This window comes from Rhodococcus sp. YH3-3, assembly GCF_001653035.1.
Taxonomy (GTDB): domain Bacteria; phylum Actinomycetota; class Actinomycetes; order Mycobacteriales; family Mycobacteriaceae; genus Rhodococcus_F; species Rhodococcus_F qingshengii.
Genome location: NZ_BCWH01000002.1, coordinates 2,559,232 through 2,602,841 on the forward strand (window position 1 = coordinate 2,559,232; position 43,610 = coordinate 2,602,841).

Annotated in this window: 39 protein-coding genes and 1 pseudogene (1 of these 40 running past the window's edge); 28 read left to right on the top strand and 12 right to left on the bottom strand. The window is 62.4% G+C overall.

What is annotated here, in order from left to right; all coding sequences use genetic code 11:
* The 4 genes from YH3_RS24900 to YH3_RS24915 all read left to right on the top strand — a co-directional run.
* Positions 1 to 943: the 3' portion of an aminotransferase class V-fold PLP-dependent enzyme gene (locus tag YH3_RS24900; protein WP_007732275.1), read on the top strand. Its footprint begins 614 nt before the window's first position; the window shows 943 of its 1,557 coding nt (coding positions 615–1,557); its start codon lies beyond the left edge, outside the window; the stop codon is at positions 941 to 943.
* A gap of 127 nt (positions 944 to 1,070) precedes the next feature.
* Positions 1,071 to 2,402: a cyclopropane-fatty-acyl-phospholipid synthase family protein gene (locus YH3_RS24905; protein ID WP_064444173.1), complete on the top strand. Its 1,332-nt coding sequence runs from the start codon at positions 1,071 to 1,073 to the stop codon at positions 2,400 to 2,402.
* Positions 2,403 to 2,422: 20 nt separating this feature from the next.
* Positions 2,423 to 3,742 (top strand): lipase family protein, encoded by a 1,320-nt coding sequence (locus YH3_RS24910; RefSeq protein ID WP_063316113.1) that lies wholly within the window; start codon positions 2,423 to 2,425, stop codon positions 3,740 to 3,742.
* 53 nt (positions 3,743 to 3,795) lie between these two features.
* Positions 3,796 to 4,467, top strand: a complete 672-nt coding sequence (locus tag YH3_RS24915) for a DUF1345 domain-containing protein (RefSeq protein WP_030537075.1) — start codon at positions 3,796 to 3,798, stop codon at positions 4,465 to 4,467.
* 21 nt (positions 4,468 to 4,488) lie between these two features.
* Here YH3_RS24915 and YH3_RS24920 read toward each other — a convergent pair whose 3' ends face one another.
* Complete coding sequence (locus YH3_RS24920) at positions 4,489 to 5,118, bottom strand: LysE family transporter (RefSeq protein WP_037130153.1); 630 nt, start codon at positions 5,116 to 5,118, stop codon at positions 4,489 to 4,491.
* A 110-nt stretch (positions 5,119 to 5,228) separates the two neighbouring features.
* Here YH3_RS24920 and YH3_RS24925 point away from each other — a divergent pair, with 110 nt between their 5' ends.
* Positions 5,229 to 5,885: a nitroreductase family protein gene (locus tag YH3_RS24925; protein ID WP_003942413.1), complete on the top strand. Its 657-nt coding sequence runs from the start codon at positions 5,229 to 5,231 to the stop codon at positions 5,883 to 5,885.
* Complete coding sequence (locus tag YH3_RS24930) at positions 5,879 to 6,484, top strand: dihydrofolate reductase family protein (RefSeq protein WP_030537073.1); 606 nt, start codon at positions 5,879 to 5,881, stop codon at positions 6,482 to 6,484. Before YH3_RS24925 ends, YH3_RS24930 begins: the two co-directional genes overlap by 7 nt.
* On the opposite strand, the gene YH3_RS24935 is transcribed toward YH3_RS24930, so the two are convergent.
* Positions 6,481 to 7,284 (bottom strand): sulfite exporter TauE/SafE family protein, encoded by an 804-nt coding sequence (locus tag YH3_RS24935; RefSeq protein ID WP_223304506.1) that lies wholly within the window; start codon positions 7,282 to 7,284, stop codon positions 6,481 to 6,483. The genes YH3_RS24930 and YH3_RS24935 overlap by 4 nt on opposite strands.
* Before the next feature lie 92 nt (positions 7,285 to 7,376).
* Between YH3_RS24935 and YH3_RS24940 the strand changes: the two genes are divergently transcribed.
* Positions 7,377 to 8,180 carry a helix-turn-helix domain-containing protein gene (locus YH3_RS24940; RefSeq protein WP_064444174.1) on the top strand — a complete coding sequence of 268 codons (804 nt, stop codon included), beginning with the start codon at positions 7,377 to 7,379 and terminating at the stop codon, positions 8,178 to 8,180.
* On the opposite strand, the gene YH3_RS24945 is transcribed toward YH3_RS24940, so the two are convergent.
* The 3 genes from YH3_RS24945 to YH3_RS24955 all read right to left on the bottom strand — a co-directional run bounded on the left by YH3_RS24945 (position 8,158) and on the right by YH3_RS24955 (position 13,302).
* Positions 8,158 to 8,607 carry a hypothetical protein gene (locus tag YH3_RS24945; protein ID WP_064444175.1) on the bottom strand — a complete coding sequence of 150 codons (450 nt, stop codon included), beginning with the start codon at positions 8,605 to 8,607 and terminating at the stop codon, positions 8,158 to 8,160. The two genes, YH3_RS24940 and YH3_RS24945, sit on opposite strands and share 23 nt — an antisense overlap.
* 46 nt (positions 8,608 to 8,653) lie before the next feature.
* Complete coding sequence (locus YH3_RS24950) at positions 8,654 to 9,907, bottom strand: glycoside hydrolase family 1 protein (RefSeq protein WP_082920640.1); 1,254 nt, start codon at positions 9,905 to 9,907, stop codon at positions 8,654 to 8,656.
* A gap of 140 nt (positions 9,908 to 10,047) precedes the next feature.
* Entirely contained in the window at positions 10,048 to 13,302 is a 3,255-nt protein-coding gene (locus YH3_RS24955; protein WP_064444177.1) for an arabinosyltransferase domain-containing protein, read from the bottom strand.
* A gap of 70 nt (positions 13,303 to 13,372) precedes the next feature.
* Here YH3_RS24955 and YH3_RS24960 point away from each other — a divergent pair, with 70 nt between their 5' ends.
* The 11 genes from YH3_RS24960 (at position 13,373) to hisF (ending at position 21,764) form a co-directional block, all read left to right on the top strand.
* On the top strand, positions 13,373 to 13,918 hold the full coding sequence (locus YH3_RS24960) for a hypothetical protein (RefSeq protein ID WP_064444178.1): 546 nt from the start codon (positions 13,373 to 13,375) through the stop codon (positions 13,916 to 13,918).
* A gap of 153 nt (positions 13,919 to 14,071) precedes the next feature.
* Complete coding sequence (gene hisD / locus YH3_RS24965; protein WP_037130144.1) at positions 14,072 to 15,394, top strand: histidinol dehydrogenase; 1,323 nt, start codon at positions 14,072 to 14,074, stop codon at positions 15,392 to 15,394.
* Positions 15,391 to 16,533, top strand: a complete 1,143-nt coding sequence (locus YH3_RS24970; protein WP_042449556.1) for a histidinol-phosphate transaminase — start codon at positions 15,391 to 15,393, stop codon at positions 16,531 to 16,533. The genes hisD and YH3_RS24970 overlap by 4 nt, the downstream gene beginning before the upstream one ends.
* Positions 16,530 to 17,144, top strand: coding sequence for an imidazoleglycerol-phosphate dehydratase HisB (gene hisB / locus YH3_RS24975; RefSeq protein ID WP_003942383.1), 615 nt, complete (start codon positions 16,530 to 16,532; stop codon positions 17,142 to 17,144). The genes YH3_RS24970 and hisB overlap by 4 nt, the downstream gene beginning before the upstream one ends.
* Entirely contained in the window at positions 17,141 to 17,290 is a 150-nt protein-coding gene (locus tag YH3_RS36195) for a hypothetical protein (RefSeq protein WP_007732248.1), read from the top strand. Before hisB ends, YH3_RS36195 begins: the two co-directional genes overlap by 4 nt.
* Before the next feature lie 92 nt (positions 17,291 to 17,382).
* Positions 17,383 to 18,504, top strand: a complete 1,122-nt coding sequence (locus tag YH3_RS24980) for an MFS transporter (RefSeq protein ID WP_042449554.1) — start codon at positions 17,383 to 17,385, stop codon at positions 18,502 to 18,504.
* A 9-nt stretch (positions 18,505 to 18,513) separates the two neighbouring features.
* Complete coding sequence (gene hisH, locus YH3_RS24985) at positions 18,514 to 19,149, top strand: imidazole glycerol phosphate synthase subunit HisH (RefSeq protein WP_003942389.1); 636 nt, start codon at positions 18,514 to 18,516, stop codon at positions 19,147 to 19,149.
* The gene (locus YH3_RS24990) at positions 19,146 to 19,397 is read left to right on the top strand and encodes a hypothetical protein (protein ID WP_042449550.1); all 252 of its coding nucleotides are present in this window, start codon (positions 19,146 to 19,148) and stop codon (positions 19,395 to 19,397) included. Before hisH ends, YH3_RS24990 begins: the two co-directional genes overlap by 4 nt.
* Positions 19,398 to 19,416: 19 nt before the next feature.
* On the top strand, positions 19,417 to 20,151 hold the full coding sequence (priA, locus tag YH3_RS24995; RefSeq protein WP_003942371.1) for a bifunctional 1-(5-phosphoribosyl)-5-((5-phosphoribosylamino)methylideneamino)imidazole-4-carboxamide isomerase/phosphoribosylanthranilate isomerase PriA: 735 nt from the start codon (positions 19,417 to 19,419) through the stop codon (positions 20,149 to 20,151).
* 9 nt (positions 20,152 to 20,160) lie between these two features.
* Positions 20,161 to 20,994 (top strand): inositol monophosphatase family protein, encoded by an 834-nt coding sequence (locus YH3_RS25000; RefSeq protein ID WP_003942414.1) that lies wholly within the window; start codon positions 20,161 to 20,163, stop codon positions 20,992 to 20,994.
* Positions 20,991 to 21,764, top strand: coding sequence for an imidazole glycerol phosphate synthase subunit HisF (gene hisF / locus YH3_RS25005; protein WP_003942380.1), 774 nt, complete (start codon positions 20,991 to 20,993; stop codon positions 21,762 to 21,764). Before YH3_RS25000 ends, hisF begins: the two co-directional genes overlap by 4 nt.
* On the opposite strand, the gene YH3_RS25010 is transcribed toward hisF, so the two are convergent.
* The gene (locus YH3_RS25010) at positions 21,761 to 22,378 is read right to left on the bottom strand and encodes a TetR/AcrR family transcriptional regulator (RefSeq protein ID WP_030537064.1); all 618 of its coding nucleotides are present in this window, start codon (positions 22,376 to 22,378) and stop codon (positions 21,761 to 21,763) included. The two genes, hisF and YH3_RS25010, sit on opposite strands and share 4 nt — an antisense overlap.
* 104 nt (positions 22,379 to 22,482) lie before the next feature.
* On the opposite strand from YH3_RS25010, the gene YH3_RS25015 reads away from it, so the two are divergent.
* Positions 22,483 to 23,964, top strand: a complete 1,482-nt coding sequence (locus YH3_RS25015) for an NAD(P)/FAD-dependent oxidoreductase (protein ID WP_030537063.1) — start codon at positions 22,483 to 22,485, stop codon at positions 23,962 to 23,964.
* A gap of 21 nt (positions 23,965 to 23,985) precedes the next feature.
* Here YH3_RS25015 and YH3_RS25020 read toward each other — a convergent pair whose 3' ends face one another.
* A complete protein-coding gene (locus tag YH3_RS25020) occupies positions 23,986 to 24,507 on the bottom strand; it encodes a universal stress protein (RefSeq protein WP_030537062.1) in 522 nt (173 codons plus the stop codon).
* A gap of 103 nt (positions 24,508 to 24,610) precedes the next feature.
* Here YH3_RS25020 and hisI point away from each other — a divergent pair, with 103 nt between their 5' ends.
* The 4 genes from hisI (at position 24,611) to YH3_RS25040 (ending at position 26,041) form a co-directional block, all read left to right on the top strand.
* On the top strand, positions 24,611 to 24,958 hold the full coding sequence (gene hisI / locus YH3_RS25025; RefSeq protein ID WP_003942390.1) for a phosphoribosyl-AMP cyclohydrolase: 348 nt from the start codon (positions 24,611 to 24,613) through the stop codon (positions 24,956 to 24,958).
* Positions 24,959 to 24,964: 6 nt separating this feature from the next.
* Complete coding sequence (locus YH3_RS25030; protein WP_042449548.1) at positions 24,965 to 25,258, top strand: DUF1905 domain-containing protein; 294 nt, start codon at positions 24,965 to 24,967, stop codon at positions 25,256 to 25,258.
* 62 nt (positions 25,259 to 25,320) lie between these two features.
* Complete coding sequence (locus tag YH3_RS25035; RefSeq protein WP_228401036.1) at positions 25,321 to 25,581, top strand: hypothetical protein; 261 nt, start codon at positions 25,321 to 25,323, stop codon at positions 25,579 to 25,581.
* A gap of 73 nt (positions 25,582 to 25,654) precedes the next feature.
* Positions 25,655 to 26,041, top strand: coding sequence for a DUF2784 domain-containing protein (locus YH3_RS25040; protein ID WP_042449546.1), 387 nt, complete (start codon positions 25,655 to 25,657; stop codon positions 26,039 to 26,041).
* Between the two features lie 60 nt (positions 26,042 to 26,101).
* On the opposite strand, the gene YH3_RS25045 is transcribed toward YH3_RS25040, so the two are convergent.
* The gene (locus tag YH3_RS25045; RefSeq protein ID WP_029255500.1) at positions 26,102 to 26,527 is read right to left on the bottom strand and encodes a nitroreductase/quinone reductase family protein; all 426 of its coding nucleotides are present in this window, start codon (positions 26,525 to 26,527) and stop codon (positions 26,102 to 26,104) included.
* A gap of 109 nt (positions 26,528 to 26,636) precedes the next feature.
* Between YH3_RS25045 and YH3_RS25050 the strand changes: the two genes are divergently transcribed.
* Together YH3_RS25050 and YH3_RS25055 are read left to right on the top strand one after the other, a co-directional pair.
* A complete protein-coding gene (locus tag YH3_RS25050) occupies positions 26,637 to 27,059 on the top strand; it encodes a metalloregulator ArsR/SmtB family transcription factor (protein WP_003942406.1) in 423 nt (140 codons plus the stop codon).
* Positions 27,056 to 28,069: a cation diffusion facilitator family transporter gene (locus tag YH3_RS25055; RefSeq protein WP_058226988.1), complete on the top strand. Its 1,014-nt coding sequence runs from the start codon at positions 27,056 to 27,058 to the stop codon at positions 28,067 to 28,069. Before YH3_RS25050 ends, YH3_RS25055 begins: the two co-directional genes overlap by 4 nt.
* 34 nt (positions 28,070 to 28,103) lie before the next feature.
* On the opposite strand, the gene YH3_RS25060 is transcribed toward YH3_RS25055, so the two are convergent.
* The gene (locus YH3_RS25060; RefSeq protein ID WP_021333651.1) at positions 28,104 to 28,715 is read right to left on the bottom strand and encodes a glyoxalase; all 612 of its coding nucleotides are present in this window, start codon (positions 28,713 to 28,715) and stop codon (positions 28,104 to 28,106) included.
* A gap of 269 nt (positions 28,716 to 28,984) precedes the next feature.
* On the opposite strand from YH3_RS25060, the gene YH3_RS25065 reads away from it, so the two are divergent.
* Positions 28,985 to 32,137, top strand: a complete 3,153-nt coding sequence (locus YH3_RS25065; protein WP_058039494.1) for a multicopper oxidase family protein — start codon at positions 28,985 to 28,987, stop codon at positions 32,135 to 32,137.
* Between the two features lie 117 nt (positions 32,138 to 32,254).
* A pseudogene (locus YH3_RS25070) lies at positions 32,255 to 33,494 on the top strand (DUF222 domain-containing protein).
* Between the two features lie 85 nt (positions 33,495 to 33,579).
* On the opposite strand, the gene YH3_RS25075 reads toward YH3_RS25070, so the two are convergent.
* Genes YH3_RS25075 through YH3_RS25085 form a run of 3 tightly spaced genes read right to left on the bottom strand, consistent with a single transcriptional unit; the run spans position 33,580 to position 38,062 of the window.
* On the bottom strand, positions 33,580 to 34,551 hold the full coding sequence (locus YH3_RS25075; protein ID WP_021333615.1) for an antibiotic biosynthesis monooxygenase: 972 nt from the start codon (positions 34,549 to 34,551) through the stop codon (positions 33,580 to 33,582).
* On the bottom strand, positions 34,548 to 37,241 hold the full coding sequence (locus tag YH3_RS25080; protein ID WP_064444179.1) for a molybdopterin-dependent oxidoreductase: 2,694 nt from the start codon (positions 37,239 to 37,241) through the stop codon (positions 34,548 to 34,550). Before YH3_RS25080 ends, YH3_RS25075 begins: the two co-directional genes overlap by 4 nt.
* Positions 37,238 to 38,062, bottom strand: coding sequence for an FAD binding domain-containing protein (locus YH3_RS25085; RefSeq protein WP_064444180.1), 825 nt, complete (start codon positions 38,060 to 38,062; stop codon positions 37,238 to 37,240). The genes YH3_RS25080 and YH3_RS25085 overlap by 4 nt, the downstream gene beginning before the upstream one ends.
* Positions 38,063 to 38,322: 260 nt before the next feature.
* Here YH3_RS25085 and YH3_RS25090 point away from each other — a divergent pair.
* Positions 38,323 to 43,610: non-ribosomal peptide synthetase (locus YH3_RS25090; RefSeq protein WP_154100325.1), on the top strand; the 5,288-nt coding region annotated here is incomplete at its 3' end.

Genomic DNA, 43,610 nt, shown 5'->3' on the forward strand with positions numbered 1-43,610 from the left:
GCTCGACCCGATCGCCGATGTCGCGGAAGTTGCTCGTGCACATTCGATTCCACTGCATGTCGACGCCTGCATCGGTGGGCTTGCGTTGCCGTGGTGGGGTGATCTGCCACCCTGGGATTTCCGGGTGCCCGGGGTCACTAGCATGTCCGTCGACTTCCACAAGTACGGATACTCGCCCAAAGGCGTTTCGGTCCTGCTGCACCGAGGGCGAGATCTGCATCGCAAGCAGTATTTCGGACTCACGGACTGGCCGGGGTACCCGGTGGTCAATCCCACGCTTCTCGGTTCCAAATCCGTTGCTGCTCTTGCCGGTGCTTGGGCGATTTCGCAAGTCCTCGGGCAATCCGGGTACGCCGAATTGGTGTCCCGGGCGCAGCGGGCCACTCGTGCACTGATCGGCACGGTCGAGGCAATCGAGGGTCTTCGCGTCGTGGGCTCGCCGGTGGGACCACTGTTCGCGGTCGCTACCGACGATTCCGTGCCGCTCGAACGGCGAGTGGATCCGCATCGCTGGGTGAGCGCTGTCGGTGCTCGCGGCTTCGTCCTTCAAGGGCAGCCGGCGTCGACGCAACCTGACGGGACGACGTTGCCTCGAACAACCCACCTCACCGTCACCCCGGTGACGGAATCTGTGCTCGGCGAGTTGACCAGCGCACTCGTCCTCGGTGCCGACGACGTTCGCGGCTCGGCGGCAGCCGAGGCGCCGCCGGCCCTGGCAGAGTTGGCCGGAGCATTCGAACGTGGCGATGTCACCGTCGCCGATGTTCTTGCGTTGCCCAGTGACGCCGTCGCGGCAGCGTTGACGTCGGCGGGGCTGGATCCTCGGGGCTCTTCCGATTCTCCCTTGGACATGGCGGCCGTCCTCGCGGCAGTGGAATCGCTGCCACGTGAGGTCACGAAGAGACTGCTGGTGGAATTCCTCGCCGGAATGGTGGAGCCCTGAACTCGGCGATGAATACCGAAACCGCGATGAACACTGTCCAAAACTCGGACAAATGGCGCGAAAGATTCGCGAATCGGGCGTAAGTTTTCTGTCATCGGCTAACCATCTTTTGTCGGAGGGTTGATCAGTGACTGGTGCCGCGGCCAAGATTTTGACGGTGTTCGAGGAAGTGATCGGGGTTCCGCTTCCGGTTCGCGTGCGATGTTGGGACGGTTCGGAGGCAGGGCCACCGGACGCCGCTGCGCAGGTTCACTTCCGGAATCGGCGTGCCCTACGGCGGGTCCTCTACTCTCCCAACGAATTAGGGCTGGCGAGGGCGTACGTTTCCGGCGATCTGGACGTAGACGGCGATATCTTCGCGCTCCTCGACGTTCCGGAACTGGTCACGCGGCTCGGTGAGAATCGTTTGTCGACGTTGCCGCTGCGCTCGATTGTTCGCGCCGCCGGTACTTTCGCCGGCTTGGGAGCGGTGGGTCCACCACCGTCACCCCCGGCGATCGAGATGCGTAGTAAGCGAGGCAAGCGGCACAGTAGATCACGCGATTCGGCGACTGTCTCCCATCACTACGACGTCGGGAATCGCTTCTACGAACTGTTCCTCGGGCCGAGCATGGTTTATTCGTGCGGATACTGGCCGGAAGGTGTCGAATCCCTCGAAGCTGCTCAGTACGCGAAGCTGGACTTGATTTGCCGCAAGCTCGATCTGAAGCCGGGAATGCGACTGCTCGACGTCGGCTGCGGTTGGGGATCGATGGCATTACACGCCGCCCAGAACTACGGCGTCGACGTCGTCGGAGTCTCGCTGAGCAACGAGCAGGTCGAATACGCCAAGGGGCGAGTTGCCGACGCGGGTTTGACCGATCGCATCGAGATTCGGGTGCAGGACTACCGCGACGTCGACGACGGCCCTTACGACGCGATTTCGAGCATCGGCATGTCCGAGCACGTGGGCCTGGTCAATTTGCCGGTGTACACGGCAAAACTCTACGACCTGCTCGTGCCGTGGGGTCGTCTGCTCAATCATGCCATCGCCGCGGTGAAGTTGTTGTCGGACAACGTCGATGACGGTCCCAGCTTCATCGACAGGTACATCTTCCCGGACGGTGAGATCCTTCCGTTGAGTAAAACCATTGATGCGCTGGAACTTTCGGGTTTCGAGACGCGTGACAGCGAAGCGTTGCGCGAGCATTACGCACTGACACTGCGCGCATGGGTGCAGAACCTCCGCGAGAACTGGGACGCATCGGTCTTACAGGTCGGTGCTCCCCGGGTGCGTACCTGGTTGCTGTATCTCGCTGCCAGTGCCCTGGGTTTCGAGGAGCCGCACAGGCTTACGATTCATCAGGTTCTGGCCGTGAAACCAGGGGATCGGGGGGCCAGCGGCATGGCCCGCTCGCGTGACAGTTGGTATCGATCGATTGAAGTCCCGCAGATCGAAACCGGTCCGCGCGTCGACTGAGGCCTATACGTTGGATTTCCATGAGCACCCGGAAGGTTGTCCTCGCGGCACTGAAGGTTTCGGCCGTTGCGGTATCGGCGCTGTTGCCGACCTCGCTGCTGTTCACACCGATGTCGAACGCCGAACCTGTGAACGATTTCTACGATGCGATTCCGGGCGACGTCGGTGATCCGGGTTCGGTGATTCGGACGGAACCGCTGGCTCTGGCCGGTGCCGTCGGCGGAGTGCCTGGTGTGGGGACCCGGATCCTGTATTCGAGTACCGACGCCCACGGATCCAAGGTTGCTGTGTCGGGCTCGTACCTGGAGCCGGCTGCCCCGTGGTCAGGAGCGGGCCCCCGCCCGACGGTGGTGATCGGTCCGGGTACGCAGGGCCAAGGTGATCAGTGCGCGCCGTCGAGGATGTTTCCCACTGCCGGTCAGCTCCGCCTGGCGGAACCCGGGAATCCGTCGAACTACGGTGCCGGTGTGGACAGTGTCGGTGTCAACTACGAGTCAGCTTTTGCTTTCGCTTTCCTCGCCCAGGGCGTTCGTGTATTCGTCACCGACTACATCGGACTCGGAACACCCGGCGTCCATACCTACGTCAATCGCGCCGAGGAAGCCCATGCGATGTTGGACGGTGCACGCGCTGCCCGAGCCCTCGCGCAGGCAGGAGAGGACGATCCGATAGCGCTGTGGGGCCATTCGCAGGGCGGCGGCGCCACTGCCGCTGCAACCGAACTGGCACCCGAATACGCGCCTGAGTTGAATCTGGTCGGGAGTTACGCGAGCGCGCCCCCGGCAGACCTGGCAAGCGTTCTGCGTCATATCGACGGTACCGGCCTGATGGCCGCGATCGGTTACACGATCAACGGCGTCCTCGACCGCTATCCCGCCGCCCGAGAGCCGATCGAATCTCGACTCAACGACTACGGCCGGTCCGTGCTCGCCGACGTCGCCGGGCAATGCCTCATCGATTCCCGAACCAAGTACGGGAAGCAGTCGACGGCGTCGTGGACCACAGACGGACGACCACTCGCCGACGTGGTGGAATCGGTACCGGAGATCCAACAGGTGATCGAGGAACAACGCATCGGGTGGCGAACCCCGGCCTCGCCGATTCTGGTCAACGGAGCGCTCAACGACGATTTCATCCCGTACGAGCAAACCCGGCGCCTGGTTCAGGACTGGTGCGCGCGCGGGGCCGAGGCGACGTTGTTCACCGACACCTTGCCTGCGGTGAATCCGGGGAGCGGCAACAACCACCTCGCGCCGGCCGTAGCGGATTTCGGCGTCGGATTGCAGTACGTGCTGGACAGATTCAACGGCAAGCCGATAGTCGGTGCGTGCAACGCCTGAGTCGCCGTGTCACGTAACCACCGTCTCACTTCTAACAGTGGTTGACTGAGCCCGTGAACGATCGACCGCACGACCTTCCGATCAACCCGGTTCCACGGAGCGCCCTGGGTGCCGGGCCGGCGCTGAGAGTGTCGACGGGTCTGCTGCTCGGTGTGGCCGCCGGTGTCGTCACGGCGTTGGTCGGCTATCCCCGATTCGCGTTTCTGATCGGCTGGGATGTGGCGGCGATGGTGTTCACGGTGTGGACGTGGATTCTGGTCTGGCCCTTCGACGCGACGCTCACCGCAAGCCACGCAACGCGCGAAGAGCCGGCCCGAAACGTCGCGCACCTGCTGATTCTCGGTGCCGCCGTCGCGAGCCTGGTCGGTATCGCGTTCCTGCTCCTGGCGGCACCCGACGGACATCACTACCAAGTAGTGGCGGCATCGGTTGCAGTCGGCAGCGTCGTGATCTCGTGGCTGGCGGTCCACACGCTCTTCGCCCTCGGATATGCACGGCTGTACTACTCCGGCCCCGACGGCGGAATCGATTTCAATCAGGAAGAACCGCCGAGGTACAGCGATTTCGCCTACGTGGCGTACACGGTCGGGATGAGCTTCGCGATTTCCGACACCAACTTGAAGTCGTCGGACATGCGCGCGATGGCACTCGGCCACGCATTGCTGTCGTACCTGTTCGGTTCGGTGATCGTGGCGTCCGTCGTCAACTTGATTGCGGGCCTGTGATCTCTCGAGCCGTGTGACCGATCAAGCCGCTGCACGCCCGATGCTCGAGAGGAAGCCGGCGGCTCCGAAGAACAGACCGGCGAACACTCGATTGGTGGTTCGCTGCTGTTTGGGGGAGCGCATCAAGGTGAGCACCCGGGCGGCCAGGCCGGTGTATCCGGTCATCACGATCACGTCGACTGCGCACATCGTGGCGGCGATGATCAGATACTGCGGCAGCAGCGGCGCCGACGGGTCCAGGAACTGCGGGAGCACTGCGAGCATGAAAACGACGGCCTTCGGATTGCTCGCGTTCACGAGAAATCCGCGAAGCATCATCATCGGACCGGAGCTGCTCGCGGCTGCCTCGTCGGTCTCCACCTCGGTGGGCGCCGATCGCCACTGCCTGATCCCCAGGTAGACGAGGTATGCGACACCGAACCACTTGATCAAGGAAAAGGCCACGGTCGAACTGGCGAGAATTGCACCGACCCCCGCCGCGACAATTCCGATCTGCAGCAACAATCCCAACTGCAGCCCGAAGATGTTCCAGTATCCGCGTCGCAAGCCGTAGGCAAGTCCCGACGACATCGACGCAATGGCGCCGGCCCCCGGCGACAGGCTGATCACCCAACTTGCTCCGAAGAACGCCAACCAGACGTGCCAACTCATGTCGAAAGTCCTTTGATCGGGAAATACTCCCGACAACGAGCACGCACGGGATCAGAAAAGTCTAGACGGACAGTCCTGCTCACTGCTCGCGACAGTGCAATGATCGGGAGATGACGTCGTATCCCGTACTGGACCTGACACCCGACGAATTGCTGACCACAACGCGGACCGTTCGAAAGCGTCTGGATCTGACCCGTCCCGTGCCGTTGGACCTGGTGAAGGAATGCCTCCAGATCGCCCTGCAAGCGCCCTCCGGTTCGAATCGCCAGGGCTGGCAGTGGATGGTGGTGACCGATCCGGCACTGCGTGCAGCAGTCGGGCAGATCTACAAGGAAGTCACCGACGAGTACCTTGCCTCTCACGGTTCGGCGGCAAAACTCTTCGCCGATGATCCCGATCGCGCGCCGATTCAACAACGCGTGGGCACCAGCGTCGCGTGGCTCGGTGAGCACATGGGTGAGGTGCCGGTCCTTCTCATTCCGTGTATCAAGGCGGGCAAGACGCTGCCGGAGGGGAACCAAGCCGGCCTGTGGGGTTCGCTACTCCCGGCTGCGTGGAGTTACGCGCTGGCCGCGCGGGCACGTGGGCTCGGTACGGCGTGGACGACATTGCATTTGCAGCGTGAAGCGGAAGTTGCCGAGCTGCTGGGCATTCCGGCCGGATTCCATCAGGCTGCGCTCATCCCGACGGCGTACTTCACCGGCGAGACGTTCAAACCCGCCGCCCGTGAACCGGTCGACAACGTGCTGCACGTGGACCGATGGTGAGCCTGATCTACTCGGCGATCTGCTCGATCGACGGGTATGTGGCCGATGAGCAGGGGAACTTCGACTGGGCGGTTCCCGACGCGCAGGTCCACGCGTTCGTCAACGAGCTAGAGAGGGGAGTCGGCACGTACCTGCTCGGGCGCCGGATGTACGAGACGATGATTCCCTGGGAAACAATGGCGTCCGAGGATCTCGAGCGTTCTTCGGTGGCAGGAGGACCTTCGGCTCCGGGCGAGTTTGCCGGTATCGAGGCGGCGACCGCCGAGTTCGCTCAGATCTGGCGTGGAATCGACAAGATCGTGTACTCCACGACGCTGAACGAGGTGTCGACCGCACGTACCAGGATTGTCCCGAGCTTCGATGAAGACTTCATCCGTTTGCTCGAGAGTGAAGCGGTACAAGATATCTCGATCGGTGGACCGACGGTTGCGGTTAGTGCTTTCGCGGCGGGTTTGGTCGATGAAGTCAGACTGTTCCTGTGTCCGGTCAATATCGGTGGCGGATTGCGAGCTCTCCCGGAAAGCCGGCTTGATCTGCAACTGCTCGAGGAGAAAACCTTCGACGGCGGCGTCATCTATCTGCGATACGCCGTTCGCTAAGCAATCACCATCACTGCCGTGACGACGCCGAGTAGAGCGATGTAGGCGGCGGCATGGACTCGGTCCGGTATGGCACCGACGATTCGTCGGCTCAGCGCGATCGCCGGTAGGGAACCGGCGAGTAGTGCACAGACGGCCAGAAGGTCGACAGCGCCGACTCTGCCCGCCGACAGATCCGAGGCTGAACTGTGCCCTGATGAGACCGCATACACCGCCGTCGCGACGACGGCGACAGGCAAGCTCAACGGGTTGGCGCTCGCGGCGGCGTCGGCCATCGGAACTCCGCCGCGTCGCATCATCGGAACCGTCATGACGCTCCCGCCGACTCCGAGGAAACTTGCGACGGCACCGATGCCTATCCCGACAGCGCGGACGCCGTGACGGTCAAGATGTTCGCGAGGTTCAGATGGTGTCAGAAACCCTTGTCGCAGAAGACTGTCCAGGATTGTCACCAGCAGGTAGAGCACAAACAGAATCCGGACGACGCCGTCGTCTACGTGGCCCGCCGCAACCGCTCCGAGCCCGGCTCCGAGTGCGACGGGACCGATCAGAGGTCTGATGTACTCCGTCCGTAGCCGTCCTGACTTCCTGAATGCGACTGTGGCACCGAGTGAATTGACCACCATCACGGCCGCCGAGGATGCTACGGCGACATGCATCGGATCGATGACGTCCGGCCGCAGCGTCGATGCAGCGTAAACGACTGGGACAGTGACGAACCCGCCACCGAATCCGAAAAGAACGGTGGTGACTCCGGTCAAGGCGCCGAAAGCGAGCAGGATGAGGGAGTAGTGAAGCACTTGATGAACGTTAGCGATTTCTCCGTTGGCGCACATTCGAAGGTTCGCCACGTTCCATTGTGAATCGGACACAGACTCGGTAGGTTCCTCCGGTGCGCAACATCTCGATCAACGACGTCGATCACTCACCCCGCGGTGTTCTCGCAATCGGAACCGACTACCCACCCGGTCACGTGCTGGCCGCCCACGAACATCGACGAGCCCAGTTTCTCTTCGCTGTGAACGGTGCGATGAACGTCGAAACCGAAGACGGTGAGTGGACGGTTCTGCCGTCCAATGCGGTCATGATTCCCGCCGGTGTCGCTCATGCCGTGACAATGGACGGCGTCAGCACGCGAAGCCTCTACATCGAACCGTCCGCAGCGCCGTGGTTCCCGGTCAGGTGCCGAGTCGTCGCAGTATCGTCGCTCCTGCGTGAGTTACTTGTCGCTGCAGTCGACATGGATGTCGAGCTGAATGTGGAGGACGACTTACCCGCACACGGACGCAGCGCCGCGGTATTTCAGCTGATCCTGCACGAACTTCGCGATCTTGCGCCCCTACCTGTGGAACTCCCGCTGCCTCGGCACCCGGGATTGCGGGCGTTGTGCGCGCAGTATCTCGCAGCCCCGTCGATCCATGACTCGCCCACGCGGTGGGCTGACCGACTCCACGTCAGTGAACGGACACTGCACCGCTTGCTGATCTCGGAAACGGGGATGAGCGCGTCGTCGTGGATGCAGCGTGCCTGCATTCTTCACGCGCTTCCGAAACTTTCTGCCGGGGCCAGTGTGACGGCCGTTGCGTCTGAACTCGGATACTCGACGCCGGCTGCCTTCGCGGCGATGTGCACCCGAGTCTCGGGTGCACCGCCCAGTAGCTATCGGGCGCGCGTCACGACACAGACACCGGGATGATGTCGGCGACGACGTCGTGGATGAGACCGTCACGGACTTCGAAGGTTTCACGAATCTCCACGGTCATGAGGCGAGTGCCGCCGATTCCCGCGTCCAGCAGGTAGGTGGTCGAGACGATGTCCCCGGCCTCTGACATCTCGAGGTCTCGGACGCCCTGGATAACGCGGTATTGGATGCCGTGTTCGAGGTCGGCGGACATCTGTGGTCCGGAGAACCCCGTCTTGAGTCCGGCTTCGACGCGGGTCGCATCCGGGGCGAAATGAACATCGGAGACGTCATGGGAGACGAGGGCGTCGATGTAGGCGCGTGCTTGCGCCTCGCGGGGTGAATCGGCCGGGTTCGGGGCTGCCGTCGCAGCGCCTCCGGCAACCAGGATCAGGACAGCGGTGGCAGCGGCAGTTCCGGCGATATTTCGCAGTGTTCGCATGGGACATCCTAACGACGAGGAGTGGAGGAATTTCGGAAAACGGCCCTCATCGAGTAGCCGTACAGCTGCGGGGAGGATCGACGAGCGAGCAGAAAGCCGGGGCCATGACGGGCACGTAGTCGGCCCCGACGCCGTTCTCGTGAATGATCCGGCGGTAGGCGTCGACGCCGTCGGTCGGGATTCGCGCCGCAGTGGGATCGCCGAGAACATCGACCGTGTAGAGGCCGAATCGAGGTCGGTACGAACCCCATTCGTAGTTGTCGGTGATGGACCAGTAGTTGTAGCCGATCACGTCGGCACCGTCTTCTCGGGCGCGTTCCATCCAATAGATGTGATCGCGTAAGTGATTCGCGCGTGTGTATCCGTCGGCGCGCGGCGCTCCGTTGTCGGTGGGCATGCCGTTCTCGACGATGTAGAGGGGGAGTTCCGGATACTTGCCCGAGTACCGCATCAATGCGTCGTACAGGCCTTCGGGCTGCGGCGTGACGTTGTAGAACTCGTCGAGCGCGGCGTACGCGGCAGTCGGATTGTTCAGGGCCACACCGTAGTAGTAGTCGATGCCGAGAAAGTCGAGCTTGTCGCGCACTCGATCCGTGAACACCGAATCGATCGCCTCGGACACGCCGGGAATGAAGGAGAAATTACTGCTTACGCGGGCACCGGGATCGAGAACATGGATGCGGTCGTAGATCGCCCGGTGGACTCGGACCAATGAGTCGAACATCGACGGCGCCTGGGTGAGTGCGATTCCGCCGTAGGTCAATTCGCGCTGAACGTACACAGTCGGCTCGTTGATCGTGATCCAGAGCGCCCCGATTCCGGAGTACCGCTCGACTACCTTCTCTGCGTTGACCAGCCAATCGGCTTCCGTCTTCGGATTTGTCCAGCCGCCTTGATCGACAACCCATCCCGGATACACCCAGTGGTCGAGTGTGATCATCGGAGTCATGCCCCGCGCGCGGATGTGAGCTACCACGTCGTCGTAGTAGGCGAATTCGGTCTCGTTCCAGCTCCCGGCGGCGGGCTGAACTCGCGCCCACTCGACGCCGAATCGGAAAACCTTCGATCCCAGATCGGCCGCCCGGTCGATGTCCTCGGCGTAGCGATGACGGAAGTCGACCGAGTCACCGATCTTGTCGTGGGTTCGTCCGGAATCGGAGTATCGAGACCAGTTGCTGTCCGGCGACGAACCTTCCGATTGGAACCCGGAGGTGGCAACGCCCCAGAGGAAGTCATCCGGTACCTCAGCCGAGGCGTGAGCGGGAAGGGCCAGCACCCCGAACAGGCACGTCAGTGCCATCAGCGCAGGCGCAATAGACCGTGACAGGGCTCCCATGCCTGGGAGACTAAGTCATACAAGTGTCCAGTCGCAGGCGTTTCGTCCGATCCGCCCGCGGCAGGACCGTGTCACTCAGTGACCCAGCCGCTCAGAAATTCCGCTCAGAAAACCATGGTCATCGATCCCGGGTTCCACGTCCCGGAGCGCTGAACGGTCGTTTCGTCGACCTGGGCAGGTACTGCACTCGGATCGATCGGTGTGTACTTCTCGATCGAACCCCAGTCGCGAGCCCAGTCGTTGTCGAGATACGACGGAATGGTCTGAGCGGTCAGGAGCAGATCGATCCACCCCAACGGTCCACCACCGTAGTGGTCCTGCCAGGCACTGGTCACGAGCGCGCCGGAATGGTCGGGAAGGATCCGATACTCGGGGACCTCGGCGACACCGACCCGATGATCGAAGGGGCGTTGGCATGGGAATGCCAGTCCGACAGCCCAATCCAGCATGACGGGCGCCTGTGAACCGACGACGTCGTTGAGCTTCTGGGTCTTCGGAACCCGCGGCGGGGTGACGGCCACCCATTGGTCGGGCTTGCTGTCGTAGTCGCTGACGACCAGTCGAATGCTGTTGGCTTCGACGGGAATCTGATCCAACGGCACACGCAGGTTCCGCCATGACGGCGCCGGGCCGATGTCGAGGGGCGCGATCTTTCCGAGTGTTTCGACAGCGTCTGTTTCGGCATCGTCGACGCCACGCGCTGTGCCGTACTCGACCTCGACGTTCTGGCCGTAGGTGACGATTCCGTCCTTGTCGACGGACCGAACACGACCAGCCGCGGCAATCGAGATGATGTCGCCACGCGTGGCGTTCTCGCCCACGTCGGGGAGTTGGTACCAGTCACTGGTCAGAGTGCCGGGGGAGGGCTGACCGTAACTACCCATGACGGGTGTTGTCGCCGGGTCGAGACCGAACGGCAACGCGACCGAACTGCCGTTGACTCCGGTCTGTCCGGCGCCACCGCCGGTTCCGGCCGAGTTGCCGGCGGTGTCCTCGGAGGTGTCGACGGTGTTCGCGCCGCCGGTAGCCGTGGCTTCCTTGTCTGCTCGAAGGTCGGAGGCGACGCCATTCGGATCGAATCCCGTAGCCCCACCGGCGGACAGTCCTGTGGCGACGCTGCCCGAGAGGGGCGTCAGCATCGAGGCGTTCGGATCGGTCTCGAGCAGAACGTCGTTGGCGAGACCGCAATGTTGGCCGAGAACGGCGTCGACGTTTGCACGGCCCACCGAATAGGCCGGGTACTGGGTGACCGCGCCCTTGGCCATGGACAGCACCTCGAAGAGGACCATGGCACCTGCGGCAACCGTCAGTGGCGAGATGGCAAGCAGTCGAGCGTGCTTCGCGGACGGTTCCTTCCCCGCGGTGTACGGCTCACGGAAGAAGTACCACGCGGCGACGCCGAGCATCAGCACCGTCAGCCCGAGGAGGACGGTGCTCGCGCCGAGTCCGCTGATGGACACAGGCTTGTCCCACCACGGAACGCTGTAGCTGGACACGTAGTAGTAGCTGTTGCTGCCGGTGAATGCCACCGCGAGGAGGAACAGGACGGCCGCCGCGAAGAGGGCCCGATTGCGCGGCGAGCGCAGGAGTTTTGTTCCCACGGCGACGGCCGTCATCATCGCCAGAACGGCGGTGAGTCCGGCAAAGATTCCGAAGTGGTGCGTCCACTTGGTCGGCGAGAACATCAGCAGTGGCAGTGCGCCGATCGTCAGCCCCACGACGCGGCGTGACGGGCCGGCGGCCAAACCGGGAATCCGGCCCCCTTTGCGCAGCATCATCGCGGTGCAGACGCCAAGGCACAGAACCATGACGAACACACCGAATCTGCGAGTCAGGGAACCGTCGACGGAGATGTTGAAGAGGTACTGATAGCGGAGGTACTCGTCGAACCAGGGCTGATTCGGTGAGATCGAGTGGACGCGTTGCATCTCGATGACGGCGGCCAGACTTTGATCGCCGAACGCGGGGATGAGAATCGAGAGTCCGGCAGCTAGCAGTGGCCCGACAGCCGCGACGTAACCGGTGGTGCGCGCACGTTCGATGATGATGCGCATGATCGGGCGTATTCCGGCGATGAGTGCGGCAAAGCAGATGAGGCCGGAAGGGCCGGCAGTCAAGGTGAATCCGGCGATCAGGATCGCGACTGCGACCGGCAGAAGTCGTCTCGTCGCGACGGCGCGTTCGATCGAGCACCAGGTCAGCAGCACGCCGAGGGCAACGATCGGTTCGGGGCGCAGTCCGTTGTTGAACGGAAGCCAGAATGCGAGGAAGACAAGCGCGCCGGTCCAGAGGGCGAGTCGATTTCCGCGAATGGCGGCGCCCAGCCGAGGCGCAACCTCCCGGCTGATGACGAGCCAGGTGATGATGCCTGCCAACAGAGCAGGCAGACGGACCCAGGGGCTTGCGGTGCTGACGTGGGCCAGGAGTCCGAGGATGTTGTAATACGGCGTTCCGAACGGGGTTTCGGGGACCGCGAACCACCGGAAGTAGTTGGACATGTAGCCCGATTGCTCGGAGGCTCTTGCCATCGTGAACTGGTAGCCGTCGTCGGTGGTGGTAGCGCCGATGAAGTGCCACAGCACCAGCGTTCCGACGACGACGCCGTCGAGGACGGTGAACTTCCACCATCGGGCGGGCAGAAATTTGCGTGTGCCCCGGCCGTCGCGGTTGTCGAGGCGGTGCAGCGCGAAGAGGGACACGACAGCCGTGAGTGCCCCGAGAATCATGGCGAGAGTCTTGATCACCGACGGGCTCGACGTGAAGCGAGAGTCCGCCTCGATCGAGACGTTCAAACCGGCTGCCGCCGAATCGAGGTCGCTGAAGACGCCGACTACCTGTGGCCGGCTGTCGCCCTCGATGACGCGCGGTTCGGAACCGGTGGCACTGAAGGTGGTTCGGGTCGGCTCGGCGGCGAGCGTGAGTGCGCATCCACTCGGCAGATCAGCGACGGGTGTCGAGAGCAACACTCGATCGCGTAGGACAACGTCGACCCGAGCGGGAGCGTCGGAGGATTCGGGGGAGACAGTGGCAACAAATCCGTAGCGGCGCGCATCGGGGGCACCCGGAGGTGCAGTCGAGACGAGTGTTCCGCCGGTGGCGGCCAACTCGCTGATCGACGCGCACGGAATCGATGCCTCCATGCGCAACGGTGTGTACGAGACCAATGGCGCCTCGACGCTTGTCGTCGACCCGGCCTGCGGCCAGTTGACGACGGCGGTGTCCTGCTCGATCGGCAGGAACGGCACTGATCCGCACAAAACTATGCCGAGGATCGATGCGACAATCGCAACGATCCGTGCTCGGGTCGGTCCGCTGGATCGCTGAGGGGTCGGCAAGGCCGGAGGTGCGGTCGTGGCCACGTCACTGTCTGTCACGACTTTGGACCCTAGCTGTGCGTGACGTGTTTGTTATAAAAGCGCGAGTAATGGGATGGTCGTGTTCCCGGTGTCATTCCTCGGGGTGGGGTTGTCGGCGATCGAGGCGGGGGGTGCTGTGCGCGAATTTCACGAGTCCATTCCCCTGAGCCCACTACTGCGGCGTTCGGCGGTCGCATTGTGCGTCGTCCTCGGAATTGTCCTGGTAATTGTCTGCGGGTTCGCGGCAATCGTGGATCGCGACTCGGCGGGCTACGTCGGCGCCGTGTTGTCCGCGGTCCTGTCCTTCGGGTTGGCCGCGTACATGTGGAAGGTGCGCGTGATCATCACCACAGACGTCGAACGAGTGTCGATCGCGCTGTCTCCGGGGCTGCGTCAGGTATTTAGGTGGGACGAAGTTGTGTCTGCCACTGCAGTACATATCGGGATGGGCTCCGGAATCGGTTATCGAATGACCGGCCCAGGTATGCGGGTAGTTCTCGCATCTCCCGGCGACGGGGTCCGCTTTCGTCTGCATGACGGCCGTGAAATCTCGGTGGCAACACATCGAAGGGACGAGCTGATCGAACTCGCCCGGCGGCGGGCGCCGGACCTGCAGTGAGCGTTGCAGGTGGACCGGTGAAAAACGGGGTGCGCCTATCCTGGATAATTGTCATCAGTTCTGTGTTTCAGGCGCGCTGTTCAGGGCCTGTGATGCCGGACCGGTTTGCTGCCGCTTGCACAGGCACCCCGTTTGCGTACGAGAGGAACTCTCATGCTTGCCCGCACCGACCTGCGTGGTCGTACCCCATCCACGGCCGAACTTCGCGCCGCGCTTCCCCGAGGTGGAGTGGATGTGGACGCGGTACTGCATCAGGTTCGCCCGATGGTCGAAGCCGTCCGTGATCGCGGGGCAGAAGCCGCCCTCGAGTTCGGCGAGAAGTTCGACGGCGTTCGTCCGGCTTCGGTTCGTGTACCCGCGGCCGAGCTCGAGCGCGCACTTCGTGAACTCGACCCCGCAGTCAAGGAAGCCCTCGAGGTTGCGATCGAGCGCACCCGCACGGTGCACGCCGACCAGCGTCGCAAGGACACCGTCACCGAGGTCGTTCCGGGTGGCACGGTCACCGAGCGTTGGGTTCCGGTCGAGCGCGTCGGGCTGTACGTGCCCGGCGGCAATGCCGTGTACCCGTCCAGCGTTGTCATGAACGTCGTGCCGGCTCAGACGGCCGGCGTCGGATCACTTGTTGTCGCCTCGCCGCCCCAAGCCGACTTCGGCGGATTGCCGCACCCGACCATCCTTGCCGCAGCAGCCATGCTCGGCGTCGACGAAGTGTGGGCCGTCGGCGGCGGGCAGGGCGTCGCCCTCCTTACCTACGGCGGAACCGACACCGATGGAACCGAGCTTGTCCCGGTCGACCTCATCACCGGTCCCGGCAACATCTACGTCACTGCCGCCAAGCGTCTGTGCCGCGGACTGGTCGGCATCGACGCGGAAGCCGGTCCCACCGAGATCGCGATCCTCGCCGACCACACCGCTGACCCGGTCCACGTTGCCGCCGATCTCATCAGCCAGGCCGAGCACGACGTGATGGCCGCCAGCGTTCTTGTCACGACCAGCGTCGACTTGGCCGACGCGGTCGACAAGGCTCTGGCTGCGCAGCTCGAGATCACCAAGCATCGCGAGCGCGTCACCACGGCACTGACCGGTAGCCAGTCGGGCACGGTGCTCGTTTCTGATGTTTCCGCTGGTCTGCGCGTCGTCAATGCGTATGCGGCAGAGCACCTCGAGATCCAGACCGAGGATGCAACCGGGGTGGCAGCTCAGGTCACCAGCGCTGGTGCCGTGTTCGTCGGCCCGTGGGCGCCGGTCAGTCTCGGCGACTACTGCGCCGGCTCCAACCACGTTCTGCCGACGGCCGGGTGTGCACGCCACTCCTCCGGTCTGAGTGTGCAGACGTTCCTTCGTGGAATCCACGTGATCGACTACTCCGAGTCTGCACTGAAAGACGTTGCCGGACATGTCATCACGCTGGCCAATGCGGAGGATCTGCCGGCTCACGGCGAGGCTGTGCGTCTGCGATTCGAGGCTCTGCGATGAGTAGTGCTCCTGGAGAGTCGATTTCGGTCGACGCCCTGCCGATTCGCGAGAACCTGCGTGGAAAGTCGGCGTACGGCGCACCGCAGTTGACGGTTCCGGTTCAGCTCAACACGAACGAGAACCCGCATCCGCCGACCCAGGCGCTCATCGACGATGTGGCCGAATCCGTGCGCGAAGCCGCGAAGGAACTGCACCGCTACCCCGACCGTGACGCTGTGGCGTTGCGGACGGATCTGGCGGCGTACCTGGCGAAGCAGACAGGTGTACCGGTCACCGTCGACAATCTGTGGGCGGCAAACGGATCGAACGAGATTCTGCAGCAACTTCTTCAGGCGTTCGCAGGTCCGGGACGTAGCGCGATGGGTTTTGTGCCTTCGTACTCGATGCACCCGATCATCGCCGACGGTACCGATACCGAGTGGGTCGAGGTCTTCCGTCGGGACGACTTCGCACTCGACGTGGATGCTGCCGTCACCGTGATCGCGGAACGTCGACCCGACGTCGTGTTCGTGACCAGCCCCAACAACCCGACCGGACACAGCGTCGGCATTGCAGAACTGCGACGCATCCTCGACGTGGCGCCGGGCATCGTGATCGTGGACGAGGCGTACGCGGAGTTCTCCGCTGCCCCGAGCGCGATGACGCTGATCGACGAGTTCCCGGCCAAGCTGGTTGTGACCCGCACCATGAGCAAGGCTTTCGCGTTTGCCGGTGGCCGACTCGGCTACCTCGCCGCCGCTCCCGCGTTCATCGACGCACTGTTATTGGTGCGCTTGCCTTATCACCTCTCGGTGGTCACGCAGGCGGCGGCACGTGCCGCCCTGCGTCACGCCGACGAGACCCTCGGCAGTGTGCACGCCTTGTCCGCCGAGCGCGATCGCGTGTCGAAGGCGCTGGCGGACACCGGTTTCCGAGTGATTCCCAGTGACGCGAACTTCATCTTGTTCGGACAGTTCACCGACAGTGCACAGGCGTGGAAGGAATACCTCGACCGCGGGGTTCTCATCCGCGACATCGGCATCCCCGGATACCTGCGGGCCACCGTGGGACTCGAAGCCGAGAACGACGCGTTCATCAAGGCCAGTGACGAAATCGCAGGCACCCAGCTGGTCGACACGAATTCAGGAGAGACGGCATGAGCGATCGCATCGCGCGGATCGAACGAACAACTCGGGAATCAAGCATCGTCGTCGAACTGAATCTGGACGGGACCGGCATCGTCGACGTCTCCACCGGCGTTCCGTTCTTCGACCACATGCTCAACGCGTTGGGTACGCACGCCAGCTTCGATCTCGACGTCAAGGCGAAGGGTGACGTCGAGATCGACGCTCACCACACCGTCGAGGACACCGCGATCGTCTTCGGCCAGGCGCTCGGCCAGGCACTCGGCGACAAGAAGGGCATCCGTCGTTTCGGCGACGCTTTCATCCCGATGGACGAAACGCTGGCGCACGCGTCGGTCGACGTCTCCGGTCGCCCGTACTGCGTGCACACCGGTGAGCCCGACTACATGGTGCATTCCGTCATCGGCGGGTACCCGGGCGTTCCGTATCACGCGGTGATCAACCGCCACGTGTTCGAGTCGATCGCATTGAATGCACGTATCGCACTGCACGTTCGGGTTCTGTACGGCCGCGATCAGCACCACATCACCGAGGCGGAGTACAAGGCCGTTGCGCGAGCTCTGCGTGAGGCGGTCGAGCCGGATCCGCGCGTGAGCGGCGTGCCGTCGACGAAGGGCACACTGTGAGCGTCCTCTTCACCTACTTGCTGTTCATCGGCGCGGGTATTGCCGTGGGCGGCGCCTACTCGATGTTCAAGGTCAACAAGCTTGCGTCGGGAATCCTTCTGGCGTTGGCGGTTCTGGCGGCGGTAGCGGGCGCACTGCGTCTGTGACGCGAAAAGTGACTGTGTCTGAGACGCGAAAAGTGACTGTATCTGAGACGCAAGATCCTGCTCCATCGCCGGGGTTGCTTCGCACACCGGGCATGATCGGTGTCCTGATCATGGCGGCAGCAGCTTTCGGTGGCTGGTCGTTGCTGTTGCCGGTGGTGCCGTTGCTGGTTGCGCAGTCCGGCGGATCGGATGCGCTTGCCGGATCGGTGACCGGTGTCTTCATGGCGGCCACGGTCTTGACGCAACTGCTCGTGCCTCGGTTGTTGCGGACGCAGGGCTACCGGCGCGTGCTGGCGGTCGGGTGTCTGCTCCTCGGCCCACCGTCGTTGGTGCTGTTGATCTCGGCCGACGCCGGCCCTGTCCTGGCGGTTTCCGCGGTGCGTGGCATCGGTTTCGGCATGCTGACGGTGGCCGGCAGTGCACTGGTGGCGGAGTTGGCGCCCAAACGAATTCTGGGCCGTGCCACCGGTGCTCAGGGAATCGCGATCGCAGCGTCACAAATGGCGGGGCTTCCGCTGGGGCTTGCGATCATGGAACGGTGGTCGGCGACACCGGTGTTCGTCCTCGGTGCGCTGATCCCGGCGCTCGCGCTGGTGGCCATTGCCGGGTTGCCGAAGATCTTCGCCCAGCCGACCGGGGAATCCGTTCGACTGAGTGTGTTCGCCGTCTTGGTTCCGGTGCTCGCTCTGGCGTGCGTGTCCGCGTCGTTCGGCGGGCTGTCGTCTCTACTGCCGATCGCAATCTCGGAGCGCGCGGCCGTTGCTGGAGTGGTGTTGGCGACCGCCAGTGGATCGATGTTGATCGGCCGGTACTCGGCGGGCCTGATCGCCGATCGTCTCGGCAGTGGTCGGACACTCGCGCCGGCATTGGCGTCGTCGACCATCGGATTGGTGCTGTTCGCGATCAACGTCGACGGCGGGTCGACGCCGGTCTTGTTCTGCGCGGCGGTCCTTTTCGGGCTGGGGTTCGGGGCGGTGCAGAACGAGTCCTTGGTCATGGCGTTTCAGGCTGCCGGCCCGAGGCAACTCGGATCCGCCAGCGCGATCTGGAACATCGGCTACGACGCCGGCACCGGAATCGGTGCACTGGCGTTGGGATTCGTGGCCACGACTGCCGGCTATGCGTGGGTCTTCGCGGTCTCTGCGGTCGTTGTCGCTCTGCTCCCGGCACTGGCCGCAGGCGGCAAAGTGATCGGCAGCAGGGTTGCCCGATAGAGTTGGGGCATGAGCGCTTCCACGATTGCTGTACTCGATTACGGCTCCGGCAACCTGCATTCGGCTACTCGCGCACTGGCGCGCACCGGGGCGCAGGTGGAGGTGACCAACGACATGAAGGTTGCACTGGCGGCCGACGGTCTCGTGGTGCCCGGCGTCGGCGCGTTCGCGGCCTGCATGGAAGGTCTGCGTGCAGTGCAGGGTGACCGAATCATCGGCAGACGCCTGGCCGGTGGCCGACCGGTGCTGGGCATCTGCGTCGGCATGCAGATTCTGTTCGACCGGGGAGTCGAATTCGGTGTCGAGGCGGAGGGCTGTGGCGAATGGCCCGGCACCGTCGAGAGGCTGCAAGCAGAGGTTTTGCCGCACATGGGCTGGAACACCGTGGAGGCGCCGGAGTCCAGCACCCTGTTCAAGGGCATAGACGCCGATACCCGCTTCTACTTCGTCCACTCCTACGGTGTGCAGAGTTGGGAGCTCGCGCCGTCCGAGCACATTGCACCCCCGAAGCTGACATGGGCCGATCACGGCGGAAAGTTTCTCGCTGCCGTCGAGAACGGTGCGTTGTCGGCAACGCAGTTCCACCCCGAGAAATCCGGTGACGCAGGCGCCGAGTTGCTGAGCAACTGGGTGCAGAGTTTGTGACCGGGGGATCCGGACCGAACCGCGGTGACGATTTCTCCCTCGCCCGTCTGGCGTTGTTCTCGCTCGGCGCCGCTGTGGCTGCGCTGGCGGTCGCAACCGTCGTCATCGTTGTTCTCAAACCATCGCCGGGCGTCGGCCTCGTGATCGGTCTCGTGGGGGTCGTCGCTGCGATTGCGGCAATGGGTGTCGTATCCAAGCGGATGACCCGAAAAGCGTTCGGTGACCCGGAAGACGGTTCGAGGTCCTGACCTACTAGGGTTACCGCACGTGAGCCTGGTCCTTTTGCCTGCTGTAGATGTCGTCAACGGTGAAGCTGTTCGCCTCGTGCAAGGAGAGGCGGGAAGTGAGACCGGTTACGGGTCGCCCCGCGACGCTGCTCTTGCGTGGCAGAACGACGGTGCCGAATGGGTGCATCTTGTCGACCTCGACGCTGCTTTCGGGCGTGGGTCCAACAGTGAACTGTTGGCCGGCGTCATCGGCGACCTGACGGTCAAGGTGGAACTGTCCGGTGGAATCCGCGACGACGCTTCCCTGGAAGCCGCACTGGCCACCGGCTGTGCTCGCGTGAATCTCGGTACTGCCGCTATCGAGGATCCCGAGTGGTGTGCGCGTGCATTGGCCAAGTACGGCGACAAGATCGCTGTCGGCCTCGATGTTCGTCTCGTCGACGGTCAGTACCGCACCCGTGGTCGCGGCTGGGTCACCGACGGCGGCGATCTGTGGGAGACCCTCGCGCGTCTGGACCGTGACGGCTGCACTCGTTACGTCGTCACCGACGTCTCCAAGGACGGCACACTCACCGGTCCCAATCTCGAACTTCTCAGCCAGGTCTGCGCGGTCACCGACGCGCACGTCGTCGCCTCCGGTGGTGTGTCGACCATCGAGGATCTACTCGCCATTTCCAGCCTGGTTGATCAGGGTGTCGAGGGCGCGATCGTGGGCAAGGCATTGTATGCCGGTCGCTTCACTCTCCCCGAAGCACTGGCAGCAGTTTCCGGATAGATTTTCCAGATGACTCCGACGCGTGACCTCGACGAACTTCTCGCGATTGCGGGTCGGCTTCTCGACGGCGTCCACGATCAGTTCGTCTCCGGTGTCGGCGCCCCGAGTGCGGTCCGCAAGGGCTGGGGTGATTTTGCCACCGAGGTCGATCTTGCGCTCGAGAAGCGGTTGACCGCGGAGTTGTTCGAGCAGACCGGCATCGAGGTGCACGGCGAGGAATTCGGCGGTCCCGACGTCGGTTCCGGGCTCGTCTGGGTTCTCGACCCCGTTGACGGTACTTTCAACTACTCGGCCGGATTGCCCACTGCCGGAACGCTGTTGGCGCTTCTCGACGACGGTGTCCCGGTGCTCGGATTGACCTGGCTTCCATTGATCGGTCACACGTACGCGACTCGCGCCGGCGGTCCGTTGTTGGTCAATGGAATCGCCGTACCGCCGCTGGAGCCAACCGATCTGGCGTCGTCGATCGTCGGCTTGGGTGCGCTCAACGTCAACAGTCGAGGGCGGATCCCCGGCAGTTTCCGTCTCGACCTCCTCGCCGAGATCAGCAAGGTGTCCTCGCGGATCCGGATACACGGTTCAACCGGAGTCGATCTGGCCTTCACCGCGGCCGGCATCCTGGGCGGTGCGATCGTCTACGGCCGCAACGCGTGGGACAACGCGGCCGGGGTCGCGCTCGTTCGCGGTGCGGGCGGGGTGGTCACCGACCTGGCCGGCCGCCCGTGGACCGTAGAATCGGAGTCGGTGCTCGCTGCCGCTCCGGGCATCCACGGTGAGATTCTCGATATCCTCAACGCGCTCGGTGATCCGCGCGCTTCGTCCTCAGGAGGACCACAGTCATGACCCTCGCAGTTCGTGTGATTCCGTGCCTCGACGTCGACGCCGGGCGAGTGGTCAAGGGTGTCAATTTCGAGAATCTTCGCGACGCCGGAGATCCGGTGGAACTCGCGGCAGCGTACGACGCTCAGGGCGCCGACGAACTGACCTTCCTGGACGTGACCGCCTCCACGTCGGATCGCGGCACGATGCTCGACGTCGTAAGTCGCACTGCCGAGCAGGTTTTCATTCCTCTGACCGTCGGCGGTGGAGTGCGCACGGTCGCGGATGTCGATCGTCTGCTGCGTGCCGGTGCCGACAAGGTCAGCGTGAACACCGCGGCGATTGCGCGCCCGGAACTGCTGAAGGAACTGAGTGAGCGTTTCGGCTCGCAGTGCATCGTCCTCTCGGTCGATGCCCGCACCGTTCCCCAGGGGCAGCCGGACACACCGTCGGGGTGGGAGGTCACGACGCACGGGGGCAAGCGCGGCACCGGGATCGACGCTGTCGAGTGGGCCGAGCGTGGTGCAGAGTTGGGAGTGGGGGAGATCCTGCTCAACTCGATGGATGCCGACGGCACCAAAGCGGGCTTCGACCTTCTGATGATCCGCGCTGTCCGGGCGGCAGTCCACGTACCGGTGATCGCCAGTGGCGGTGCCGGCCTGGTCGAGCACTTTGCCCCGGCAGTCGAAGCGGGCGCAGACGCAGTTCTCGCAGCAAGTGTCTTCCACTTCGGCGATCTGAGCATCCCGGAGGTCAAGGATGCGATGCGTGCCGAGGGAATCGTTGTTCGCTAGGCGTTCTCGGCGCGGATTCCGTCGAACATGAGGCGGCTGATGGCTTGGTTCAACGCCGTGCAGTCGACGGACGAACCGGCTCGCAATCCTTGAATCGCACTTGCCAGCATCATGCCGTTGACGGCGTGGGCAGTGTTGTCGACATCGAGGTCGGCGCGTAGATAGCCGCATTCGACTCCGTGGTGCAGGTACGCCGCGGTCAACGATGCCGACTGGTCGAGTAGATCGAGCATCCGGCCCGTCAGATCGGCGTCGACGCCCGTCGTCTCGAACAGCAGAACCCGCGGGATGCGGGGGTCGTCGAAGAAGATGCGGGGGAGCGCCTCGGCGATCCGTCCCACTTGGGCGCGGTACTCGTCCAGTGTGCTGGCGGCGTCGGGAGCATTCTCGGTGGCCAGTGCGCTGATGATCTTTGCGACGAGGTCGTCGATGACGTGATCGATGATGTCGCGCTTGTTCTCGAAGTACCGGTAGAAGGTCCCGTGGCCGATTCCGAGAGTTGTTGCGATGTCGGCAATTCCGGTTGCGTGATAGCCGCGCTGGGCGAAGCACTCGAATGATGCGTCGATGATCTCGCGGCGCAATTCCGCCTTTTTTCGTTCCGCTCTGGTCATGGCCTTCGTCACATCAGGAATGATACCGTTCTCAATAACGGAATGACGTGTCAGTTTCTGATGTGCAGTTTTTCTGATGTGCAGTTCACGAGAGGGATTCTCCGATGGCAGTGCAGTACGACGCAGTTGTGGTGGGGGCGGGCTTCGGCGGAATGGGTGCGGCCATTCAACTCAAGCGGCTGGGCCTGAACAACCTGGCGATCCTCGAGCGCGAGGACGATCTGGGTGGAACCTGGCACGTCAACCGCTATCCCGGTCTGGCTGTCGACATCGCGTCGGTCACCTACTCGTATTCGTTCGAGCCCAATCCGAACTGGTCCAGGCTTTTCGCACCGGGCGCGGAACTGAAGAAGTACGCCGATCACGTCGCGGACAAGTACGATCTGCGGAAGCACATGACGTTCGGTGCCGTGGTCAACGGAGCCCGCTGGGACGAGGATTCCTCGCACTGGGTCGTATCCGTCGAAGGCGCGCCGGACATCACTGCCAAGTATCTCCTGACTGCGACGGGTTTCCTCTCGCAACCGCATCGGCCCGACATCTCCGGTATCGACGACTTCGCCGGCAAGATCATCCACACCACGGCCTGGGACGATTCCTACGATCTGTCCGGCACCAAGACCGCAATCATCGGAACCGGCGCCACCGCTGTGCAGTTGATCCCCGAGGTGGCGCGTCAGGCCGCAGAGTTGACCGTCTACCAGCGCACGCCGATCTGGGTGGTTCCCAAGATCGACGTCCCCATTCCGAATGCAGTGCAGAAGCTGTTCTCGCGTATTCCGCTCACCCAGCGAATCGCGCGCGCTGTCAGTTCGTCGATCCTAGAAATGATCATGGTCAGCGCGGTCCTGCACTACAAGCAGGTCAAACTGTTGAACAAGGGTGCGGCGGCCGCATCACGTGCGTTTCTGCGGTCCCAGGTCAGCGACGCCAGCCTTCGCAAACAACTCACACCGGACTACGACTTCGGGTGCAAGCGTCCCACATTTTCCAACAGCTACTTCCGTACGTTCACCAAGGACAACGTGCATCTCGAAACGACGCCGATCGACCACATCGCTGCCGACGGAATCGTCACCGCCGACGGTCGCAAGACCGAGATCGACACCTTGGTGCTGGCAACGGGATTCAACCTCTGGGATGTGAATTTTCCAGCCATCGAGGTTATCGGTCGAGAGGGACGAAACCTCGGTAAGTGGTGGCGCGACAACCGTTTCCAGGCCTACGAAGGGGTCGCGGTTCCGTATTTCCCCAATTTCCTCACGCTCGCCAGTCCGTACTCGTACAGCGGGTTGTCCTACTTCACGACGATCGAATCCCAGATGCAGCACATGGATCGACTGTTCGGCGAGGTGAAACGGCGCGGCGCGGAAACATTCGAGGTCACCGAAACTGCCAACGCCGAGTTTCTCGACCGGATGACCGAGAACCTGGCGGACTCCGTCTTCTACGGCGGTAGTTGCCAGACTGCACGAAGCTATTACTTCAATCAGCACGGCGAGGCTGCGATTCTGCGGCCCACGTCTACACGGAATGCGTTCGTCGAAGCGAAACGCTTTCCGCTCGAGGACTATTCGATCATCTAGGCGGGCTTGTCCCGCGTTCGGCTATCTTGCCGAGCTGACTCCGGTCGGAACCGATATCACGGGATAACGGTTCTGCCGGTTCAGTCGGGAAGTGACCGAGATGTGCATCAGTCGGCTCACCGCGGAGGCAGCGCCTTTTCGCGGAGATCCGATCACGATGGTAAATGCGTCGTATTTGTCCGCGGTTGCGAGAATGACACCGGCCGGGTCTCCATAGGTGCAGTCGTACGTCCAGGTGTCAGCGTGCGAGGCAAGTGCCGAGGTTGTCTGCTCGCGTTGCGACACCATCTCGTCGTGCAGACGCGTTTCGAATTCTGGTGAGTCGGTTTCGACAGGTAGGTCCTCTGACGTGATGCAGTGAACGACGTGGAGGGCTGAATCCTCCTTGGCGGCAAGCGTCAGTGCGTAGCTGAGTACATTCTTGCTGGTAGCACCTGGGCCGATGCCGAGAACGACGTGGCGGGTTCGGACGCGATCGGTACTCAGGTTCGCGAGATGGCAGATGTACTCCGGGTGCGGACCGTCATGACGTTGATGGTTCATGTCGGATCTTCTTCCAAAGCGAGAGAAGCGAAGGAACTTCCATTCTAGGGCGGCCGTGCAGGGGAATTCCACGGAAGTCACAGGTGGAAGGTATAAACGTCATATGAGTCTTGATCCCGCAATCGCGGCGAAGCTGAAGCGAAACGACGCCGGACTGTTCAGCGCGGTTGCGCAGGAGAAGTCGACCGGTGATGTGCTGATGGTCGCGTGGATGGACGACGAAGCGCTCGCGCGAACACTGGAAACCCGTAAGGGGACGTACTATTCGCGCTCGCGGCAGCAGTACTGGGTCAAGGGAGAGACCTCCGGGCACACCCAGTACGTGCACGAGGTGCGCCTCGACTGTGACGGCGATTCCGTCTTGCTGATCGTCGATCAGGAGGGCGCCGCGTGCCACACCGGCACTCACACGTGTTTCGACACCGACGTCCTGCTCGCTGCTGAGCAGTGACGCGAGATGGCCACTGACAAGACTCCACAACCGCTCGATTACTCGTTCACCGCTCCCATCGAGAAAGACGGTGCGTTCGCAACGTTCTTGACCGTGCCCGGCTCGGCGGAACTTCTGGGAACCAGACGCGCTGTGAAGGTGCTCGGAACCCTCGATGGTGAGCATCCCTTCGAGGCGACGCTGATGCCCTCCGGCGACGGACCGCACTGGCTTCCGCTGCGCGTGGCGCTGTGCAAGGCGATCGGCAAGAGCGCCGCTGGAGAAGAGGTAGCGGTACATCTACAGCAGCGCCTGAGCTGAAGTTTTCCCGAACCAAGGAGCGCCGTCGTGCAATTCTGTTCGACTTCGCACACGCCGCGGACGTGGCGCCGGATCGGTGGGCCGAGTACGGTCCAGGTGCCCTCGGTGTCGGGTGGGACATGGGACTGCTCGGGTTGGCTCGACACGTGGAACTGGGGATCGCGACGCCACTCGAGACACCCGAGTGGTCGGCGAGCGACGAGGCCAAGGCATTCATCGCGGGAAGCAGTGAACTGTGGGCCGAAGCTGCGATCGCATCGGGCGACGACCCGGATGCGGCTGCAGCCGCCGCTGCTCGCACGACCGCTGCATACACCGGGTAGATCACCTCTACGAGGACTAACATCGGATTAGTCTGGTTGTTGCGGGACTTCCGCGCCACGAGCGGAGACGACGATGGTGTATCGGCTCATCGAAGTAGTAACGGTGTTCGTTCACTTCGGGTTTGTTCTCTATGTGGTGCTGGGTGGATTCGTGGCGTGGAAGTGGCGTCGTACCATCGGTTTCCACCTACTTGCAGTCGTCTGGGGAGCCGGTTCGATAGCGGTCGGATATGACTGCCCGCTGACCAATCTCGAGAACTGGGCCCGCCGGATGGCCGGGATCGCGGAGTTGCCGTCCACCGGATTCATCTCGCACTACATCACCGGCGTGTTCTATCCGGCGAGTATCGAAGGCCTTGTACAGGCGCTCGCGGCGACAGTGGTTGTCGGATCCTGGGTCGGATACGTGCTGCTCGGACGGCATGCGAAGGGTGAGGTCAAAGCCCCTTCAGCGACCTGATTCCGTACAAACGATCCCAGCCGTTTCCGAATGGAAACGACTGGGAGGTGCTACCAGGATTTACGCGCGAGTCAGGGCTACCACCGGGATTGTGCGGATCCCAGCGGTCTTCTCCGCGTATTCGGCAAATCCCGGGTATCGACTGGCCTGCTCGTCGTAGATGCGGTCACGCTTCTCGCCGGTTACTTCGCTGACGGAGACCGGGTATGTTTCGGTGCCGATCTCGACCTCTGCCTGGTCGGTGGCAACGAGGTTGTAGTACCAGTCGGGATTGGTCGGGGCACCGGCCTTGGATGCAAAAACGTAGATGGTCTTCGGATCCTGCTCGTCTGCCAGATACATCATGGGACTCACGAAATCGCGTCCGGATTTGCGTCCTGTGTGGTGGACCAACACCATGGGCGCACCTTCGAAGGGGCCACCTACCTTGCCCTCGTTCTCCCGAAATTCCGCAATGATTCCTGCGTTCCAATCGTCGGTACTCATCGTTGTCTCCCGGTCTGCGAGTGGCGAAGGGCTCTGCCGCCAAGCTTTGCACAACTGGTGAATCGACGAGAGGTCATCTTCGGCGTCCAGCATGATCTACTATCTACGTATGAACGCAGATAGTGGTGTTTGTCGCCGTAAGCTTCCCGATGATCAGGTCGACCTCGTCGTCGAGGTGTTCCGCATGCTGGCCGACGCAACCCGTGTGCAGGTTTTGTGGGCATTGGTAGACCGCGAGTGCTCGGTGAACGAACTGGCGGAACGCGTCGGCAAGCCGGCGCCCTCGGTGTCGCAGCACCTGGCGAAATTGCGCATGGCAAGGTTGGTACGAACGCGCCGCGATGGTACGACGGTGTTCTATCGCCTGGAGAACGACCATGTGCGCCAACTGGTTACGGATGCGGTCTTCAATGCGGAGCATGCCGGACCCGGATTGCCGGGGCATCACCGTAGTGAAGGTGAGCTTCGGGAGATACACCCGGAGCGCTCGGCGAACGTCGATCGGACCGATCAAGAAGAAGGTGCGTCATGACGCACGAACCCAAGACGTCCCACGGCCACGGCCACCGCCATGTCCACGGGCCGAAGGGATTTCGATCGGCAGTCCGCGAAGTGTTCTCGCCGCACAGTCACGACGCTGCCGACAGTGTCGACGACGCATTGGAATCGAGCGCAATCGGCATCCGGGCGGTCAAGATCAGTCTTGTCGCGCTCGGAGTCACCGCAGTTGCTCAGGTTGCGATCGTGGCGATCTCGGGTTCGGTGGCGCTGCTGGCGGACACCATTCACAACTTCTCCGACGCGCTCACGGCAGTCCCACTCTGGATTGCCTTCGCGCTCGGTCGGCGCGCTGCGACCAGGCGCTATACCTATGGTTTCGGGCGTGCGGAGGATTTGGCCGGACTGTTCGTGCTCGCCATGATCGCACTGTCGGCAGTGATCGCCGGTGTCGAGGCGGTGAGGCGATTGATCAACCCGGTCGAGATCGAGCACCTCGGTTGGGTAGCGGCGGCAGGTTTGATCGGTTTCATCGGAAACGAATTGGTGGCGTTGTATCGGATCAGGGTCGGCAGGCAAATCGGTTCAGCGGCCCTGGTGGCCGATGGATTGCATGCTCGGACCGACGGATTCACTTCGCTCGCAGTCCTTCTGGGGGTGGGGGGAGTTGCGCTGGGTTTCCCGTTGGCAGATCCGATCATCGGCCTTGTCATCACCGTTGCCATCGTGGCGGTGCTCAGGACTGCAGCGCGAGACGTCTTCCGGAGGTTGATGGACGGCGTCGAACCTGAGTTGGTGGACGACGCAGAGCATGCATTGATGCACGAACCTGGAGTCCTCGGTGTTCGTGATCTGAAGATGCGGTGGATCGGACACCGACTGCATGCCGATGCAGAACTCGACATCGATCCCCGGGCAACACTTGCCGAAGCTCATGCGATTGCACACAGCGCCGAGCATTCGCTCACTCACGCGGTGCCCAAACTCGCTACTGCCTTGGTGCATGCGTACCCGGCGCATGACGCGGCCAACTCCGAAGTCTGATACCGGCCGCCTTCCCGGTGATCTGTGCTTGATGTCAAGCGCAGGCGGCTTCCCAGGCGAAACCGTCTGGGTCTGTGAAGGTTTCAGACGCGCCGGCAACGGTCAGACGGTGTGATCCGGTGCCTTCCGGAGCAACCCCGGCATCCTTTGCCAAAGCGCGGCGACCATACAGTGCGAGTGTCACATTGTTTGCTGCACTGGTGAATTCGACGTACTTGCGACCGAAGCTCTTGGACACCTCGAGTCCGCGGTCGAGGTAGAACTGCTTGCTGGCCTTGACGTCTTCGGCGCCGAGCAGCAGCACGAGGCTGTCGATCGTGCGGGTGGCCGGCCCGTCGTTCTTCTTCGACGACGTGGCGATCTTCCAGATCGAACCGTCTGGAGCCTGGACGACTCCGCCGTATCCCCAGAGGGATTTCTTGACAGGCTTCAAGGCGGTGGCACCGGCTGCGAGTGCTGCGCCGACGAAGGCGTCGACGATGTTCGGTTGGGAGACGACGAGCGAAAGGGTGTACCCACGAAACCCTGTTGTCGGTTCGTTCGATTCGCGTAGCTGGATTCGATCTCCGACGCCGAGAGCGTTGTAGAAGGCTTCGGCTGCCGCGAGGTCGGGAACGTCGAGTATCACGGATTTCGCGGTGGTCATCTGGGCGCTCCCTGCTGATGTGTGGATTGGCGACGTGTGGTCGGAAGTGGACTTCTGTGGTGTGTTCATGTGTTTCAACGTAATTGCGGGTCCCGTGGTTGTGCTTCTCGATTTCTGATCGGTTTGCTGAGACTGCTTGCAAGGTGCAGCACTCACGCAGGCCTTAGGTGGGCGATTTGTCGTGAATATCCTGTTCAGCCGATGTTTTCTCGATAGGCTGGTGAGCGCTGATCGGACGTACCTCACGCCACCATGGAACGGGGAAACCAGTGATCGCACTGCGACGAAAGTCGTTAGCCGCAGCAGTTGTGGTGTCCATGACGATGGCGTTGGCCGCGTGTACCTCCGGTGAATCGGCGCCCGAGGTGGGCGGCAATTACGGCTCTGGCGGAACCGCCGTCGACTATCGGGAGCCGGTGAAACTGAGTAGCCGAGATGGTGTTCTCGAGGTGCGCTTGTCCGCTCATCAGGGAGTGATTCCGCTCGATACCGCTTCGGCGCCTGTGTCGAATTTTCTGCTCTTCGGGTACGAGGTCATCCGCGGTACGGCGTCGGACGGATCGACCTCGGCGAGTGACGTCTATCCGGCGCCGACTCTCCGCGTCAATCCCGGAGAGCGATTGATCATTCATTACGACAACGATTTGCAGGATCTCACGATCCAGGACTTCTACGATCCGGCATTCACACCTGCGGGCGGGGGCGTGCCGATCTATCCGCCGGCGCTGACGTCGGCTCCGCTGAATCTGCACACGCACGGAGTGCACGTGAGTCCGGACGGCAATGCGGACAACGTGTTGCTCAACATTCCAGCCGGCCAGGGAAACGTGTACGACTACGCGATTCCGGGGACGATGCCGAACGGTCTGTACTGGTATCACAGTCACCGGCACACCCTCACCGCCCAGCAGACGTACATGGGCCTGGCCGGGCTACTGGAAATCGGCCGGCCGGACGGCAATCTGCCTGTCGTGACGGCAAACGACGTTCCGATTCGCGATATGGCACTGCAGTACAACTTCGTATTCGACCGCAAAGGAAAGGGCCGACAGCTCAACGACGCGAACTGGCCCCAATTCGTCAGTACGTTGACGCCACCCGCCGGTACGGAACTAGCCGACGGGACGTACCGTCCGAGCCTTGCTCCGGTGAATTTCTCGGACACCACCGAGGGCGCGCAGTATTTCACCAACTGGTATACCGGACCGTTGTCCCCGGCCAATCATCGTGGACAGAATCAATTCGTTCCAGGCAATCTGCAGAGCTTCGTGGGTGAATCGACGACTGTACCGGCCGATCCCTCACTGCCGGACAACCAACGCGATGTGCAGTACACCGTGAACGGTCAGTTCCAGCCGTCGCTGAAACTGAAGCCGGGGCAGACCGAGATCTGGGTGCTTGCCAACATCAGCGACTTTGCCTACATGCCGGTCACGTTGACGGAAACCGCAACCGGCGCCCATCCGAAGTTCGCCATCGTAGGGCAGGACGGAAACCCGTTCGACGAGGTCAGGCCACCCGTGGACGGGGACGGAACCAGGCTGGTGATTCCGCCGGCCTCGCGATACGCAATCGCAGTGACGATGCCGGAGTCCGGCGATCTGGTGCTGGAGATGCCACCGCTCGAAGGTGCAAAGCCGGTGAGCAATCCAGGCATTCTCTACACCAACAACGGTACCGACAATCCGCCCGCCGAACTCGGAACCGTCACCGTCGACCCGTCGGTGATCAGTTACGCGGACGGATTCTTCACGTTCCCGACTCAGCAGTTGATCCGTGCGACGCCAGACGAGGGCGAAGGAAAGACGACTCCCTTCGAGTTCGGACAGAAGCTCGATACCTACACCTCGTTCGTGGATACCGCAGCGATGACGCCCGACGTGACCCGCAACCTCACAGTGTCCGGTGGGTTCGGAAACGAGAAGGCCAGCAACAGTGATCCGAAGGCCTTCACCTACGAATTCGCCGACAACACGTTCCCCAACATTCCGCTGATTCAACCGCGACTGAATTCCGTTGAGGAATGGAAGATCACGAACCTCAACAACGACGAACACCCGATGCATATTCACGTCAACGACTTCCAGGTAACGGAAGTTGTGGATCCCGTCGCAGGTACCACGACAGGGGTTCAGCCATGGGGAATCGACAACGTGAACGTGCCCGCTCCGGTGACTGACGAGAATGAGAATGCTCTCGAGCCTGCGTCAGTGACGTTGCGAACGAAGTTCACCGAGTACACCGGAACCTTTGTGATTCACTGCCACCGACTCAATCACGAGGACAACGGTTTGATGGCGACTGTCAACGTGATTCCCGAGGTATCGACATATGCCGTCGCGATACCTGGTTCGGCCGGCGTGCCCGCCAAGGTGCAGATATTCGATGCCAACGGCGACAAACTGATCACTGCTGTGACGCCCTTCCCGTCGTTCGAAGGCACCCCGAGTGTTGCGATGGCGGACGTGAACGGAGACATGGTGCTTGATCTGGTCGCTGGAACAGGTGCAGGCTCGGCTCCGGAAGTGGTGGCGTACAACGCAGTCGGCGGCGTGCCGTTCACCGACGAGTTGGCAAGATTTGCCCCCTTCGATGTGGGTTTTCGTGGCGGAGTGAACATCGGCGGCGTCGATATCGACGGAAACGCACTGGCGGACAACATCATCGTTGCCTCGGGCCCAGGGATGGAGTCGCAGGTCAAGATTTACTCCACCGACCTTCCGGCGGACAAGAGGTCCGCACCCGCAGAATTCGGTTCGTTCTCGCCGTACCCGGGATCGAGTAGCGGAGTCACGTTCGCAACCGGAATGGTTGACAGTCACTCCGGTCGAGCGAGCATCGTGACCGCACCGGGTGCGGGCGAGGAGCCGTTGATCAAGACGTTCCGCTACGACCTGTACGAACCGACGGCGGCTGCGCAGGGCGGCTCCGATGAACACGCAGGTCATACGGCTGGTCCTGTAATGACGTCGCAGTTCTTGGCATTCGATCAGGGCTACCGCGACGGGGTGTCTCTGTCGACGGGTTGGGTGGCCGGCGCCGAGGGCGGCGCAAAGTCGATAGTGGCAGGCATGCTCGGAGGAGAAGGATCAATCCGCGTCTTCTCGAGTGGATCCAGGCTCGACGGTGCACCCGAGATGTACCTCGAGAGTCCAGATCACCATTCGACGGACGTGGCATTTCGGGAGGTTGCAGCTTTCGACCCGTTCACCGCTCCAGAGTCGGGTGTGGGAGTGGCCACGACGAGCACGACTACCGGCGCGGATCTCCTCGTCAGCGGCAGCAACGGAACGGGTGCCGAAGTTCGGAAATTCACTCTCGGTCGTGCCGATCCGTCTGCGACCACATTGACACCGACGCTTGTGGGAACGCTGCCGCCCTATCCCGTCGGCGGGGGAGTTCTGCCGCTCGGCGGCCGATGATCCGGTTTTGAGAGTTGCTGAAAGTAGTTTCATATCAACGTGTCTCGAGCCTTCCTGTTCTCGAAGTTGTCCGGTTTGTCTCTGGTTATCGAAAGTGTGTTCGATTAAACTTTCGGTATGGACAGTCGGGGAGCGTGGCAGCTGGATGGTGAGGGCCTCAAGGGCGAGGTTCTGGATTCTGGTGCGTGTCCGGCACGAGTTGCAGTCGCGGATGGTGTTGTTGATCGTGGAGATGTTTTCCCGGGAGGTTCTCGGCGGGAGAGGTTTTCGGGCGATCGCGCAGTGGTTGCATGGTTCGACGAATTTGGAGATCGGTGAGTGCAGTCTGTTGGTCGGGTTGGCGAGGTTGTTGATGCTCGAGCCTGTTGTGGGCGATGCGTTTCACCGTGGTGACGTGGATGCGTTGAAAGCCCGTCAGGTGGCGTCGTTTTGTCAGCATCCACCGAAGAACATGACCCTGGCGGATGTGGACAAGGCTCGCGGGATTCTGTTGGGGTTGGCGTCGCAGAACATTGCCGATTGTGATGCGGTGCGGGCGGCGATTCGGCGGATCGAGAAGCAGTACGGCAGGCGTGAGGACGGGGTTCCGGTGGGTGAGGATTCGGAGCGTAACGAGTTCTACGCGTCGAAGGGTTTGTACGGGCGGGTGTCGGTGAAGGGTGATCTGGATGCGGTGAACGGGGCACGTCTGATCACGTTGTTGTCGAGTCTGTCTGCGCCGACGCCGGAGAAGGACGGCGTCAAGGACACGCGTACTCCGGCGCTGCGGCGGGCGGATGGGTTTTGCGAGTTGTTGCGCCGGTATGAGCGGGCGGGGTTGGGTCCGGTCGAGGGCGGGGTGAAACCGCACATCACGGTGACTGCGTCGGCGAAAGACATGACAGACCTCAAAGCCTTGAAGGATATGTTGCCGTCGACTCAGGAGTTGGGTTTCGCGTGGGCGGATTGGGTGGGCCCGATCAGTATCGATACCGCGCGGATGTTGGCGTGCGACTGCACGGTCACGCGGATTTTGTTGGATGGGAGTGGTGTTCCGCTCGACTGCGGTAAGGAAGCGAGAACGGCGACGGTGCCGCAGCGGCGGGCGTTGGCGGTTCGTGATGGTGGGTGTGCGTTTCCGGGGTGCGGGACTCCGTCGGGGTGGTGCGATGCCCATCATATTGTTCACTGGGGTGATGGTGGCCCAACGGATCTCGATAATCTGGTCTTGTTGTGTGGTCATCATCATCGGACGCTGCATCACACGGAGTGGCGGGTGGAGATCGGTCCGGATCGGAAATCGGTGTTCTATCCACCGATGTCGATCGATCCGTTCCAGCATCCGATCGGCGGGAACAGCCCACCAACGGCCGCGTGAACGGACATAACTGAAAATGCCAGCGTATGCACCGGGGAAGAATCATGCCCCGTTACATGCGCTGGCTTTTCGTGTTCCGGAGAGTTCAGGGCAGCGACCAGAACTGAGTAGTCACGAGGTAGAAGACGATAACCCAGAACAAGGTCACAGCGGCGACGATTGCCACCCCTTGTGCGTTGGTTTTTGCGACAGGAATCCCCGGAGGCGGACGCAGCCAACGGCGCAGGAGTCGATTCACGTAGTACGGCATCGTGAAGAAACTCATGATGAAGCTCGACAGCAGATTGCCGATCAACAATCCGAGCCAGAGTGGCAGCTTCAGCGGTGACAGCGCCAAAGTAAGCAAGACGACAGTCGGGTAGAGACCGACCCAGACCGCGATCGAGGTTTTTGTCTCCGAAGGTGGAGGGGCCTCGTTTCCGTTCTCGTCGAAGGCAAACCAACTGCCGAACGAATTGTCCACGGTTCGCAGTTCGAAGTCGTGAAACTTGCGGCCCTCGGCGAGGAGTTGTTGTCGCTCAGGGGAAGTCAGCCACGTATCGAGGTGGGCAGCATTGTCGAAGCGATACAGCAGGGTCCATTCATCCTGCACACCGTCGACGGGGCGAAACAGTTCGGTGCCGCGGAATCCGTCGAAAGCACTCTCCACCTCCCGAAGGCGATCCTGCCAGGCAAGGAACTCGTCGATGCTGTCGTCACCTACTCGGTGCGTCACTACGACGGTCAGCAGTGGGTCCGGAGGCCTGATCCCGCCGCTCACTACCTGCTGCGTGGCCGGGCCGTCGAAGAACTGACGACCGCTGTCGAGGTAGTCCTGCCTCGTCGCGCTGTTGATCCACGCTTGAACATGAGCGATGGAGTCGAAGCGGTACACGATCACCCAATCAGGTTGGGTGGGCGTCGGAGCAGCGATTTCTGCCCCGAGGAAGCCTGCATAATCTGCGGCGGCTCGGTTGAGATCTTTCTGCCAGACCTCGAATTCTTTCTCCAGTCCGGCACGCACTCGCTGGCCGATGATGACCGTCGCGGCGCTGTCCGCCGACGTGTGCGCGGTCATCGGTTCAGGCCTGTGTAGATGCGTTCCGGGGTGAGCGGTAGCGACCGGAATCGTGACCCGGTTGCATCCTGCAGTGCGTTCGCCAATGCAGGGGCAACCGGATTGATGCAGCACTCCGCCATGCCCTTGGAGCGGAGAGGACCGACGGAGTCTGATGACTCGACGAGGATCACCTCCGTGCGTGGGATATCTGCATATGTCGGGATCCGGTAGTTACGTAGATTCGGGTTCATCATCGCGCCGTTTGCGTCTACGTGGAAGTTCTCGGTGAGTGCGAAGCCGATGCCCTGGGCGACGCCACCTTCGATCTGTCCCCGCACCTGCGCCGGATTGATGATCACCCCAGCGTCGGTGGCTTGGACGCTGTAGAGAATGCGGATCTCGCCGGTGATGCGATGGACGGCAATCCGGAAGCCATGAGTGTTGGACACCACGCTGCGCGGAGATCCGTATGCCTTCCGCGCCTCGGTGAATCGGATCCCGCGCGGGCGCGCGGCCTCGAGTATCTCTTGCAGTGTTAATCGAGTACTACCGCAGACGATCTTGTCGTCGTCCATCGAGCACTGGTCAATCGACACGCCGGTGTGGTGCGCGGCGAAGGCAAGTAGGCGATCGCGGAGCGCATTCGACGCGCGAAGTACCGCGTTCCCAGCGACAAACAGGCCGGCGCTGGCGAAAGCGCCTGTGTCGAAACCGGTTCGGTCGGTGTCCGACTGAATGATTCGTACACGCGACGGAGTTGTGCCCAGCTGATTTGCGGCGATCTGCACGTGGGCCGTAGAAGTTCCCTCACCGAATTCGACTGTGCCGATGGCAAGTTCGTATACACAGTCTTCGCCGAGGGTGAGCCAAGCCTCGGAAATGTGCTCGGTGGGTGGCGCGGTCTCATGTAGTGAACTGGCGGTACCGGTGCCGATCAGCCAATCGTCTCCGAGCGAGGGAACCTGTTGCCGCTTCAACGCGGTGTCGATCAGATCGATGCATTGCCCCAGTCCGTCTTCGGTGAAGATCACGTCGTCTGGGCCGTCTTCGAGTGCGATCAGCGAATCGCCCGGTCGGACGATATTGCGTCGACGCAGTTCGAGCGGATCCATGTTCAGCGCGACGGCCAATTCGGTCATGGCCGATTCCACGGCAAAGGCCGGTTGCGTCATCCCGTACCCACGCAGAGCGCCGCTCGGGACGTTATTGGTGTACACGGAATACGCATCGAACTTCTTGTTGGCGCAGCGGTAGAGCGATACTGCCGCGCCGCCGGCAAAGAGTGTCTCTCCACCGTGGTTTCCGTACGCACCGGTGTTCGATACGTTGCGATACTGAAAGGCTGTGAGGGTTCCGTCCGACTTGGCACCGAGCTTGATCGTGAGCTTCATCGGATGACGCGGCGACGCGGTGGTGAACTCTTCTTCTCGGGTGAACTCGAGGCAGACGGGACGACCGGTGTCGAGGGTGGCGAGCGCCACCAGATCCTCGCTGATCACTTCCTGTTTTCCTCCGAACCCGCCGCCCACGCGTTTGCAGAACACGCGTAGCTGATCCGGGCGGAGGTCGAAGAGATGGGCGAGTTTGACCTTGGCGATGGAGGGGGACTGCGAACTTGTGCGAACGTGAAGGCGTCCGTCTTCCATCCAGGAGATCGAACCGTGCGTCTCGAGGTGCGCGTGCTGAACCCGCGGCGAGAAGTAGGTGCCTTCGTGGATGACGTCGGCCTCGGCGAACCCTGCCTCGACGTCGCCCACATGACCGTGAAGTTCGAGCAGGATGTTGTGCTCGGGATCTCGAACAAAGGGATCGTCGGATCCGTGCAGGGCTGGAGCGCCGTCGGCCATGGCCTCTTCCGGATCAAACACGGAAGGCAGGATCTCGTAATCGACCTTCACCTTCCGACGGCCTTCTTCCGCAGCGACGACGGAGTCGGCGAGGACGGCCACTACACGCTGACCCACGAACCGCACGACGTTGTCGAGAATGTAGGTGTCGTCCGGATCGACAAGGTGGTCGGTATGTATTGCCGTGGTGAAGAGCTTGCGCGGCACGTCTTTCCAGGTGTAGACGCGATGGACACCGGGGACGGCGAGCGCCTCGGTGGTGTCGATGGAGTTGATGCGTGCATGTGCGTGCGGCGAGTGCAGCACTTTCAGGTGCAGCATGCCGTCGATGGCGGTGTCCATAGTGTATTCGGCTCGGCCGGTCACCACGTCGGTGGCCGCCGGCGCCCCGACGCTGGTTCCGACGGCCTGTCCCGGGAGGGCAACTTCGATAGCACCGACACCGTTGACCGCGTCTTCGATGGATCGGTAACCGGTGCAGCGGCACAGGTTTCCCTTGAGCGCTCGCGGCAAGTCTTCTTTCTGCGCGTCGGTGAGCGCCGCCGAGGTCATGATCATCCCGGCGGTGCAGAACCCACACTGAAAGCCGGGTGCATCCCGGAACTGCTGCTGAATCGGATGGAGATCTTCGGGCGTGCCGAGTCCCTCGATCGTGGTTACCGCGCGACCGTCGGCGCGAAAGGCGGGCGTGATGCAGCTGTGTATCGGTGTTCCGTCGAGCCACACTGTGCACGCCCCGCAGTCCCCGCCGTCGCACCCCTTCTTCACCCCGTGGTGTCCGAGGTGCCGAAGAAACGTCCGGAGACACTGTCCCGGGAACGGCTCCTCGTGGAACTGCCGGTCGTTCACCGTGTAGCTCATGACTGGCTCCCCGTGAGTTCGTTTCGGAGCTCGTCGGCGTAGTGGCGGGCGAGGTGGAGGCGGTGGTCTGGGGTTCCGTTGGGATCGTCGAACCAAATGTCGGCCGAAATGGAGTCGACGGCTCGTCGCAGAGAGTGCTCGTCCGGCATGGTGTCGAACGTCAGCCGGATCGGATGGGTGGTGCCGGCGGTGATGGTGAGGTGAAAGTCGTCGGCGCCAGGAGTCTGCGTCGCGATCATGAAGATCGTCGAACGGCCGAGGTGCGTGAGACTGAAGCGGCGGTGGGCGTGCCGTTTGGTGAGTGCGTGCACCGGGAACTCGATGCTCCGAAGGACTTCGCCCGGCTCCAGGACATTCTGGTGGTCACCGGTCACGAAGTCGCACGCGTCGACGGTCCTCACTGTTCCGTCGGTAGCCCATAGTGTGAACGAAGCCTCGAGTGCAACTGCCAGGGTGATCATCGGTCCGGCCGGAAGCGACATACAGATGTTGCCGCCTACGGTGGCCGAATTCCACACCTTGAAAGACGAGAGGAAGTACTCGCAGCTGACGCGAATAAGTGGACTCGCACGCCAATTGTCCGGCGGGACAAACGCATACAGTTCGGCAACGGTGCACGTAGCTCCGACACCGAAATGAGTCGGGCCGACCTCCAGTGGTGTCCAACCGAGCGCGGTGAGGTCGACCAGTCGACGCGTGTCGGGTTGTTCTGCTGAGAACAGCCACGTTCCTCCCGCGAGCCAGGCGTCGCCGGGACGCCACACGTTCCCTGGGCGATCCGGTGGTCGGCGTATCACGTCGGTAATGGTGGTGATGTCCATGCGCCTGCTCCCCTCGGGGGATGTGTCTTCTCGGAGTGGGACATTACCGAGGTGACGAGACACATTCACACTTTTAGTACATATCGGGCACGCGAAACAGGAGCGATACGTACGTGACATCGACTGGTGCGGCGGTGCATGCGCGTGCCGATTCTGGGTACGACTGCTTGAGAGGCGCGATCAGCCTCTTGCTTTCGCGCTGTTGATTCGGACGCGGCTATGCACTCGGCGGCCGCGGAGATCATGCGGGGCGGGGCGCTGTGAAACCCTTCGAGGTAGGTCGGACCGACCCTCCTGATGAGACGCTCTTTCCGCTCTCGGCCGCCCAACGGGCAACCTGGTTCGCTCAGCAATTCGATCCCGAAGTCCCGATTCTGATAGCGAACTACGTGGAGCTGCGCGGCGAACTCGACGTCGAACTGCTGGATCGCGAAACGCGAGCGGTGGCATACGAGTTTCAATCTCCTTTGCTCAAAGTGATCGAGATCGACGGTCAACCGATGCAGTACGTGGACGAGACATCTGAGATCACCGTCCGTCTTGTCGACCTCCGTGGGTCCCCCGATCCGATCGAGGATGCCCTCGGGTGGATGCGCCGAGATTGCCGGACACAGCTCGACCTGGCAGTTGACGGAATCGTCGCGACCGCTGTGCTGCGCGTCGGGGACGCGCACTATCTGTGGTACAGCCGCATCCATCATGTTGCGCTCGACGGTTTCGGTGCCATGACCATGATGAACCGCATTGCGCATCGGTACTCGGCCTCGGCGGCGAGAAAGGACTCGCAGCCGAGTCGTGCCGCGACACTCCGGACGCTGTACGACATCGACGAGCGGTACAGAATGTCGGATCGATTTGCCGCCGACCGGGAGTACTGGGCTGAGCGCAATACCACCCTCGCCGGATCCAGCCTGGCGGAGGCTTCTGGGCCCGCGCAAACCGAGAGCCGACTCGAAAGCACACTGATGTCGGACCGAAGTTGTGCCCTTCTCTACGAATCCGAGAACCACGCTGCACCGGTCATCGCTGCGCTCGCGTTGTACCTCGCGCGGATGACGGCGAAAGAGACTGTCCAGATTCATGTTCCGATGTCCGGACGGACTACGGCGGTGCTGCGGGACTCGGGCGGCATGATGGTGAACGTCACGCCACTGCTCATCCGTGTCGCAGCGGTCGACACCGTCGGTGAACTGTTCGCCCAGGTCCAACATGAGCTCATGGGTGCATTGCGGCACCAGCGCTGCAGCCTCGACGACATCCGTCGGGACGCAGGCGTGACGAGCGGTCTGGAAGGCGAAGACTCATATGCCGGGCCCATGGTCAACGTCATGCTGTTTCGCCAGGAGGTGCAGTTGGGCGAGGTGGTTGGGGAGTATCACATCGTCACCTCCGGGCCGGTGGAAGACCTTCTGGTCAACGTGTATCCGAGCGGTGAGAGGCTGCGTGTCGACTTCCGGGCAAACCCGATCCGATACGAGGAGGCGGGTTTACGCGAGCACCACCGGAACTTTGTCGGCTTGCTGGAAGAGTTGATCGCGTCTGATTCCGGTGCCGAACTCGCAGACATTCACAGCCCGACGGCCCGGGAGGGCGAGCGACGACAACGCGAAGTCCGGCAACTCGAATATTGGAGACATGAGCTCACCGGCGCGCCCGAACTTTTGCAACTTCCCTTCGATCGACCCAGGCCTGCAACGCAATCGCTGGAGAACGGACGGGTTGAGGTCCTGATCGCCGCCGACACCCACTCGCGGATCACGGCGATGGCGAGTGATCTCGGGACGGGCACTCGTGCGGTCTTACATGCGAGCTTTGCTCTCCTGGTGAGCCGGTTGTCCGGTGCTTCGGATGTTGTGATCGGTACGCCCGCGGGATCCGACGCGAACATCGTCGCCATCCGGAGTCGCGTCGATCTGGTGACGACTTTCACGGCGCTCCTGGACAGTGTCGTCGAGGTCCACAGTAATGCGCGGGCGCACAGCGAGATACGGCTCGAGCAGTTGGTTCAGCCATTGCACGTGGAGGATGTACCCGCCTATGCGCCGGTTGTACAGGTGACGTTCGAGTCCGTCGCCGGCGCTGACGAGCACCCTCGCGACATCGGCCGCGTCGATCTCGGAGTGTCTGCGGTCGAGACTTTCGACGAGGTGGGTACGCCGTCCGGAATCTCGGTGAGGCTCGCGTTTGCCACCGATCTGTTCGACGCCGAGACGGTACGTGGCCTCGGTTTGCGGTTCGCGCGCGTCCTGGAATCCGTCACCACAGATCCGACAATGATGGTCGGCGACATCGATATCTTGTCCGACGTCGAGCGATCCGCGATACGGCCTGTCCGCGGTGACCCGCGCGCTTCGCATCGCACCCTGGCCGATTTGTTCGACGGTGCGGCGCGCACACACCCCGACGGCGTGGCCCTGTCGTATCTCGATGACGAGTTGACGTATCGAGAACTCGACGAGCGTTCCTCGAAGTTGGCCCGAGAATTGATCGACCGCGGCATCGGTCCGGAAAAGATTGTGGCGCTGGGTATGACGCGTTCGATCGAATCGGTTGTCGCGATGTTGGCCGTGAGCAAAGCCGGCGCGGCATTCGTGCCGGTGGATCCGACCTATCCGGATGAACGTGTTCGCTTCATGCTGACCGATTCCGGCGCCGTACTGGGACTCACGGTCGTCGCGGAACTTCATCGCTTGCCGGATTCGGTTCCCTGGTCAGCGATCGACGACGCCGAGTTCCGTGGCCGACTTGCACGGTTGTCCGTGCGTTCCATCTCCGATGTCGATCGGGTGCACCCGATCCGGCCCGACAATCCCGCATACGTGATCTACACGTCCGGGTCCACCGGACTCCCCAAGGGGGTGACGGTCTCGCATCGTGGACTGGAAGCGCTTGCTGCCGAACAGCGTTCGCGGTTCGGTGCGACCCAGGATGCGCGAACGTTGCACTTCTCGACCCCGAGTTTCGACGCCTCGATTTTCGAGTACCTGCTGGCTTTCGGTGCCGGAGCGACCATGGTGATTGCGCCGAGCACGATCTACGGCGGTGACGAGTTGTCTCACTTCCTCGAATCCCAGCGTGTCACGCATGGTTTTGTCACTACTGCGGCGCTCGGAACAGTTTCGCCCGAGGGCCTTTCGGACTTCGGCGACGTGGTGGTCGGTGGTGAGGCCTGTCCGCCGGATCTTGTGCAGCGGTGGGCTCCCGGCCGACGGCTGTGCAATGCGTACGGGCCGACCGAGACCACCGTCATGTCGAACATCGGCGAGCCGATGGTGTCGTCGGAGAACATCACAGTGGGCGGTCCGCTCCGCGGCTTCGAGGAGATCGTGCTCGATCAGCGATTGCACCCCGTCCCCGACGGTGTTGTGGGCGAGCTGTACATCTCGGGAGACGCGCTCGCACGCGGCTACCACCGAAAGTATGCGTTGACGGCAGAACGATTCGTGGCAGACCCCTTCGGCCTCCCCGGGCAGCGGATGTATCGAACGGGGGATTTGGTGCGGTGGCGCCGTGGCCGTGGACTCGAGTACGTCGGTCGTAGTGACTTCCAGGTGAAAGTTCGCGGATTTCGTATCGAACTCGGGGAAATCGACAGCGTCGTGCGGTCGTGTCCGCAGGTCGAGAATGCAGTCACCGTGGCGCGGGCGGCTCCCTCCGGGACAGCGATGATCACCACGTACGTCGTGCCTGCCGGCGGAAGTGCGCTCTCGACGGCCGAGCTGACGCGGTACGTCGCGAGCCGTGTTCCGTCGTACATGGTTCCTGCGGCATTTGTTCTACTCGACGAGTTGCCGGTAACTCCGGCGGGAAAGGTCGATCGCGCTGCCTTACCTGCACCTCGGTTCGATGCTCGGTCGGACGACTTTCGACCGCCCGAGGGCGCTGAGGAACTAGTGCTCGCCGAGATTTTTGCCGATGTTCTAGGCGTCGAGACGGTGGGTGCGGGTGACGACTTCTTCGAGCTGGGCGGGAACTCACTGATTGCCACGAAGCTGATCGCTCGAGTAAATGCCGCTGAAGAAATCGATTTCGGGGTGCGGACTTTGTTCGAAGCACCGACTATCGAATCATTGGCCCGTCACGTGCGGGATGCGAAGTCATCCCGCGTTGATCGCACGCGTTCGAAGCGTCCAATCCTGCAGGCACATTCGTACAGGGACAAGATTCCGGTGTCTGTGGCACAACGACGCCTGTGGTTCGTCAATCAGTTCGACACGTCGTCCCCGGCCTACAACATTCCGATGGTGGTCCGACTGTCAGGTGCCTTGGATGTCGCTGCGATGCAGCGCGCGGTGGGAGATGTTGTCGATCGGCATGAATCGCTCCGTACCGTCTACCCGGCGTCGGTCGACGGCCCACATCAGGTAGTAGTGCCTTCGGAACGCGTGACGTCGAAGATCGCGTGGGAAGTATCCGTGGACGAGGAAGCCTTGGACAGGCGCATCGCCGATCTCGCTCGCGAGGGGTTCGACGTGAGCGCGAACGTGCCCCTGCGCGGCTCCCTTTTTCGGGTCACGCCGGACGATCATGTCCTTGCGCTGGTAGTTCACCATATTTCGGCGGACGGAGCATCCCTCGAGCCGCTGGCCCGAGACCTGACCCGCGCCTACGCGGCGCGGGCTGCGAAACGGGCACCGGACTGGTCGCCTTTGCCTGTGCAGTACGCCGACTACAGCCAATGGCAGATCGAACTGCTCGGCAGTGACGACGATCCGGACACGCTCGAGGCGAAGCAGTTGGACTACTGGACGTCCACCCTGGCCGGTCTACCTGACGTGATCGACCTTCCGCTGGATCGACCGAGACCGGCGGAACGATCCATGCGCGGTGAATCGGTCCGATTCTCGGTGCCCGCAGACGTGCACAGTGAACTCCTCGAACTCGCTCGGAATCACAACACGACACCGTTCATGGTGATGCACGCAGTGCTGGCGGTTCTGTTGGCACGGCTGAGCGCCTCGCCGGACATAGCGATCGGGACTCCGGTAGGAGGGCGCGCCGAGCAAGTCCTCGACGATCTGGTCGGGATGTTCGTCAACACGGTCGTCCTGCGAATCACCGTTGACACCGCCGCGACTTTCGAGGAGATCCTTTCACGAACTCGCGAAGTCGATCTGGCAGCGTTCGGACAAGCCGAGGTGCCGTTCGAGCGAGTCGTCGATGCAGTTGCGCCGGAGCGTTCGTCATCTCGCTCACCGCTCTTCCAGGTTCTGTTGGAATTCCAGAACACCGCAGATCCCCACCTCGAACTACCCGGACTGGGTGTCGATGTTGTTCCAGTCGACGTCGGTGTCGCCAAATTCGACTTGCAACTGTCGCTCACCGAGCAGCGTGGCAAAGACGGCGTCCCCATGGGTTTCGATGCCGCCTTCACCTATGCCTCCGATATCTTCGAGCGCACCACAGTCGCCGAGTTCGGCGAGCGTTTCGTCCGCCTCCTCCGGTCGGTCGTGTCGGAGCCGACAGTGCCAGTAGGGGATACGGAAATTTTGGGCGCGCCCGAGCGTGGGTTGGTGGTGGGTGGTTGGGATGGTGTGGGGGTTGTGGT

Bases quoted from the DNA above. Each gene is read 5' to 3' on its own strand.
- YH3_RS24910 (WP_063316113.1), top strand. From the start codon at position 2,423: ATGAGCACCCGGAAGGTTGTCCTCGCGGCACTGAAGGTTTCGGCCGTT.
- YH3_RS24920 (WP_037130153.1), bottom strand. From the start codon at position 5,118: ATGAGTTGGCACGTCTGGTTGGCGTTCTTCGGAGCAAGTTGGGTGATC.
- YH3_RS24925 (WP_003942413.1), top strand. From the start codon at position 5,229: ATGACGTCGTATCCCGTACTGGACCTGACACCCGACGAATTGCTGACC.
- YH3_RS24930 (WP_030537073.1), top strand. From the start codon at position 5,879: ATGGTGAGCCTGATCTACTCGGCGATCTGCTCGATCGACGGGTATGTG.
- YH3_RS24945 (WP_064444175.1), bottom strand. From the start codon at position 8,607: ATGCGAACACTGCGAAATATCGCCGGAACTGCCGCTGCCACCGCTGTC.
- YH3_RS24950 (WP_082920640.1), bottom strand. From the start codon at position 9,907: ATGGCACTGACGTGCCTGTTCGGGGTGCTGGCCCTTCCCGCTCACGCC.
- YH3_RS24960 (WP_064444178.1), top strand. From the start codon at position 13,373: ATGGTCGTGTTCCCGGTGTCATTCCTCGGGGTGGGGTTGTCGGCGATC.
- hisD (WP_037130144.1), top strand. From the start codon at position 14,072: ATGCTTGCCCGCACCGACCTGCGTGGTCGTACCCCATCCACGGCCGAA.
- YH3_RS24970 (WP_042449556.1), top strand. From the start codon at position 15,391: ATGAGTAGTGCTCCTGGAGAGTCGATTTCGGTCGACGCCCTGCCGATT.
- hisB (WP_003942383.1), top strand. From the start codon at position 16,530: ATGAGCGATCGCATCGCGCGGATCGAACGAACAACTCGGGAATCAAGC.
- YH3_RS24980 (WP_042449554.1), top strand. From the start codon at position 17,383: ATGATCGGTGTCCTGATCATGGCGGCAGCAGCTTTCGGTGGCTGGTCG.
- hisH (WP_003942389.1), top strand. From the start codon at position 18,514: ATGAGCGCTTCCACGATTGCTGTACTCGATTACGGCTCCGGCAACCTG.
- YH3_RS25000 (WP_003942414.1), top strand. From the start codon at position 20,161: ATGACTCCGACGCGTGACCTCGACGAACTTCTCGCGATTGCGGGTCGG.
- hisF (WP_003942380.1), top strand. From the start codon at position 20,991: ATGACCCTCGCAGTTCGTGTGATTCCGTGCCTCGACGTCGACGCCGGG.
- YH3_RS25010 (WP_030537064.1), bottom strand. From the start codon at position 22,378: ATGACCAGAGCGGAACGAAAAAAGGCGGAATTGCGCCGCGAGATCATC.
- YH3_RS25015 (WP_030537063.1), top strand. From the start codon at position 22,483: ATGGCAGTGCAGTACGACGCAGTTGTGGTGGGGGCGGGCTTCGGCGGA.
- YH3_RS25020 (WP_030537062.1), bottom strand. From the start codon at position 24,507: ATGAACCATCAACGTCATGACGGTCCGCACCCGGAGTACATCTGCCAT.
- hisI (WP_003942390.1), top strand. From the start codon at position 24,611: ATGAGTCTTGATCCCGCAATCGCGGCGAAGCTGAAGCGAAACGACGCC.
- YH3_RS25030 (WP_042449548.1), top strand. From the start codon at position 24,965: ATGGCCACTGACAAGACTCCACAACCGCTCGATTACTCGTTCACCGCT.
- YH3_RS25040 (WP_042449546.1), top strand. From the start codon at position 25,655: ATGGTGTATCGGCTCATCGAAGTAGTAACGGTGTTCGTTCACTTCGGG.
- YH3_RS25045 (WP_029255500.1), bottom strand. From the start codon at position 26,527: ATGAGTACCGACGATTGGAACGCAGGAATCATTGCGGAATTTCGGGAG.
- YH3_RS25050 (WP_003942406.1), top strand. From the start codon at position 26,637: ATGAACGCAGATAGTGGTGTTTGTCGCCGTAAGCTTCCCGATGATCAG.
- YH3_RS25055 (WP_058226988.1), top strand. From the start codon at position 27,056: ATGACGCACGAACCCAAGACGTCCCACGGCCACGGCCACCGCCATGTC.
- YH3_RS25060 (WP_021333651.1), bottom strand. From the start codon at position 28,715: ATGACCACCGCGAAATCCGTGATACTCGACGTTCCCGACCTCGCGGCA.
- YH3_RS25075 (WP_021333615.1), bottom strand. From the start codon at position 34,551: ATGACCGCGCACACGTCGGCGGACAGCGCCGCGACGGTCATCATCGGC.
- YH3_RS25080 (WP_064444179.1), bottom strand. From the start codon at position 37,241: ATGAGCTACACGGTGAACGACCGGCAGTTCCACGAGGAGCCGTTCCCG.
- YH3_RS25085 (WP_064444180.1), bottom strand. From the start codon at position 38,062: ATGGACATCACCACCATTACCGACGTGATACGCCGACCACCGGATCGC.